Origin of the sequence: Collinsella aerofaciens (genome assembly GCF_020181355.1) — a bacterium.
Classification (GTDB): domain Bacteria; phylum Actinomycetota; class Coriobacteriia; order Coriobacteriales; family Coriobacteriaceae; genus Collinsella.
In genome coordinates this window covers 2,186,529-2,243,715 of the sequence record NZ_CP084004.1, presented here as the reverse complement: position 1 = coordinate 2,243,715, position 57,187 = coordinate 2,186,529, and the positions used below count along the sequence as shown (strand labels likewise).

The window sequence follows — 57,187 nt, the reverse complement described above, 5'->3', positions numbered from 1 at the left end:
TTGATTTCTTCGCTCAAGGAGGATGCGCATGCCGTGCACAACGATTTTGGTTGGTAAGAACGCGAGCTACGACGGGTCGACGCTGGTTGCCCGCAACGAGGACTCGTCCAACGGGGTGTTTGAGCCCAAGCGCATGCGTGTTGTGCACCCCGACGAGCAGCCGCGTGTCTACACGAGCGTCTTGAGCCACCTGACCGTTGAGCTGCCCGATAATCCCATGCGTTATACAAGCGTCCCCGACGTTGTCCCCGGTCATGGCATTTGGGCCGAGGCCGGCTTCAACGAGCTCAATGTTGGCATGTCCGCAACCGAGACGCTCACCACCAACGAGCGCGTCCGCGGCGCCGATCCGCTCGTGGACTACGTGCCCGCCAAGGGCAACGAGGGCGAGGACGGCTATGTTCCGGCGCAGCCCGGTGGTTTGGGCGAGGAGGATATGGTGACCCTGGTGCTGCCGTACGCCAAGTCCGCCCGCGACGGTGTGCGCATCCTGGGCGACCTGCTCGAGCGCTACGGCACCTACGAGAACAACGGCATCGCCTTTAGTGATGTTGACGAGATCTGGTGGCTCGAGACCATCGGCGGCCACCACTGGATCGCCAAGCGCGTGCCCGATGATGCCTACGTGACCATGCCCAACCAGCTGGGTATCGATAGCTTTGACCTGGACGACGCCGAGGGCGCCCAGGTCGACCACATGTGCTCCGCCGACCTGCGCTCCTGGATGGCCGAGTGGCATCTGGATCTGACGCTGGGCGTTAAGGGCGATGGTCCCGCTGCGGTCTTTAACCCGCGCGAGGCCTTTGGCTCGCACAGCGACAGCGACCACGTCTACAACACGCCGCGCGCCTGGTACATGCAGCGCTGCCTCAACCCCAGCGATGTGTGGGACGGTCCCGACGCCGACTACACGCCCGAGAGCGACGACATCCCCTGGAGCCGCGTGCCCGAGCGCAAGGTGACCATCGAGGACATCAAGTACGTGCTTTCGAGCCACTACCAGGGCACAGAGTACGACTGCTACGGCAGCAAGGGCACGCCCGCCACGCGCGGCGCCTATCGTCCCATCGGCATCAACCGCAACAGCCAGCTTGCCGTGCTGCAGCTGCGCCCCTATGCGCAGCCGGCGTATCGCGCCGTGCAGTGGATGGCGTTTGGCTCCAACTCGTTTAACGCGCTCGTGCCGCTGTACGCCAATGTCGAGACCATGCCCGAGTACTATGCCGACACGCAGGCTCGCGTGACGTCCGAGAATTTCTATTGGGCAAATCGCCTGATCGGTGCCTTGGCCGATGTTCGCTTCCATGAGTGCGGTCGCGCGGTCGAGGATTATCAGGAGAAAGTTGGCGGCATGGGCCACAAGCAGATCCACGACGTCGATGCCGCCGTGGCCGCGCTGCCCGAGGCCGAGGCGCCCGCCGAGCTCGCCCGCGCCAACGAGGCCTTTGCCGAGCTCGTGCGCGTGGAGACCGATGCCCTGTTGGGCAAGGTGCTCTACACCACGAGCTGTGCCATGAAGAACTCCTTCGCGATGAATGACAACGTAAGGTAAAGACGGCCTTGCGGCGAACGAGCGGGACAAACGCCGTCAAAGGCTTCGCCCCGCTCGATTTCTATCTTGGCGATAAAACGATTTTGTGTCGTTCACCCAATCTTGGGTACAAGAACGCCAATGCAGTTGTTCATGATTGGAGCCAACCATGGTTATGAAATTCGATCAGCTTGTTAACGGTGCCATCAACGTGGGCTTCGGCGCCGCTGCCGTTGCCGTTGAGGGCGGCAAGAAGGTCCTTGACGACCTCAATACCAAGGGTGAGCAGGTGCGCAAGGACGCCGGCACTCCCGATATCGCCCGCAGCGTGTCCGATATGTTCGAGCAGGCCGGCGGCACCATTTCCGACCTGACCGAGCGCCTGGGCATGCAGGGCGAGACTGCGGCGCAGCGCGTGCTCGACGAGCTCATCCTGGCCCGCGTCCGCGTTATGACCGCCCCCGAGCGCACGGCCTTCCTGGCCCATGTGCGCGACATCGTCGACTCGGTCGAGGACAACGTGACTTCGGTGCCCGTCGAGTCCGTTGAGCCCGACGATGCAGAGGACACCGAAGAGGCCGAGTAGCAGCGCAGATGGCAGATTCCACCACTGATTACAACAATCTAGATCCCTTGGGTGACGAGACGGCGGTTGTCGATGAGGTTGAGGCCGCCGTCTCGGGCGCTCGCAAGAAGCCACGCGCTGTCGATATGGTCCCCGAGGAGCCCGACGCGATGGCGCCGGACGAGGAGTATCAGCTCACACCGGCAGGTCGTCGTGAGCGCATTGGGCAGATCGTTCGCCTGATCAAAAAGTACCGCGTATGGGATAACCTCACGCCGGTGCGTCTGCGTCGTCTGCTCGAAGAGCTCGGTCCCATGTTCGTCAAGATGGGGCAGATCCTGGCCAACCGGTCCGAGATTTTGCCGCAGCGGTTTTGCGACGAGCTGCGCCGCCTGCGCTCCGACGTAGACCCGGTGCCGTATGAGGTAGTGCTCCGCTGTCTGGAAGAGGAGTACGGCCAGCGCTTGGGGCAGATGTTCGACGCGATCGACCCCAACCCGCTCGGAAGCGCGTCGCTCGCGCAGGTACACCGTGCCCGCCTGGTGACGGGCGAGGACGTGGCCGTTAAGGTGCAGCGCCCCGGCGCGCAACAGGTTATGGCGCAGGACATCGACATCATTCGCTCGGTGGTGCGCATCGTTTCCAAGTTCGTCAACACCGATCAGTTTGTTGACCTGCACGGTGTGGTCGAAGAGCTGTGGACCTCATTTCGCGAGGAGACCAACTTTTTGGCCGAGGCCAAAAACCTCAATGACTTTTACGAGTTCCATAAGAGCGTTCATGGCGTGACGTGCCCTAAATCCTATCTGGACCTGTGCACCGAGCACGTGGTGGTTATGGACTACGTCGACGGCATTTCGATCGCCGATCCTGAACGCTTGGTGGCCGAGGGTTATGACTTGGAAAAGATCGGTGCCGCAATCGTCGAGGACTACTCGACGCAGGTGCTCGATGACGGCTTTTTCCATGCCGACCCGCATGCGGGAAACATCATCCTCAAGGACGGCATTGTCTACTTTATTGACCTGGGCATGGTCGGGCGCATGTCGAGCCACGACCGCGGTATCGTCAAGGATATGATCTTTGCCGTGGCCGAGGGCGATGTGCCCAAGCTCAAGGATTCGCTCATGCGTTTTGCCGTGACGCGCGGTGATTCGGCCGAGCTCGATCATTCGGCCTTTTTGTCCGATTTGGACTTTATCGTAGCCGACTTTGCAGGACTCGATCTTAAGGACCTGGATATCGGCGAGTTTTTGACCTCGTTGCTAAACCTGGCGCGCAAAAACGACGTTGAGCTGCCGAGCGTGGTGACGATGTTCGCCCGCGGCATGGTGACGCTCGAGGGTCTGCTGACCGAGTACATGCCCAACGTCAACATGATCCAGATCATCCAAGCGCACATCAAAAACGAGAAGAGCGCCTATGTGCGCGTCCGCGAAATGGGGCGCGACTTTGCGGCGAGCAGCTATCGCGCGGCAAAAGGCTCGCTCGAGGCGGCCGAGTATCTGGGCTTGGCGTCGCGTATGCTCACGCGCGGCCAGCTTAAGGTGAACACGCAGATCATGAGCAGCGATAAGGCGCTGCGGCAGCTGGGTGGAATCATCGACCGCATGTCGATGGCAATTGTGATCGCCGGTCTGTTTATCGGTTCGTCGGTGGTGTACTACGCGCGCATCGAGCCGGTTGTGTTTGGTATCCCGGTGATTGGCTTTATGGGCTACGTGAGCGCGCTGGTGCTGGCGCTGATGCTGGGCCGCGAGATCTGGCGCAACAGCCACGGCGGCAAGCGGTAACGATTTCGCGGGATCAGAGGAAGACGGATCCTTTTGCTCGGCATTCCATCCTCACCCTTTTCTATCGCAAACCATAGCTTTTACCTTGGGCTTCGCCTGTGTGCGGGGCCCTTTTGCGTGATACCATACTGACAGTAATAATCGATGGCCTAGATGGTGGTGCGGAGACGCACGAATGCGTGGTTTTCCTGCGCGTTTGGGAGAATCGGGGTGCAAGTCCCCGGCTGTACCAGTAACCGTAATTCCTCTTGGCCCGGGATAGTCGCGTCGCAGATCGGACGGCGCGCCCGGGTCGGTAAGGTTAAGTCGGATCGCCTCCCATCTTGTACGCGGCCGCGGCGCATGCCGCCGGTACGCGTTGGGCTCTGGAGGGAAGGGGGACCCCGATGGGGGTACTCGAGCGCAATGTGCGCGATGACGTGGGGCAGCCGCTGGGCAATGCTCCAAGTTCAGACAATAGGAGACAAATGGATATGTTTGAGGACGAGTGCCAGCGCGCCTCGTGGCGTCGCCATGGAGCGATTGCCCGTGGCGTAGCCAAGCGCGGTCTGGTGGCGTTCCTGGCTTTTGCCATGGCTTTTGGCACCACGCCGGCGCAACTTTGGGCCGAGGGCGCCGAGGGCATTGCCGAGGCTGTGGCTCAGGCTGCGACGCCGGGCGAGGACGCAGCGCTTGCGGGCGGTACCGCTGAGCAGAGCGGCGCCGAGGTTTCGGATTCCGAGGGCGCGCCTGCAGCTAGTGCAGCCATAACAGAGGCAGCAACTGGCGGCGAAGGCTCGGCGACGGGGGAGAGCCCTGCCACGAGCGAGCAGTCTTCGACGGCATCCGCTGGCCAAGCGGGATCTGCCGCCGCGGCTGCCGTTCAGACAGAGAACCCGACAGAAACCGGCGATGTCGCCAAGAAGCAGGTCGAGGTCTCGTTCTCGATTATCGGCACCGATGCTGACGGCAAGGCTCAGACCTGGGTGGCACCTACGCAGCTCAAGCTCGACGAGGGCGCGACGGCTGCGGATGCCTTCATTAAGCTGCAGGAGAAGATGGGCCTCAAGGCGAAGTACGAACCGAACACGGCATACGGTTTCTACCTCGAAAGCATCACATCTCCGAGCGATGGCCGCACGCTTGCCTACGATCCGACGACTTATGCCTTCTGGCAGCTGTTCGTCGACGGCGCGTCTTCCTCGGTTGGCGCGAGCAGCGTCAAGCTCACCTAGGGGCAGAAGATTGAGTTTGCCTATACGGCTGGTAGCTCGTCCCCTGTCGTTAAGGACCAGGTTGCCGCAAATGTGACCGTCATTGGTCGCGATGCCCAGGGCAAGACTCAGACTTGGGTCGATAACGCGCAGTATGTGGTGACGTCCGGCTCGAGCGCACTTGACCTTACGAAGGTCGCGCTCGAGGCGAATGATATTGACGCCGTTGCTGCGGGCTCCTTCATTCTGAGCCTTAAGTACAACGGTGTTGAGCTGGGTACGCCCCAAGATTATTCGACCTATTGGCAGCTGTTTATCAACGGCAAGTCGAGTGACTATACGGCGGACAATGTCACCATCCATGCCGGCGATACCGTCACGTGGTTCTACGGTGGCTGGGGCGACCAGTTGCCGTCCGATTCTGTCCATGCTTCTGTTCAGGTTCTCGGTAAGGACAAGGACGGCAAGCAGCAGGTTTGGGCTTCGACGGGTCAGACGAGTCTCAAGGCGGGCTCTACTGCCAAGGATCTCCTTGAGCAGACCGGCCTTAAGCTCGATGCTAGCGAATCGTCTTGGGGCTGGTTCCTCAACGGTATTACTTCGCCGTTCGACAGTAAGTCCTATGGCTGGGATGCTGCGACCAAGAGCTATTGGCGCTTCTACGTAAATGGCAAGTTCGCCGACGTTGGCGCCGGTGCCTACAAGCTCCAGGAGGGTGACGCCGTCACCTTTATGTATGGTGCTGACGCCGATGCCCTCCCCGGTCAGGTGCTTGGATCCGCCGATGTTATCGGTCCCGATGTCAACGGCAACAATACTCGCTGGGGCTCGGCAAGCAGTGTTTCTTTGCCTGAAGGCTCTACTGCCCAGAACCTTATTGAGACGGTTCTGAAGGCCAAGGGCGTTACGTACAACGGCTCCCAGAGTGGCGAGTACTGGTTCCTCAATTCCATCAAATCGCCGTTCGAAGACAAGTCGTACGGTTATGATGCTGCGACCAATAAATATTGGCACCTGTATATCAATGGAGAGCCCTCCTTACTCTGCGCCAATCAGATTACGCTCAAGAGCGGCGATAAGGTCACGCTTGCCTATACCACCGACGATTCGCCCATGCCCGATCCCGACAAGGTTGTCGTGGACCCGAGTGCGACGACTCCTGATTGGGATGCCGAGTGGGCCGGCTACGGCAACAGTGGCAACGGTTCGACCGTAACGGATGCCAAGACGCCTGCGCAGGCCGCCGGTCTTAAGTGGGCCTTCGATTGGAAGGCCGAGTCTGGTCAGCAGTATGCCAACTGCAGCGAACCTGTCATCGCCAACGGCTTTGTGTACATCGCGACCGAGAACGAGCTCATCAAGATCGATTCGTCCACGGGCAAAAAGGTTGCCTCTGCGCCGCTTGCCTCCAAGGTGAGCTATACCTCTCGTCCGATCTATACCAATGGCCTTATCATCGTTCCGCTCAACGGCGGTGCGGTCCAGGCGATTACTGCAGACAAGCTGATCTGCAAGTGGCTGACGCCTGGTTTGACGGACTTGACGCAGAGCTCCTGCACCGTCGTTTCGGACGGCGAGTACGTCTATGTAGGCTCGGTCGATATTTCGTATGACGAGAATTACAACGCGACCTACGGCAACGGCTCCTTTGCGCGCATTAAGATTGCCACGGGCGAAGTTTCTTGGCAGAACATCGACCCTGCCGAGGGCTATTACTGGACTGGTGCGGCTTTGACGGATAAGTATGCCATCGTTCCTACGAGCGCGGGTACGCTTAAGTGCATTGATAAGACGACGGGCGATGTCGTTTCGACCATGAAGCTCGGCGCTGTCGCAAATGCCGATTGCATTGCCGATCCGTCCAATGGTTCGACCTTCTATCAGATGACGCACGACGGAAAGCTCCATGTGATTTCGCTTTCGGCGAAGGGCGTGCTGAGTGAACAGAAGACGGTTGATCTGGGCCTTACGAATAATCTGAGCGCCCCTGCGGTGTCTGGTGACAATCTGATTGTCGGCGGACAGACGGCTACTGGCTCTGCTCTGGTTCTCTATAACCTGAAGACGGGTAAGACCACGATGGTCGCTGCTGCCGACGGCAAGGCGCTGCCGGCTGGCCTCAACGGTATTGCTGCTACTCCGCTGGTGAGTGTTCAGGGCGGCAAGACCTATGTGTACTTCACCGTTAACAGCGCGGATAGCAAGGATTACGTCAACTACTCTGCTGGTGGTGGCGTGTATCGCTATACGCTCGGCGATGCAGAGGCGACGCAGATTTATGATGCGGCTGGTCATTACCAGTACTGTGACTCTCCGGTCATTGCCGATGCTTCTGGCAATCTCTACTACATTAATGATTCGGGCACGCTGTTTAAACTTGGAGCTGTCGAGTCTTGGACGGTTGCCTTTAACTCCAACGGCGGGTCTGCTTGCGACACTAAGTTTGTTGCTACGGCCGATGGCAAGCTGGTCAAGCCGGCCGATCCGACGCGCGATGGCTACACTTTCGGCGGTTGGTATACCGATGAGGCTTGTACGCAGGCGTATGACTTTAGCACGCCGGTGACGGCCGATCTGACGCTGTATGCCAAGTGGACCAAGAATGCCGTTAACCCTGGCGGTGATGGCGGCGCTGGTTCGAATGGCGGCGGCGGTTCTGGTACCGGTACTGGTTCCGGCACTGGCGCTGGCGCGGGTTCTGGCTCCGGCTCGAAGGGCGGCGCTATTGCCCCGGGCAAGAAGCCGGTGACCAAGACGACGGTGTCGACCAAGACCGAGACCAAGGACAACAAGTCCGACAAGAAGGACTCCGATAAGTCCGATAAGAAGGACGAGAAGAAGTCTGACAAGAAGGACAGCAAGTCCGACAAGAAGTCCGACAAGAAGTCCGATTCCAAGTCCGATACGGGTGCTGCTTCTACGACCACTGCTAAGAAGTCCTCTAGTGCTTCCGAGCAGGAGACTGGCACCAACCCGCTCGCCATTGTTGGCGTTGCCGCCGGCGTCATCGGTCTCGCCATCGTCGGCGTGTTCGTGTTCACCAAACGTCGGTAGGTGAGGGTTGTGTCCAATAAATCCAAGGACGCTGACCCCAAGCAACCAGATTCCTCGTTCATTCAGTTCGACGATGCAAAGCAACAGGGCGCCGCTTCGGCGGCGTCCGCCTCTCGTCGCAAGGCGCTCCTTGGCGTTCTTGCTGCCGCGTGCACCATTCTGATCGTCGTCTCGCTGGGCTTCGTCCATCCTTCCGAGAGCGGCGCCTGGTCCATTGACTGGATCGTTCAGACCGTGACGGGGGAGAGCGTCGTCGCCAAGGACACCAAGGGGTTTGGCTCGACTACGACTACGACTTCGGGCGAGGCCAGTTCCAAGGATTCCGAGTCTTCAAACAAGGAATCGGACAAAAACTCGGATAGCAAGAAGTCCGAGGACCGGGGCGGCAAGAAGTCTGGCGATAAATCCGCTGCCCAAAATACGGGAGCCGGTGATACTTCCAATGCGTCTGGCGGTGCTTCTTCGGGCGGTGGCCAGTCGTCTGATGGAGCCTCATCCTCTAATGGTGGAAACGCCTCCTCGGGCAGCCAAAGCGGCTCACAGGAGTCCAACTACGTTACGGTGACGGTTTCGGTCACATCGAGCGCTGTGGGCAATCCCGTGTCCTCTGGCGGCACCTTTACCTTTAACGAAGGCGCCACCGTTTACGATGCCCTGTGCGCGCTGGGCCTTTCTGTCAACGCACACGGCTCATCGTACGGCACGTATGTTTCTGCGATTGGTGGTTTGGCCGAGAAACAGTACGGCGGCACGAGCGGCTGGATGTACTCCGTCAACGGCACAACGCCCATGACGGCCTGCAGTAACTACGTTCTCTCCAATGGCGACAACGTCGTTTGGTATTACGTAACGGGCTAGAGGCCTCGACATAACACGCCATGCGGGCGGTTCGGACAAACATCCGAGCCGCCCGTTTTTCATGCGAATGGGACTGGGTCGCCGGGTCTCTCTGTAAACAAAAAACCGGTTGGAACGAAAATTCCAACCGGTTATACCTTCAAGCTAATGTCGAACAAACTACGACTGCGCGCCCTCGAGGAAAAAGCGACGGCTAAAGTAGTTGTACCAGGTGACCAGGAACGTGGCGATGGCCTTCATGGCCTGGTAGCCGATGCTCAAAAACGTGACGCCCACAAACATGTACAGGTCGTTGAGGCCCAAACCGATCACCGACAGGATGGTGAAGATCGTGAACTCGCGCTTGCGGCTCATGCCCTCGCGATGGTCGAACACGTACTTCATGCTGAGCCAGTAGTTGACCACGACAGACGTGGTAAACGAGATCGTGGTGCTCATCAAAAAGTCGAGGTGGAACAGCTCGACGAGCGCAATGAGCATACCCCAGTCGATGCCAAAGGAGATAAGACCCACGACAGCGAACTTGAGGAATTGCTTGGTATGAGGTTGTGCCAGTGCCTTGCGCACGTAATCACATCCAATGCGTTGACGAATCGAGCAACGAGATACTTTAGAGCTTTTGCGTGGGAAACGTAAGGTCTTTGGCAAGAACTATACGAACTCGCCAAATATTCAAGAGGCAATCCGCAAACGTTGCAAATCTTGCCGTAAACGAGCAAGGCCCACGAACAACGCAGCGCTCGACGCGCGTCGTCCGTGGGCCCCGTAGTGCAACGAGGAGGCCGGGCTACTTGGTCTGCTCGCCCTCCAGGAAGATCTTGCGCGTTACAAAGTTGTAGACCATGACCAGCGCGGTAGCGCAAATCTTGGCGATATTGGCCTCGAGGCCCAGGCCGGCGTTGAGGGCCAGCACGATGCCATCGTTGAGCGCCAGGCCAATAACGGACAGCACGACAAAGATGATGAACTCGCGGCGGCGGCTCATGCCCTCCTTGTGCGCAAACACGTACTTCATGCTCGCGACGTAGTTAAAGATGAGCGAGACGATAAAGCCGCTGGTGTTGGCGATTAGGATGTTGAGACCCAGACCGTAGTGGAGCAGATTCATGATGCCAAAGTCGATGACAGTGGCAATGACGCCGACGACGCCGAATTTCATGATCTGTGCAAGGAGCTTTTGCATGGTACCTGCCTTAGGGTGGCGCCGGGGCGCCGTGGGGACGACAAACCCAGAAAGTTTAGCCAATCCCCGTGGGCGGGGCTAGGCACGCTCCTCGATAGCACCGTTTCTATATGCATCGAGCAGCTGGCGCAGGTCCTGGATCTGGCTGCGAATCTTGGCACCGGTATCGGTGTCGCTCACCATGCGGCGCCGGTCGGCCTCGTCAAAGCGGTTGGTCTCGCTTTCGATGTCGATGTTGCGGGTGAGCGCCTCGGCAACGGTGGTAAAGGCCTGGTGCGACTTGAGGCGGCATCCGCGCGAGCTCGAGATGAGCGTGTAGCCGGCGATGCCCGTTTTGGGATGGTAGGCGCGACAGAAACCGCCGTCGATGACCAGCAACTTGCCGTTGGCGCGGATGGGCTGCTCGCCCTTGGTGGTTTTGACCGGGGTATGGCCGTTGATGATGTGGCCCGTCGGCGAGCAGGCCATGGGGGCGACGCCAAACTCGCGCATGATGTCGTCGCAAACGGACGAGGACGTGGTGAGCGTATAGTACGGGTCCATCGGCTCGACCCACGTGCTCTTGTCGGCGATGTAGGCGCGCTCGAACGTGCGCACCACGCGTCCGCTGGCGGGTGAGTTAAAGCCAATCCACAGGTACCACATCCAGTCGAGGGCATCGCGGTCGCCGACGCGCCAGGCGCGGCGGGCGATGTGGTCGCAAAAATCGAAGTAATCGCGGCCAGCATGCCAGGTGCCCAGGCAGTTCATGCTGCTAAAGGTGCCGTCTTCGTTGAGCGGCACGCAGCCGTGGAACAGCAGGTTGCCGTTGGTGACCTTGTACATCGAGCCGTGGGTGTAGAGGAAATCGATATGGCGATGCAGGTGATCGGCGGTGACAAACTCGGACACGAGCTTGTCGATGATGTGTTGCTCCTGGGGCGTGAGCGTGTATGGGTCCGCCGGATCGACGGTGGGGAAGTCGTTGGTCGTGAGCGGCCATACGCTGCCGTCGGCGAGGGCGACCGTGCCGGCGTCGTGATCGATCTTGTCGAGCAGCAGGCGGTCTGCCATGTCGAACTCGGGGTGGCGCTGGATAATCTGGCCCTCGAGCTTAAAAAGCAGGACGTTGATGGCTTTGATCAGCGGGCTGATGGACTCGCCGGCGGTATAGGTGGCGTCGGCGAAGGCGACAAGCTCGCGCAGCGAGATGCCATAGTCGTTCTCGAGAATCTCGTAGTTGTCGTAGCGCAGGTTGTTGCGCAGTACCGTGGCGATGCAGGCGGGCTCGCCGGCAGCGGCACCCATCCACAGCAGGTCGTGGTTGCCCCACTGAATATCGAGCGAATGATAGGTGAGCAGGCAGTCCATAATCTTGGCCGCGCCGCCACCGCGATCGAAGATGTCGCCCACCAAGTGCAGGTGGTCGACGGCGAGGCGCTTGATGAGCGAGGCGAGCGACTCGATAAAGTCGTCGGCGCTGGCGGTCTCTAAGATGGATTCGATAATGCGCTCGTGATAACGCACGCGGTAGTTGTTCTCGTCTGGATGCGTGTGCAGCAACTCGTCGATGATGTAGGCGTAATCGCGCGGGATGGCCTTACGTACCTTAGAGCGGGTATAGCGGCTCGAAAGCGAGCGGGCAACCACGATGAGCTGGTCGAGCATGGTCTTGTACCAGGTGGGCGAGTCCTCGCGCCGGCTGCGGACAAGATCGATCTTCTCGCGCGGATAGTAGATGAGCGTGCACAGCTCGCCCTTTTCGCCAAAGGAGAGCGTGTCGCCAAAGATTTCGTCGACATGCTCGCGCACGACGCCCGAGCAGTTATTGAGGATGTGCATAAAGGCTTCGTACTCGCCATGCACATCGCTCATAAAATGCTCGGTGCCCTTGGGCAGGTTGAGGATGGCCGAGAGATTGATAATCTCGGTGAATGCGGATTGCTCGGTGGGGAACTGTCTCGACAGCAGGCGCAGATACTTGAAGTCGTGCGGATTGTGATCGAATGCGGCCATGAAGCACCTTCCGATGTGGTTGGTAAAACTGATAAAGCATCGTCAAACGTTTATCAGTATGCGCCGCTTTTGTTTCGATTGGAGATGAGAGGTCGAATTGTTTGCCGAACGGTTTGGTAAATCGATTTAGTTGAGGTAGATATGGCGGTTGAGTGGAGACGCAGGGTCGTTTTTGCAGACGCATGCCTCCGGGATCGATAGAGATGATGACGGTAAAGATGTTCACTACCTTTGCTTCAATTTGGTAAATAGTGGACATTTGTACCGTATTCACGCTTGCAGTGCGATAATTTGCGCAGCAATGAGTAAGGAGCCTCATATGAGTGATTTTGTCCTGACCTGTGAATCCGCCGCCGATCGAACCCGTGAGTTCTTTGCGTCGCGCAATATCCCTGTCGTGTGTTTTCATTACGAGATCGACGATGTTGTCTATACGGACGATCTGTATCAGTCGATTGCGCCGGACGATTTTTTTGCCCAGATTGCCGCGGGCGCCATGCCCAAGACGTCTCAGGTGAGTGTTGGTGAGTACGAGGAGTTTTGGGAGCCGTTTGTTGCCGAGGGTAAAGACGTGCTGCACCTGGCGTTGTCGTCGGGTATTTCGGGCACGTATGGATCGGCCTGCGTTGCGGCGCAGATGCTCGCGGATCGCTATCCCCAGGGCGGCAAGGTGCGCGTCATCGATTCGCTGGCGGCGTCTTCGGGCTTTGGCCTGCTGGCGGAATGTGCCGCCGACGTTCGCGATAGCGGCGCTTCGCTCGACGAGACGGCCGCTTGGATTGAGGAGCATAAACTCAACCTTCACCACTGGTTTTTCTCGACCGATCTGTCGAGCTACCTGCGCGGCGGTCGCATTTCGGCCGCGAGCGCGATCATCGGCACGGCACTCAAGATTTGCCCGCTCATGACGGTCGATTGTGAAGGTGAGCTGGCGCCGCGTGAGAAGATTCGCACCAAGAAGCGCGCGATCTCCGAGATGGCCAAGACCGTGATGGCGCATGTGCAGGACGGCGCGAACTATTCGGGCAAGTGCATCATGTCGCACTCGGCGTGCCGCGAGGACGCCGAGGCCGTTGCGGCGCTGATAGAGGAACAAGTTCCGCAGCTCAAAGGCAAGATTGAGATCAATAGCATCGGTGCTCTGATTGGCTCGCATACCGGTCCTGGCACGGTGGCCGTCTTCTTTATGGGCGACAAGCGCGTGGATTAGCGTTTGTGGGCTGGTTGACGGTTTTAACGGCTGCGCCTGTCCCTCCTGACATTTGATAACAGAAAAAGGCCCGTCCCGTTGTTTTGAACTGCCTCCCATTTCTTGGACATGAGAAATGGGAGGCTTTCTTTATGCGCGTTGATTTGAGAGTGAAGCATGATATCGAGGCCAGGAAGGCGGCCATAGGGCTCTTCGAGCTCGGGCACGGGTATAAATCTGCCGCGATTGCCCTTTCGCTTCCCGTGGAAGCCGTGAGAAGATGGCAGGAGATATACCGCGCATTCGGGAGCGAGGTGCTGCTGCGCATGGACGGAAAGCAGGGCAGGTACACATACGAGCAGAAGGTCGCCGCCGCCTCCGCCGTCGTCGACGGCGGCATGACGAAGACCGAGGCGATGGCGGCGTTCGGCATAATGTCGATGTCGCCGCTCAAGAAGTGGTGCGCGCTATACCGCCGGGGCGGCGCGGAGGCCCTGCGCCCGAGGCCCAAGGGCCGGCCGAAGGGTTCCAAGGCGAGGCCGCGGACCCGCGAGGAGGAGCTCGAGGAGCGGTGCCGTAGGCTCGAGGCCGAGGTGGCCTACCTAAAAAAATTACGCGCCCTGGTCGAGAGGGACGGGCTCTGACCAGGGCGAAGGCCGAAGCGGTCGCGGCCCTGCGCGCCGAGGGGCACGCGCTCGGGCACTTGCTCGCATGCGCCGAGCTCAAGCGGTCGACCTACTACTACGCCCTCGCGCACCCGCCGAGGCCCACGCGCCCCGAGCTCTGGGAGGCGGCCGCCGAGATCTTCTCGCGCACCGCCAACGGCTGCGGGCACCGGCAGATAGCGATGTGCCTCAGGGCGGAAGAGGGGACCGTGATAGCCGACAAGACCGTGCTCAAGATGATGCGCGAGATGGGGATTCGCTGCGGTATCAGACGCGAGACGGCCTACCACAGGTACAACTCGTACAGGGGCGTCGTCGGCAGGACGTTCGAGAACGTGATCGCGAGGGATTTCGACGCCGGGGCCCCGTGGCGGAAGCTGGGAACGGACGTCACCGAGTTCAAGGTGGCGGGCGGCAAGGCCTACTGGGCCCCGACGCTGGACTTCTGCACCAAGGAGATCGTGGCGAGCGACATATCGACCACGCCCGACATGGCCCAGCAGGTCAGGATGCTCGACGAGCTGCTGTCCAAGATCCCCGAGGGCGCCGCCCCGACCATGCACTCGGACCGGGGCTGGCAGTACCAGCACGCCTCGTACACATCCAGGCTCGAGGCCGCCGGCATCGTCCAGAGCATGTCCAGGAAGGCGAACTGCATCGACAACGCCGCCACCGAGCAGCTCTTCGGCCACGTCAAGGACGAGTTCTACCGGGGCCGCGAGTGGGAGACGTTCGAGGATTTCAAACGCGACCTGGAGGAATACATAGTCCACTGGAACACGAGCCGGAGGCAGGTAAGATTGAAGGGCCTGACCCCGGAGGAGTTCCGGAATCAGGCCCTCGCGGCCTAGTCGCTATTTAGGGCGTCCAAGATTTGGGACGCAGTTCATTTGCGGGACGGGCCTTGCTGTTGCGGCTAGCGTTTCTTTCCGCGGAAGAAGAAACCGTGCAGCGAGGGCTTGAGTCCGCGGTTGGCGCGACGCTCCTCGATATGATCGTGGATTGAAGCGACGCGTTCGATGACTTCGTCGGGGATCGGCACATCGGGATTCATGTTCTCGACCTGGCTGACCTCGGCGGCGGCGACCTGGTCGATAATGGGCACATCGTCGCGCGAGATGACGGGCGTGGCGTCTTCCTTCATCTTGCGATAGCGCTGCATCATGTCGGTCTGCAGCTGCTGGGCCGATGGCGGCGTCCAGATGATGGCGTTGGCGCCGGCGGCGATGGTCTCACGGATGCTCTCGGGCGTCTTGCCGCCCGGTGCGATGAGCGGCAGGTTGGGATAGTGCTCGCGCAGTTCACGCAGGACCTGCGGCGTGTTCTTGCCGGCCGCGATGTTGAGGATCTTGGCTCCGGCGCGCACCTTGGCGTGAGCATCGTCGTCGCAACGTACGACCGTGGCGATGACGGGGATGTCGGCGATGTTGGTGATGTGCTCGACCATCTCGGCAGTAGCGGGGGAGTTGACTACGCAGCCCGCCGCACCTTGCATCTCGGAAACGGCCGCCATCTGCACGGAGCGCTTACCGGTGGTGGTGCCGCCGCCAACGCCCACAAAGACCGGGCACTCGGCAACGGTCAGCAGCGCCTGCGTAATGGCGGGCTGCGGCGTGAAGGGGTAGACGGCAAACACGGCGTCGGCATTGGAATTGCGGATGACCGCCACGTCGGTGGTGTAGATGAGCGATTTGATGCGGCGGCCAAAGAGCGTAAAGCCGCTGGCCTCCTCGATCTCATCGGGCATGCGGAGGGCCGCCTTGCGCAGACGTCCGTCGATGGGCAGCGGCTCCATGGGCAAAAGGCCGTTGGGAGTTACGGCCACCTGGGGCTCGGTAAATTCGTTTGCAAGCTCTACCTCGGAGAAGTCGACCGAGGCGACGATGTCCTCGTGAACCTCGGCGGGAACATCAATGGGGGCTTGGTCGTTAGTCGCGGCAGGCGTATCGAAGGAACTGGTGGCGACAAAGGCGTCGACGCGCTCGTTCAAATCGTTGAGAGAATCCATGGCGGTCCGTTTCTATGTTGTGCGGTCGGCAGTGTACGACCGGCGTTGCGAGTGCTAAATCGTTTGACGAGTTGATTTTTCCCCGCCGCGCCATCCGTTAGACTGAGGGGCCGGCGAACGTGAAGGAGCTGTGGTGGCGGGAATCGAGGTGCTATCTTGAATGTCCCGTATACAAAAGAGAGGTGACGCGGTATGGAATTCTCGGCAATGTTGGGCTCGATTGGCCTATGCGTGGGCGCAATCGTTGCCGCCGCGGTCATCTACTTTGTGGTCACGGCCATTAAGGGCAAAAAGGCCGAGCGCAAGGAGCGTGAAGCGCTTGCGCGGCATAAGGACCAGCAGGACAGGCGCGCACGGCGATAGCTTGTTGAGTTTTGAATCCGTGCGCTAGCTGCGTTTTCGGACCAGGGCGATATAGAAGCCCTCAAAGTCGCGACTGGGCGGAATGGTCAGCGTGCCGGGCATGCCGTTGGCAATGGCCGAGATGTGGCCCGCGGCGATTGCCTCGGTGAGAGCGTTGGACTCGATGCGGGGTTCCTCACCAGCTTCCTGGGCGCGACGCGCTTCGCTTTCGCTCGGCGTGCCGTCGAGGGGGATGAGCTCGCAGTCCATGTGCTTGTCGAGGGCCTCTTGCAGGGCATCCTCGTTTTCCTGCGGCAAGATCGAACACGTCGAATAGACGAGCGTGCCGCCCGGTTTGAGTGCCCCCATGGCGCGATCCAGAAGCGCGCGCTGCGAGCGGGCGCACTTGACGAGCAGCTGCTCGGTGAGGCCGCGCAAGCTCTTTTCGTTGCCGCTGATGACGGTGCCCGTGCCGGTGCAGGGAGCGTCGAGCAGGATGCGGTCAAAGCGGAAGAACTCGTCAAGCTCGCGTGCGTCAATACGCATGACGGGCACGTTTTTGGCGCCCTGGCGGCCCAAGTTGGCCTCGAGCTTTTCGGCACGGGGAATGCTCATCTCGCAGGCAGTGAGGTGCGCCTGTCCCTGGGTGAGGGCGGCGATTTGCGTCGTCTTTCCGCCGGGGGCCGCACACATGTCCAGGATGTCCTCGCCGGCCTGAGCGCCCAGCACGAGCGGCGGCATCATCGACGACAGGCTCTGCAGGTAGATCTTGCCGTCACGGTAGATGTCGAGGTCCCATAGGTCGGAAACTTGGGCCTCGGGCAGGATGAAGGCGTCCGGATGCCATGCGACGGGGCGGTGCGCGATGCCGGCCTCGTCGAGTGCGGCGGCGATGCCCTCGGCGGTCGCCTTGAGCGTGTTGGCGCGCAGTGTGACTGGGCGTGTGGCCGCGGCGCCAAAGCCTTCGATCATGAGCTCGGCATCGGTGGGGACATAGGCGCCGGCGACCGTGTCGACCATAAAACGCGGCAGGTCGGCGGCGCAGGGAAGGGCGGCAAGCTGGTCGGAAAGCTCGGTAGCGGCAAATTGCCTGAGCCTGAGCTCGGGCTTAACCTGCTTTTTTTGCTTACGACGACGCGGCTTGGACATCCGTCTTTCCTTCCCGTCCCAAATTGGTTACTTTCCGGGCACGCTGCTGCTGCCGTGCTTTAGTACTGACTCTCGTGCTTGCTAAAGAAGTCGAAGCGCGGGGGCAGCGGCTTCACGCGGTGCTCGCCGGGCTTCTCGCCCAGGCTCTCCACAAACTCGTCCGTGGAGGCAAAGATGTTGTCCCAGCTAAAGAAGGCGACCGGATCGACGTCGAAGTACTCGCAGATGAGCTCGCAGCCGGCCGGGACGATGCCGTGCATCAGCACGGTCGCCACGCGCAGCTCGGTGAAGGCGTCGACCAGAGCTTGCTTCATGGCGGTGTTGGCCGGCTCGCCCTCGAGCTTGTTGGCGGCCTTGGAGGCATCGCTCCAGCGCTTGTTGGCGGCGCGCAGGTAGTCGTCGCACACGGCGAGTGCGCGGTGCGTCTCGAACTTGTACATGGCCTGCTCAAAGGCAAGGGCGGCCTGCTCGGCAGCCTCGACCACGGCGGCGGAGGCGGCACCGGCGGGAATGCAGCCGTTGCGATAGGGGCTCTCGTCGCCCTCCTTGACGGCGACGCCGTAGAAGCAGCTGCGGGCCAGGCGGTTGAACACGCCAGTCAGCAGGGCGCTCTCCTTAAGGGCCGGATCGATGACGCGCTTGTCGTCGCAGGCGCGCACCTCGTTGCCGTCCTTGTCCTTGCCGGTCACGCGCGTGTCATATGCCTTGGGGCTAAAGCTCACCGGCTTCTCGGACAGGCCGAGCGACAGCCAATGAGCGCGCATCTGTTCGCAGGTGTAGTGGTTGAGCAAGTCGTCTGCCGGCGGGGGAGGCGTCTGCGAGGACGAGCTGGCCTTTTTGCCCATGTAGAGCAGGTGATAGCAGGCACTAACGGTGCTCTGCGTAAGGTCCCAACCCAGGGCCTCCCACATGGCGGTCTGCGCGATGCAGTAGAAGTAGATGTTGTCCTGACCGATGAACTGGTAGATCTGCGCATCGTCCGAGCACCACCAGTCGCGCCAGTCGAGTGAGCTGTGCTGATAGGTGGGCGTGGGGACCTGCGTGGAATCGGCGGCGGGCTCGCCCATGAGGGCGGCATCCTGGGCGGCGACGCCCTCAGTTACGCCGGCGGCCTGGGCATCGCGTGCGAGCACGGTGCGGGTGTAGCTGATGGGCGCCCACAGGCTCTCGGGCCAGCACCAGCAGGTGACGTCGTTCACGCCGTCGACCTCGGGTACCGGAACGCCCCAGTCGATGTTACCGGTGATGCGGAAGGGCACGAGCGCCTTGCCGCTGCGGAAGCGCACTCCGCCGTTGGCGAGCACCGCATGGGCGTCGTCGCGCTCCTTCCAGCTGGGGAAGGTGACGGTAAAGCTGCTCTTGTTGCCCTCGGGCTCCAGCACGGTGTGCTCGGGGAGCTGGTCCTCGACGGCGTCGAAGGCCTCGCGGAACTTGTTCTGGATGTAGAGCTGCGCCGGCAGCAGCCACTCTTCCATGGTCTTGGAGACCACGGAACGAACCTGCGGGTTCTGGGCGAGCTTGGCGGTGTACGTCTTCATAAAGTCGAGGTAGGCTGGCAGGTCAAAGTAGAGGTTGTCGACCGGGCGCAGCTCGGGCACCTCGCCGGTGAGCTGGCTCTTGGGCGCGATGAGCTCCTCGGGCTCAAACTGGTGACCCAGGTCGCACTCGTCGGCGTAGGCTTTCTCGGACTTGCAGCCCTGGATGGGGCAGCGGCCGATCACCTGGCGGCCATTGAGGAACGTGCCGGCCTTGGCGTCGTAGAACTGCAGCGTGGAGCGCTTGGAGATGGTGCCCTGCTCGTGCAGGCGCTCGATGATCTCGGCGGTAACCTCGTTGTGAATCTGCGCAGCCGGCTCTAGGCCCGAGCCGCCGTAGATATCGCAGCTGATGTTGTAGTTGTTGAGGGTCGCGGCCTGGCGAGAGTGATTGGACTCGACATACTCGCCGATGGACTTGTCGTAGCCTTCGTTCTCCTTGAGCTTGCGGTAGCTCTCCATGATGGGCGAGCCGTAGCAGTCGGTGCCCGAGGTGAAGATGACGTTCTCGCGGCCCAGACGGTCGCGCAGGAAGCGGGCGAAGAAGTCGGCCGGGACAAAGACGCCGCCAACGTGGCCAAAGTGAAGGCCCTTGTTGCCGTAGGGCTCGCCGGCGGTAACGATGGCGCGGCGAGGCCAACTGGGACGGTCGTTCATGGAGTATTTGGATGCCATGGGACTCCTTCGCATATGGTGAGAGCGCACCCGGGCACAGGGCCTGGCTGTGCGGTGGTCAATTCGTGCATATCGTTCGACATTATCGCACATGCGGACGGGTACGTGACAGGGGCGCTATCCTAAGATGCTATGAATGAGATTTCCAACATACATGCGTTTGAGGACGAGGATTTTCTGCACGCCTGCTTTGTGTGGGGGATGGCCGTGCTTGGCGCATTTGCCGTGTGCCTGGTGCCGGTGTTTATGCTGCTGGGTGGGCCCGCGGATCTGGATGCGGCTGACGCGGGTGGCTGGACGGCAGTCTTGGGCTGGCTAGTCGGCTTGGCTGCGGTTTCGGCGGCGTCATTTGCCGTGCACGAGCTAGTGCACGGTGTGTTTTTTAAGCTGCTGGCGCCTGCGGGCGCGCAGGTGACCTTTGGGGCGAATCGCGAAACCTGCATGATTTACGCCTGCGCCGAGGGCGTGGTGTATTCGCGCCGGCGGTACGTGGCGGTTTGCCTGGCGCCGACGGTTGTTGTGACGGCGGCGTTTGCCCTGGGGTTTGCGTTCTCGGACTATCCGCTGCTGTGCTACCTGGCGGCCGGCTTGCATTTGTCGGGCTGTGTGGGCGACTGGTATTACGTGCGGACCATTTTGCGCGACCGCCGCATTGTCGCCTGCGAGGACACGTCTTTTGGTGTCCGCTTTTTCGCAAGGTAGTCTTTTTGAGATGATTTTTCTCTGGGACGGGGATTAAAAAATCATTGCGGGGGAGGAGATGTTGATGAAGCCGTTGTTGTTGCACGCCTGCTGCGCGCCGTGCTCGCTTGAGCCAGTCCGCCTGCTGCGCGAGGAGGGGTTTGAACCCACAATTTGCTGGACCAATCCCAATATTCAGCCGCACGATGAATGGCAGCGCCGCTTGGACGAGCTGCGCCGGTGGTGTGCCGATGGCGACATCGAGCTTATCGAGGCGGGGGAGGACCGCGAGCGCTGGGAGGTCGGCGTGGCCCCGCTGGGCGCCGATCGACCCCGTCGCTGTCGCACGTGCTATGCCCTGCGTCTGGCCGAGGCATGCCGTGTGGCTCAGGAGCGTGGGTTTGAGTTTGTGGGCACGACGCTCGCCGTCTCGCCGTATCAGTTGTTCGAAACCTGCAATGATGTGTTGGAGCGTCTGGCTGCCGCCCGCGGTCTCACTCCGGTGATTCGCGATTTTCGTCCGTATTACCCCGAGGCCACGCGTCGTTCGCGCGAGCTGGGCATGTATCGGCAGAATTATTGCGGCTGCCGATTCTCGGCCGTCGAGGCGGCCATGGACCGCGCCCGCATCCGCGACGAGCGCAAAGCGTCCAAAAAGTAGTTCATTTGGGACGTCAGCCTGCTAGGATGTAGAGCGGACTTTAGCTATATAAGGAGTATCCGACGTGTCTATGCGTACCGATGATTTTGACTATAACCTGCCCGAAGAGCTCATCGCCCAAGCGCCTGCCGAGCCGCGCGACTCCTGCCGCCTGCTGGTGGTGGATCGCAAAGGCTCCCAGGCGGGAATGCCGCTGGAGCACGGCGGCACCGTCGAGCACCGCATCTTCCGCGACATCATCGATTATATCGAGCCGGGCGATGTGCTCGTCATCAACAAGACGCGCGTGATGCCGGCCCGCCTGATCGGTCGCAAGGCCGGCTCGGGCGGCGTGGTCGAGACGCTGCTGCTCAAGCGCCGCGAGGATATTGACCCGCTGGGCCATGTTTGGGAGTGCCTGGTCAAGCCGGGCAAGCGCCTGAAGCCCGGTGCACAGATTGAGTATCGCGCCGGTGGCGCCCATGCGCCCGTGGGGGCTCCCGTGGTGCTGACGGCCGAGGTCGTCGACTTTGTCACCGATAGCCGCGGCGGCCGCCTGGTGCGTTTTGAGCCGGCCGGCTGCAATGCCGCCGGCGACCCGCGCACGCTCGACGAGGCCATCCATGCTGCCGGCCACGTGCCGCTGCCGCCCTACATTACCGATTACGAGGGCGATCCCGAGAAGTACCAGACCGTCTACGCCATGAAGGAGGAGCACTCGGCTGCCGCTCCCACGGCGGGTCTGCACTTTACCCCCGAGCTCATGGCCGCTATCGAGGCCAAGGGTGCGAAGTTTGCCGCCGTCGAGCTCGAGGTGGGCATTGATACCTTCCGCTTGGTGGAGGAGGACGACCCTACGCAGCACGTCATGCACACCGAGCGTTACCACGTATCGCAGGAGGTTGTCGACGCCGTGCATAAGGCGAAGGCCGAGGGACACCGCGTGATCGCCGTCGGCACCACCGCCGTGCGCTCGCTCGAGAGCGCTTTTGACGCGGACGCGCCGGTGTCCGATCCGGCCGTGACGGCGCGCTATTTTGAGGACCGCGAGGACGGGGCCGACACGCTTGGCCGCGGTGACATCGTGGTACGCGAGAACGCGACAACGCAGCTCTACCTCATGCCTGGCTCGACCTATCACGTGGTCGACGCACTGATCACTAACTTCCACGTGCCGCGCTCCACGCTCATGATGCTCGTGAGCGCACTTGCCACCCGCGACCAGATCATGGATGCCTACGCTGCTGCTATCGAGGAGCGTTACCGCTTCTTCAGCTTTGGCGACGCCATGCTCATTTGTTAGTTACGCGGTTCTACGAACCGCGTAACTGCTCGACGCTGCAAACCCGCCAGAGCGGCAATCTGCCTTTCAACTTCGGCGGCATGACCAGAAGGTCAATGCCACCTCGCTTCAAGGCACCTTGCTCGCCCTGGCGGGCTTTCGCTCATATGACCCAATCCGCTGTCAAGAGCCACAATGGCCCCGCCGACCGCTTGCAATCGGTCGGCGGGGCCTGCCGTTAACCCGTCCCGGTCCGCCCCCGGCATGTAATCGACGCCTTCGGCTCAGTCTCATATCCGCGGATACCGTTCTGTCGGCCCGCACTCCATTCCTTCGGCGGGGTTCCCCAAGTCTGTCGAGGCGCATGCGGAGGGCTCCGCGCGCACAGCGAAATAGGGGGTATCCCCGAAGGCCGCCCGGCTCGCCGGGACGGGGGCCATGTCTATTCCGCGCCCTCCCGGCACATCATGCCGAGGGCCCAGAGCCACCTCACGAGCTCGGCCGCGGTGGCCGCGTTGGCCTTCGCCGCGGGCATGCCGCGGGCGAGCATCTCCTCGCGCCGCCGCAGGAGCCGCTCGGACCCCTTCCTCCCGTGCATCCTTATCTCGAGGGGCACGCCCGTGTCCCTTGGCATGAGCTTCGGCTGGTGCCGTGCCGCGGCGTAGCACCATGAGCCCTCAACGGCCAGCTTCCTCACGAGCGCGTTGCCCGCACCGCTGATGCCTCCGAGCCGCACGGAGTCGCCACTCGACCTCTGACTCGGCGCGAGGCCGAAATAGGCCGTGACCTGCCTTCCGGAACGGAACCTCGTGAAGTCGCCGACCTCGGCCGAGAAGGCTGCGGCCAGCGCGAAGGCGCAGCCCTTGATCGACTGGAGGGCGGCCACCTCCGCGGCGATCGGGCCGGCATCCACGGCGGCCCTGTACTCGGAGAGCAGGTCCGCCCGGGCCTCCGCCGCGGCCTCGACCTCGTTCCTCAGGGCGGCGAGCGCCCGAACCCCGCCATCGTCCTCCGGCCTGACCTTGTCGAGCCACCTCAGGAAGTCGTAGGCCCAGTACTTCCTCGGGTTGCCGGCGGGCGTGGTGCCGCCGTAGACGAACCCCCGCTTTGCGAGGAAGGCGAGCAGCCGCTGCTTGGCGGTCGCCAGGCGCGCGGTCGCCCCGTCGTAGGCGCCGGCGAGGTCCCTGATGCCTTCGACCTCGGGGGAGGGGACCCATACGGGGGAGATGTCGTGGGCGAGTATCGCCTTGGCCATCCTGGCGGCGTCGTTCCTGTCGTTCTTGGAGGCCGAGTCGGCGGCCGACCTGGGGATCTTCGAGACCGCGGCGACGACGCACTCGATGCCGAGCCCGGCGAGCTCCCTTTGCGGGGCGAAGCCGAGGTAGCCGCTCTCGTAGGCCGCGAGCGACGGCCCGGGGAACCCATCCATCCACCCGGCGATCTCGCCCCAGGGGTTGCCGGGGAACCTCCTCGTCACGGCCTCGCCGGTGTCCGCGTCGAGGGCGCAGACGGTGGTCGACCTCAGGTGGACGTCCATCCCGAACGCGGTAGAATACTTTGGCATGGGAGCCTCCCAACCTCGTTGCGGCGCGGCTGCGCCTATGGCACTTCAACATCATTGTCGCAGCCCCGACCCGCGGTCACGAGCGGGGGCTCCTATCTTTTTAGTGCCCTCGGATTGGGTCATAGTGTCTGTCCGCGCCAAAACATCGGCGTTGCCGTGGTTCAACCTGCCAAAAAGGGACAGGTTTATTTTGGCAGGTTTTATTTGGGCAAACGTTGTTGGCGCAATGGGGACTGGTTTATATTCACCAAGTTGGTGCAAAGTAGCCTGACCCCTTTGCACCAAAAAGTTGCGGTGAGATAGTTCTTGAATTGGCCTTTTTGATGGCTAAACAGGAACTATCTCACCGCAACTGCGTTGAGTGTTTTTTGGCAGCTGGTTTACTTGCTCGCGAACAGCCAGACCAGGATGATCACCAGAATCACGGCGATGATGCAGACGATGGCGCCGGTGAATTTGATGCGTGAGTCGCGGGTACGCTCGCGCACCGCGTCCTCGGTGGCCTCGAGCTGGGCGACTTCTCGCTCAGTCTCGGCGTGTTCGGCTTTGTCTCGGGCCAAGGATCCTGCAAGCGACTCAGTGATCTCTGGATGGTCATGTACCTCGGTCGCCTGCTCGATGATCGACTGTGCATGTGCGGCATCTGCTTGGGCGTTGGCGATGCTTTGCTCTTGGTCGCGGCGTGCCTTGTCCTCGGCGGCGATCTTCTCGCGCAGTTCGCGCTGGCGCGTCGTGGCGGCAGTTTTCGCCGTCTGCAGCTCGTCGCGCGCGGCATCGGCCTCAGTCGTCACGGCTTGGTGCGCGCGTTTGGCGTCGGCGATAGGGGCTTGAGCCTGCTCGACGGCCTGCTCGGCTGCGGCAAGCGAGTGCTCAAGGTCGGCGGTGATGCACGGGACATCTTCTTCGGCTTTACGCAGGGCATCTGCCGTGTCGGAGATCTGCATCGAGAGCTCGCTGGTGCGCACCGTATAGTTGGCGGGATTTGCCGAGGGATTGCGTTGCAGCTCGGCATACTCATTACGCAGCGTCTCGAGCTGGGCGCGCGTGGCGTCGACGGTTTGTTGTGCGGCGGCAATGCCGGCGTCTCGCTCGGCCTGCACCTTGTCGCGGATGCGCTTGGAATCCTCAAGACGTCGAACGAGGCGGTTGCCGGTCTCGCGCGAGCTTGCCTCGCGGGCCTCCACGGCGTCGAGCGCGGCCTTCAGGCGGAGCTCAGTCGCGTCATCCTCTGTCTTCATTTGTTCGAGCTGACTCTTGAGCTCTGTCGCTTTGGCGGCGTGGGCATCACGGTCAATCTCGGCTGCCGCAGCGGTCTTTTGCGCTGTGGCGATCGCCTGACGCTGGTCGGCGACGATCTGGTCGTAGCGGCCTGCGATATCCTGGCGCGTCTCGAGCTCCTCGGCCTGATCGACAATGCGCTGCTCAAGTTCGGCCAGGTGGGCGCGGGCATCGGCAAGTGCCTTTTTCGCGGCGTTCATCTCGCGCATGGCCGAGGCGCCCTGGGCAATAAAGGTGCCCACGGCGTTCGCGGTGTTCGAGACAGCGGTCCCCAGATCGCGGTTCGCGTCGGGGGAGTGCGGGGCGATCGGGCGAGCGGTGTCGACAGCGTCCGCATCGGCAGCCTGCGGCGCGGCGATATTGCCGGTACCGCCCTCGACCACAGAAAAGTCCGCTGCGTGCGGATCGACCGCATCGGCGCCAATCGTGGGGTGCTCGAGCTGCAGAAACGAGGGCATGGTGCTGCCCTGGTCGGCAACGGGGGTCTCGCCGGGTACAAAGGTCGAGGCCGCCTCGGCGGCCTCCTCTTCCTCGGCATCAATATCGGCATCGGCCACGGCGTCTTTCATCGCTTTGACGGCATCCATCATGGAGTCCATGACGGCATCGAGCTCTTCTTCCGAAGACACCTCGATGGGGCCCGCTGCTTGCGGGGCGGGGTCCGTGTCAGGTTCGGCATCGCTCGGCTCCGGCTGCTCGCTTTCATCATGCTCGACAGTATCGTCTGTGTCTGTTGCCTTATCCGCACCGGCGTGCGCATCTGCGGTGGCGGGCGCATCGGTGGAGGCGTCGACGCAGGTAGGAGTATCGCAGTCGTCGACGGCGTCTTCGGAATGATCAATATGCTGCTGAGTCTGGGGGTCCAGCTCGTCTGTCATAGGCATGTGCTCCTCATCGTTGTTTGTCACCCTATGATAAAGTCTCGCGCCGACTTCCCGCGCGCCGCAGCAAAGTTTCAAAACGTGTTCGATGGCTCGCGTCGATAGCAAAAACTCGGCCACTCTATCCAATTTTTACTTGACATTCCCTTCGCCGAAAGACGTTGCGCCGTTCGCCTGCCATGGGCTTTATTTTTCACTTGAACCCGTTAAAGTTGCATTTCAGCTTTTGGCGCGTTTATTTGGATGCGCGCAGTCGGCGGGTGCGCCCGTCGCGATTTGAAAGGACTTTGTATGGGACTTTTCACTGGTAAGACCGTGATCGTCACCGGCGGCGGCAAGGCCACGCTTAAGGACGGTTCCGCTGGCTCCATCGGCTACGGCATCGATATCGCATTTGCCAAGGAGGGCGCGAACCTCGTCATCACCGGCCGCAACGTCGCCAAGCTCGAGGCCGCCAAGGAGTCTCTCGAGGCCGAGTACGGTGTCAAGGTTCTGCCTGTTCAGGCCGATGTCTCGGCTGGTCAGGACAACGAGGCCGTCGTCCAGAACGTCATCGACAAGGCCATTGAGGAGTTCGGCCGCATCGACGCCGTCGTCAACAATGCTCAGGCTAGCGCCTCGGGCGTGACCATCGCCGATCACACCATGGATCAGTTTAACCTGGCCATTTACTCCGGTCTGTATGCTACCTATCTGTACATGCAGAAGGCCTATCCGCACCTGAAGGAGACCAAGGGCTCCGTGGTCAACTTTGCCTCGGGCGCCGGCCTGTTTGGCAACTATGGCCAGTGCAGCTATGCTGCCGCCAAGGAGGGCATCCGCGGCCTGACCCGCGTTGCCGCCAACGAGTGGGGCAAGGACGGCATTAACGTCAACATCGTGTGCCCGCTTGCTTGGACCGCTGCGCTCGAGAACTTCCAGGATGCCTATCCCGAGGCGTTCAAGGCCAACGTCCACATGCCGCCGGCTGGTCACTACGGCGACGTCGAGAAGGAAATCGGCCGCGTGGTCGTTCAGCTCTGCGGTCCCGACTTTAAGTACATGAACGGCGAGACCGTCACCCTCGAGGGTGGCATGGGCCAGCGGCCGTAGGGGTTACGTCTCAGGTTCCGCCGTTCTAACGAACGGCGGACCAGCCGACGCTGCGCGGTCACCAGAGCGACAACTTGTCATTCAAAGAGGACGGCATGACCAGAAGGTCTATGCCGTCCTCTTTTCATGCCAATTTGTTCGCTCTGGCGACCGCTCGCTGACGTTGTCAGAGCATCGGCGTTGCCTTGGCCGTTGGAAATAATCCCAGATGTAGTCGTTGGGGACGTTCTTAAATGACTAGTCGAAAGGGACGCTCTTGCCGGCACCTGGGGACGGTCCCTAAGTGCCGGCAGATTGGGACACTTCTTTGCAAGATGGCGCTGAAGATTGTCCCCGACGACTAGTCGTTTAATGCATCAGTTTCTGTCGAGTCGGTGCTTCTTGCGGGTTGCCCGTATAATGGTTTGCGTATGAACCGCAACCAAGGAGTTCCAGTTTATGGACCAGAGCCTTTTTAAATTCGACCTGATCGCCGAGGACCCGACGACGCATGCGCGTGCCGGCGTGCTGCACACCCCGCACGGCGACATCGAGACACCGATCTTCATGCCCGTGGGCACCAAGGCAAACGTCAAGGGCATTCCTACCGAGACCGTCAAACAGCTCGGCGCCCAGATCGTGCTTGCCAATACCTATCACCTGTCCATGCGTCCCGGCGAGGATACCATCGCCGAGCTGGGCGGCCTGCACAAGTTTATGAACTGGCACGGCCCTATCCTCACCGACTCGGGCGGTTTCCAGGTGTTCAGCCACAACGACGCGGTCAAGCTCACCGATGAGGGCGTGCGCTTTATCGTCAACGATTACGACGGCCGCCACGTGTTCTGGACGCCCGAGGACAACATGGAAATCGCCATGAAACTCGGCTCCGACATCTGCATGCAGCTGGACCAGTGCCCGGGCTATCCCGCCACGCGCGCCTACGTTGAGCGCGCCGTTGAGCTGTCGAGCATGTGGGCCGAGCGCTGCTATAAGGCGCATACCCGCGACGACCAGGCACTCTTTGGTATCGTCCAGGGCGGCATGCACCTAGATCTGCGCCTGCGCTCGCTGCGCCATCTGGAGGAGTGCGGCGACTTCCCCGGTTACGGCATCGGCGGCTACTCGGTGGGCGAGGACCACGAGACCATGTTCGAGACCCTGACGCCGCTTGTGAGCGAGTACATGCCCAAGCACAAGCCGCGCTACCTGATGGGCGTCGGCAACCCCACCACCCTCGTGCGCGGTGTGGGCGTGGGCATCGATATGTTCGACTGCGTGCTGCCGACGCGCACCGGCCGCATGGGCACGGCATTCTCCAGTGAAGGTCGCCTTAACTTCCGCAACGCCCGCTTTGCGCATGACGACGGCCCCATCGATCCCACCTGCACCTGCCCGGTGTGCACGGGCGGTTACAGCCGTGCGCTCATCCGTCACATGGTCACGCAGAAGGAGATGCTCGGCGGCATTCTGCTGTCGATGCACAACATCTACTACCTGCTCAACCTTATGCAGCGTGCCCGTCAGGCCATTATCGAGGGCCGCTACGGTGCGTTCGTGGGCGACTGGATGAACAGTCCTGCTGCGGTGGATTACTAAGGGCGACAGACACGCTTGCAGAGCGTGGGCAACGGCAAAGGCTGAGCGGCAGCCGCTCGTCACATTCTCTGACGCTGGCTGCACGACCGCTGACCGATAGCTTGCAAGCGCTTGATGCTTCGTGGGTACCATACCGAATAGTTGATGTTCGGGCGGGTGTTTGGCGCATGGCGTCGACCCCGCCCGTTTTTCTTTTTCTCGATAGGAGCACCCATGATTAAGAACGAGAATGTCGAGGGCGAGCCTGCCTACGACGAGACGTACCGCCGCGGTCCCGTGGTCATGCGCGGCCCCATGATTCCTAAGGACAACACCTACGCCAACCTACTGGCGCCCGAGGAGTCGACCGACTGGCTGCATGCCGATCCGTGGCGCGTACTGCGCATCCAGGCCGAGTTTGTCGATGGCTTTGGCGCACTTGCCGAGTTAGGGCCTGCGGTGACCATCTTCGGTAGTGCCCGTACGCCCAAGACCGATCCGCTCTACAAGGCGGCGCGCACGGTCGGCCGTAAGATTGCCCAGCGCGGCGTGGCGGTTATCACCGGTGGCGGCCCCGGCATCATGGAAGCGGCCAACAAGGGAGCGGCGAGCGTCAACGGCAAGTCAGTCGGCCTGGGTATCGAGCTTCCGCACGAGCATGGGCTCAACAAATACGTGAACCTCGGTATGGACTTCCGCTACTTCTTTGTACGCAAGACCATGTTCGTCAAATACAGCTCGGGCGCCATCGTGTTTCCCGGTGGTTTTGGCACGCTCGACGAGATGTTCGAGGTGCTCACGCTGGTGCAGACGCACAAGGTCAAGCGTATGCCGCTCGTTTTGGTGGGTACCGAGTACTGGCAGGGCCTGTTCGACTGGCTCAACGGCCCGGTGATGAGCGCCGGTATGATCAGCCCGCTCGATCCGGATCTGGTACACATTACCGATGACCTCAACGAGGCTGTCGACATCGCCCTGAGCGGGCTGATGTAGAGTAGCTAAAATGGGACGGGGCTAAAAAGACTGGTCTGAAACGTTTGATACCAGTCTTTTTAGCCCCGTCCCAAATGAACTGCTTCTAAGTTGCGGTGGAATAGGGATTGATTTGCGGCTGATGAGCCAAAAACAGTCCCTATTCCACCGCAAGTGGTAAAGGTGCCCCTAGTGGATGGGTTGGTAGCGGGGGCAGTAGCTGATGGCGATGGCGTCGACGCCTACGTGGGTGGCGATGGTGCAGCCGATGGGGCCGGTGCCGGCGTCTACGTAGTCCTGGCCTGCGAGCGCTTGGTTGACGAGCTCCTGCTCCTCGGCGGCGCCAGTCGTGAGCACGCGCACGCTGGAGCCCGGGTGCTCGGCCAAAAATGCGAGGCAATCGGCCATGGTGTTGGCGACGATGCGCTTGGCGCCGCGGCCCTTTTTGATGGCCTTGATCTCGCCCGTTTTCCACTCCGGCGAAACGGCCAGGCGAATGTTGAGCATCTGCGTGAGCTGGCCGGCGAGCTTGGGCGCGCGGCCGTTCTTAACGAGGTTCTCGAGCGTGCGGGGAATCAGCAGCAGGTGGGCGTCGGGCAGCGTCGCGCGGATCTGCGCCTCGGTCTCGTCCAGGCTGCGACCGTCCTCGCGCATGGCCAGTGCGTACTCCACCAGCAGGCCCTCGGCGCCCGAGCCGGTGCGCGAGTCGATGCAGCGCACGTCGAGCTCGTGTGTTTCGGCCGTCAGGCTGGCGTTGGCATAGCAGGCGGACCACTCGCCGCACAGCGAGATAAAGATGGCGCTGTCGTGGCCGTCGGCGAGCACGCGGTCAAAGAGTGCCTTGAACTCGCCGGCGCTCGGCTGCGAGGTGTGCGGCAGTTGCTCGGAGCCGGCCATGCGCGCGACGTACTCCTGGGCGGTAATCTGCACCTGGTCGAGCAGGTCCTCGCCCTCGATAATCACATGCAGCGGAATCACGTAAATGCCGAGCTCTTGGGCGCGGGCGGGGGAGATGTCCGACGTGGAGTCGGTTATGATGGCAAAAGACATAATTGCACCTTTCGTTGGGACGCTTGCGCGCCGCCTTCTGAGAGCAAAGTGCGACAAGTATAGTAGAGTCGTTCCACATTACTAGGTTCAATTGTTGAATAGTCAACAGTTTGAAGTGTCGGTGTGGAAATCGTCAACTGGGGAAGAGGAATGCCGATGGGGGCGTTGGAGATAGGCAAACGGCCGGTTGTGCTGTTCGATTTTGACGGCACGGTGGCAGATACGGGCCGGGCGGTGATGACCTCGACGCGCAAGACGCTGGCTGCGCGCGGGTTTTCGGAGGCGCAGATGGGTGATCTGCGCCGCATGATCGGGCCTCCGCTGTGGAAGAGCTTTCACGACTTTTATGGCTTCTCGCGCGAGGAGTCGCTTGTGGTGGCCGACGAGTACCGCGCCTTTTTTGATGAGCTGGGACCGGAGGAGTACCCCGTGTTCGATGGGATCCCCGAGCTGCTGGATGGGTTGGCCGCCCGGGGCAAGCGTATGGCCGTGGCGACGTCGCGCATGGAGGCAAAGTGTATCGACATGGTACGTGAGCTCGGACTTTCTCAGTTTGAGGCGGTGGTTGGCATGAATCCGCCGCAGGGACGCGAGACCAAGGCCGATTCGGTCCGCGATGCCCTGGCGGCGCTCGGCGCGACGGCCGACGATGCCGTGATGATCGGCGATCGCTTCAACGATGTGGAGGGCGCGCACGCGATGGGCGTGCCGTGCATTGGCATCTATTCGGGCGCGGCGGCGCCGGGCGAGCATGAGGCAGCGGGTGCCGATGCGGTGGTGCACTCGGTGGCCGAGCTTGCTAAACTTTTCGCTATCTAATGACGTAATGTGAGGGGCGGGCACGCTCGCCGCTCATTGCTAAGGAGGTCGTCCATGAATCAGGTGGAGCAGAGCGTCGCCGAGTATGTCGACGAGGTCTGGGAGGATGTCGTCGCCGATATCGAGCAGCTGGTGAGCTATCCGTCCGTGGCCGTTGCTGCCGATGCGGAGCCCGGTGTGCCGTTTGGCCGCCCGGTCCGTGATGCGCTCGATTGCGCGCTCGGCATTGCGCAAAAGCTCGGCTACCAGACGAGCGATGACGAGGGTTATGTGGGCATCGCCGATATCCCGGGGCGCGGCGATAAGCAGCTTGCGACCATCTGCCATGTGGACGTGGTGCCTGCCGGCCCCGGTTGGAACACCGACCCGTTTGCGATGGAGCGTCGCGAGGGATGGCTGCTCGGCCGTGGCGTGATTGATGACAAGGGCCCGGCGGTGCTGTCGCTCTACGCTGGTGCTTATCTGCTCAGGCACGGCATTGTGCCGCGCTATACCTTCCGCGCGCTGCTGGGCTGCGATGAGGAAGTGGGCATGTCCGACGTTCACCATTATCTGGAGAACCACGCAGACCCCGATTTCCTGTTTACGCCCGATGCCGAGTTCCCGGTTTGCAATGCCGAGAAGGGCCAGTTTGGGGCGACGTTTGTGAGCCCCAAGATCGACGGCGGGCGCATCGTGTCCTGGAGCGGTGCCGAGGCGAGCAACGCCATTCCGTCGCAGTCTATCTGCGAACTCGCGATTGCCGCCGATGAGCTGCCGGCACCGGTCGAGAACGCCGACCGCCTGGAGATCACGACGCTCGATAACGGGCATGCGCAGATTTTTGCCCACGGTATTGGCGGTCATGCCTCGATGCCTGAGGGCACTATCAACGCTGTCGGCCTGATCGTGGCGTATCTGCGCGAGGCCGAGGACGCGTTTGGCGCCCGTGACAAGCGCCTGTTGACGCCCGCCGAGCACGAGTTTGTCAAGTTTTTGGCCTTTGTGCATGCGGACGCCTATGGCCGCGGCCTGGGTATCGATGCGACGAGTCCGGCGTTTGGCCCGCTTACCTGCAACGCTGGCGTCATCCGCGTGGCGGATGGCCATATCGAGCAGGTCATCGACGTGCGCTTCCCCGACAGCACGAGTGCCGATACCATCCGCGAGCAGCTCGATCCGCTCGTGGGCCGTTTCGGCGTGACGTGCCAGCTGGGTCGCGCGAAGGTGCCGTTCTCGGTCTCTGCCGATGATCCGGCCGTGAAGGCGCTTATCGATACCTATAACGAGTTCACCGGCAAGCATGCTGAACCCTTTGCCATGGGCGGCGGCACGTACGCGCGCAACTTTGCCCGCGCCGTCTCGTTTGGCCCCGAGGAGACCGGCCTGGAGCTGCCCTCGTGGGGCGGCCAGATGCACGGCCCCAACGAGTGCGCCAACGAGGAACAGCTCAAGCAGGCGCTCAAGATCTATATTGTTGCGATCCTCCGTTTGAATGAATTAGAGCTTTAAGGTCTCGCGGTTTCCCAATCTAAGTTGCGGTGGAATAGTTCCTAGAATGGGCCATTTGATGGCCAAGCAGGAACTATTTCACCGCAACTTTGTTTTTATTGGTGTAAAAGGCGGGTCATGCTTGGTGGCGGGTTTGTTATTCGTTTGTAAAGGCCGTGCTGCGCTTGCGGTAAGGGTCTATCAAATGCCCGTAAGAAACCGTAGTTGGCGCGGGCGATGCCCGGTCGGGGCCGTATCTTTCCAAACAGCAAAGCGGGCGGGGTGCCCGCGAGTCGCATGTATGAAAGGAAGATCATGCTCGATCAGGCTTATTCTCGTCGTCAGTTCCTCGGCCTCGCTGGTGGTCTTGCCAGCATCGTCGGTCTCGGCCTCGTTGGCTGCGGTGGCTCCAACGCCGCCGACACCGCTGCCGAGGGTAGCGCCGCTGCTGCCGAGTCCGTCTCCGGCGAGGTGACTTACGACGGCGCCTCCTCGTTCCAGGCTCTCGTCGAGGCCGCTGCCGAGAAGTTCATGGATGCCAACCCGGACGTCTCCGTCTCCGGCTCGGGCAACGGTTCGGGCAAGGGCCTGACCGCTGTCGCCGCCGGCACCGTTACCATCGGTAATTCCGACGTCTTCGCCGAGACCAAGCTCGAGGCCGACCAGGTCAAGAACCTCGTCGACCATGAGGTTGCTGTCGTGGGCATGGGTCCCGTCGTCTCCAAGAACGTGACGGTCGACGACCTGTCCCTCGAGCAGCTCAAGGGCATCTTCTCCGGCCAGATCACCAACTGGAAGGAGGTCGGCGGCGACGACGCCACCATCGTCGTTCTCAACCGCAAGGCCGGCTCCGGCACTCGCGCCACCTTCGAGGCCGCCGTCTTTGGCGACGAGGTTGTCGACTTTAAGGGCGACGCCGAGCTCGACAAGTCCGGCGACGTTCAGACTCAGATGGGCAGCACCGACAACGCCATCTCCTACCTCGACTTCTCGCACTTTGACGATTCCAAGTTCAACGCCGTCAAGGTCGAGGGTGTCGAGCCCAAGAGCAAGAATGTCACCGACGACTCCTTCAAGATCTGGGCTACCGAGCACATGTACTGCGCCAAGGACGCCGACGAGGCCACCAAGGCCTTCCTGGACTTTATGCTTTCCGACGACGTCCAGGGCAAACTTGTCGAGGAGCAGGGCTTTATCCCCGTCTCTGCCATGAAGGTCGTCAAGGACGCCAGCGGCAAGGTCTCCGCTAAATAGGTAATCGCCCCCGGAAAGGTTTGCAATGGCAAAACAGCTGCCAAAGCGCGACCTTGAGAACGTGGGCCTGGGCGTCACGGGCGCGTGCGTTGCGCTCGTGACGCTTGTCGTTGCCGCACTCATCTTTATGGTCGCCCAAAAGGGCCTCTCGGCTTTTATCAAGGACGGCGTCTCGGTCGTCGAGTTCTTTACCGGCACCAAGTGGGACCTGGCCAACACGGCCGAAAACGGCCTGCCTTATACCGGCGCCCTGCCCCTGATCGTCACCTCGTTTGCAGTCATGGTGCTCTCCACGCTCATCGCGCTGCCCATCGCCATCGGCTCTGCCATCTTTGCAGTTGAGATCCAGCCTAAGTTTGGTTCCAAGATCTTTCAGCCGCTTATTGAGCTTTTGACCGGCATTCCCTCGGTCGTCTTTGGCTTGATCGGCTTTCACGTGGTTGTCGGCCTTATGAAGAGTGTTTTCCATGTGAGCACGGGTCTGGGCATCTTACCCGGCGCCATCGTGCTGGCCGTCATGATCCTGCCGACCATGACCACGCTTTCGGTCGATGGCCTGCGCGCCGTGCCCGACAGCTACCGCCAGGGCTCGCTCTCGCTGGGCTATACCCGCTGGCAGACCATCTGGCACGTGGTGCTCAAGAGCGCCATGCCTTCGCTCATGACCGCGGTCATCCTTGGCATGACCCGCGCCTTTGGCGAGACGCTCGCCGTGCGCATGGTTATCGGCGGCATCGAGGCCATGCCGACGTCGCTGCTGTCGCCGGCGTCCACCATCACCACCACGCTCACCACGTCTATGGCTGTCTATGCCGAGGGCTCAGCCCAGGACGACGTTCTGTGGGCGCTCGGTCTGCTGCTGATGGGCATGAGCCTCATCTTCATCCTGATTATCCATCTCATTGGCCGCAAGGGGGCGAAGGCTCGTGGCTAGCACGCGCATCCATATCGACGAGGCGAGACTCGGGCGTGTCCAAAAACAGGACCGCATCGCCACGGGCGTGTTGACGGCGATCGTCGCCATCGTCATGCTCGTCGTCATTTCCATGGTGGCCTATATCCTGTTCGAGGGCATCTCGACGCTGTTCCAGCCGAGCTTCCTCACGCAGCCCGCGCGTGCCAACGGAACCCAGGGCGGCGTGCTCTATCAGCTGTTCGACTCGTTCTATCTGCTGCTGATCACCCTGATCATCTCGGTGCCCATCAGCCTGGGCGGCGCGGTCTTTTTGGTTGAGTACGCGCCGAATGGGCCCATCCGCGACATCGCCTCCACCGCCATCGAGACGCTGTCCTCGCTGCCTTCCATCGTCGTCGGCATGTTCGGTTTCCTGGTCTTCTCGGTGCAGCTGGGCTGGAAGTACTCCATCATCTCCGGCGCCGTTGCGCTCACCATGTTCAACATTCCCATCCTGGTGCGCGTGATCCAACAGGCGCTCGAGGACGTGCCGCAGGCCCAGCGCGATGCGTGCCTGGCCATGGGCCTTACCCGCTGGGAGGCCACGCTGCACATCTTGATTCCCGAGGCCATGCCCGCCATCGTGACCGGCATCGTGCTTTCGGCCGGCCGCGTGTTTGGCGAGGCCGCGGCACTGCTCTTTACCTCGGGCATGAGCTCGCCGGTTCGCCTGAACTTCTTGAGCTTTAACCTGTCGAGTCCCACCTGCGCCTGGAACGTGTTCCGCCCCGGTGAGTCGCTCGCCGTGCACATCTACAAGATCTATGGCGAGGGCAGCCCCGAGGCCCAGCAGATCGTTTGGGGTACCGCTGCGCTGCTGATGATTTGCGTGCTGCTGTTTAACGTAATCGCCCGTATCGTGGGCAAGCAACTGGCAAGGAGGATGACGGCCGAGTGAGCGAGATGAAAGCAACACCCGCAGCCGAAGCGGCACCGTCCGAGACCCAGGACTTTCTGTCGAGTGTGGGGGAGAGCGAGAAACGCGTTCGCGTGAGCGGCAGGGCCGTGAGCGACAAGGTCGTGCTCTCCACCAAGGACGTCAACGTGTACTATGGCGACCACCATGCCCTGCACGATACGTCGCTCGACTTTCACAAGGGCGAGATCACGGCGCTCATCGGGCCTTCGGGCTGCGGTAAGTCGACCTTCTTGCGCAGCCTCAACCTTATGAATCGCGAGATTCGCGGCTGCCGCGTGGAGGGCGAGATCAGCTACCGCGGGCGCAACGTGAACACCAAGACCGAAAACACCTACGAGCTGCGCCGCTCCATTGGCATGGTGTTCCAGCAGCCCAATCCTTTCCGCAAGTCCATTCGCGACAACATCACGTTTGCGCCTAAACGCCACGGTATCACCGACCGCGACGAGCTTGATCGTATGGTCGAGGAAAGTCTGCGTGGTGCGGCGCTGTGGGACGAGGTCAAGGACAAGCTCGACAAGAGCGCCTACGCGCTTTCGGGCGGCCAGCAGCAGCGTCTGTGCATCGCGCGCACGCTGGCGCTCAACCCCGACGTGATCCTGTTTGACGAGCCCTGCTCGGCGCTCGACCCCATCTCGACGCTGGCGATCGAGGACCTCATGTCATCGATTGTGGCCGAGCGCGCCATCGTCATCGTGACGCACAACATGGAGCAGGCGTCGCGCGTGTCCAACCGCACGGCGTTCTTCTACATGGGCGATATGGTCGAGTACGACGAGACCGACGAGATTTTCCAACGGCCCAAGGATAAGCGGCTGAATGATTACCTCACCGGCATGTTCTCCTAGTCCGGGACATGCTTGAGGCCCGCGGCGGTTACGGTTGCCGCGGGACTGATTGGAGAGGCGGGTCATCTCTTTTGCGAGATGGCCCGCCTTTTGCTCTGCGACCGAAACGACCACCACAAAGGGGACAGGCACCTTCGTGGTGGTTTGGGGTGGGGCTCGCTGCTATCATGGACAACGTTGTATTTCTACGAAGGAGCAGGGCATATGGCGATTCTTTTGGGATGCGATTCCATCAGCCTAGAGTTTCCCACCAAGCATATTTTCGATAGCGTGACGCTCGGCGTGGGCGAGGGCGACCGCATTGGTATTGTCGGCAAAAACGGCGACGGCAAGTCGACGCTGTTGAGCGTGCTCGCCGGCACGCTGGAGCCCGACGACGGCCGCGTGACGCATCGCCGTGACACGACGATCGGATTGCTCGGCCAAAAGGACAACCTGGCCGATACCGACACCGTGCATCATGCCGTCGTCGGCGACGCGCCCGAGTACGAGTGGGCCTCGAGCCCGCGTACGCGTCAGATCCTGGCCGGCCTTATTAGCGATGTGCCCTGGGAGGGCACGGTGGGCGAGCTTTCGGGCGGCCAGCGCCGCCGCGTGGACCTCGCGCGCCTGCTGATCGGCGACTACGACGTGCTCATGCTCGACGAGCCTACCAACCACCTGGACATGCGTACCATCAACTGGCTCGCGCGTCACTTAAAGGCCCGCTGGCAGCGCGGTCAGGGCGCGATGCTTGTGGTCACGCACGACCGCTGGTTCCTGGACGAGGTCTGCACCAGCATGTGGGAGGTCCACGACGGCCAGGTCGATCCCTTCGAGGGCGGTTACTCGGCCTACATCCTGCAGCGTGTGGAGCGCGACCGCATGGCCGCGGTTACCGAGGAGCGCCGTCGCAACATGGCGCGCAAGGAGCTCGCGTGGCTGAGCCGCGGTGCCCAGGCGCGCTCCACCAAGCCCAAGTTTCGCGTGGACGCCGCTCGCGAGCTGATAGCCGACGTACCGCCCGTACGTGACGAGCTGGAGCTCAAGCGCCTGGCGGTGAGTCGCCTGGGCAAGCAGGTTATCGACGTGGTCGACGTGGACGCCGGCTATGCGGATACCGATGGCGCGCCCAAGCAGGTGCTCAACGATGTGACCTGGCTCATCGGTGCGGGCGACCGCTATGGCCTTTTGGGTGAGAACGGCGCCGGCAAGTCGACCTTGCTCGACGTGATCCAGGGCAAGATTGAGCCCACGCGCGGCCGCGTGAAGATTGGCCAGACAGTGCGCTTTGGCGTGCTGTCGCAGCAGCTCGAGGAGCTCGAACCCTACATGGGCGACACGATCCGCGAGGTGCTCGGCAACTATAAGAAGTACTACGTCATCGACGGTAAGGAGACTTCGCCCGAGAAGCTCTGCGAGCGCCTGGGCTTTACGACGCAGCAGCTCTGGAGCCGCATCGGCGATCTTTCGGGCGGCCAGCGCCGTCGCCTGTCGCTGTTGCTGACGATTCTGGACGAGCCCAACGTGCTCATCCTGGACGAGCCCGGTAACGACCTGGATACCGACATGCTTGCGATTGTCGAGGACCTGCTCGACGGCTGGCCCGGCACGTTGATCCTGGTGACGCACGACCGCTTCTTGATGGAGCGCGTGACCGACCAGCAGTGGGCGCTGCTCGACGGCCACCTGACGCATATGCCCGGCGGCGTCGACCAGTACCTGCGTATGTGCAATGCCACCGCCGAGGGTGAACCCGTGGGTGCGCCGAGTGCCAAGACCGGCACGTTCGACACCGGTGCTGCGGCGGCTGCGGCCGAAAAACCCAAGTCGAGCGGCCAGCCCAATGGCCTTTCCAACGCCGAGCGCCAGAAGCTCCGCCGCGAGGTGAGCTCGCTCGAGCGCAAGATGGAGACGCAGCGCGCCCGCGTGGAGGAGGCCGAGGCCGCGATGGCCCAGGTCGACCCCACCAACTACACGGCGCTGGGCGAGCAGCAGGCAAAGATTGACGAGGCTCACGCCGCCATGGACGAGCTGGAGATGGCGTGGCTCGAGGCGAGCGAGAAGCTCGAGGGCGAGGAGTAGACGAGGATGATCAAAGCCGCGTTTTTCGATATCGATGGCACGCTGCTGAGCTTTAAGACCCATCGGATTCCGGCGTCGGCGCAGCAGGTGCTCGACAGCTTTCGCGAGCAGGGGATTGCGTGCGTGATCGCCACGGGTCGCCCGACCTACCAGATGCCGGATTGGCTGTTCGACCTGGGTTGGGATGCGTACATTACGCTTTCGGGCCAGCACTGTTTTGATGCCAAGGGCGTTTATCGCAGCTGCCCGATCGATTCAGACGATGTTGCGGTGATTGTGGACCAGGTGGCGCAGGGGCGCTACGACTCGCTGTGCATGCAGGGCGAGAACTCGTTTGTGAACTGCCTGTCCGAGCGCGTGGTGACGGCTGGCAACAACGCGGGGATCGTCTACCACGAGGAGCCGTTTGAGCACGCCTTTGACGCGCCGGTCTATCAGTTCTGCGCCTTTGTGGACCCTACCGACGAATATATCGTGACCGACGCCGTGTCGCATTCGCTCACCACGCGCTGGTGCGACCTGTTCTGCGACATTATTCCCGCTAACGGCGGCAAGGACCTGGGCGTGGCGGCGACGCTGGAGCGCCTGGGTGTCGACGCGAGCGAGGCGATTGCCTTTGGCGACGGCGAGAACGACCTGTCGATGTTTTCCGCCGTGGGCACGAGTGTGGCCATGGGTAATGCGCAGGATACCGTGAAGGCCGCGGCGACCTACGTGACGACCGCCGTGGATGACGACGGGATCTACAACGCTGCGAAGCACTTTGGTCTGCTGTAGCTGCGGATTCGGCACTTGGGGACGTTCCTTTTTCTGCCGGCAGAGGGGGACACTCCTTGCGCGCTGCGTGCCGTGTCGCCTTGCTTACCCCGCGCATTTTGTGAAACACGGTTAACTTTTTGAACAACGTAGTAAGACATGGGCAACTTTTGCGGTAAAGTAAATCAAGCAAAAGTATCCAAAGGCTAACTAGAAGCCATCGCGAAAGGCGGCCCATGGCCCTACGTGAATCCGGAGAAGACTATCTCGAATCGATCTACGTTCTGTCGGAGCGTCAGGGCATCGTGCGCTCGATCGACGTTGCGGAGTACCTCGGCGTAACCAAGGCGAGCGTTTCCAAGGCCATGGCGACGCTGGAAAGCAACGGCTATGTCGAAATGGGCAAACGAGATGTTCATCTGACAGAGCGAGGGCTGGAGGTCGCTCGTCAAATGTGGGAGCGTCACTGCTTTTTCGTGGGGCTGCTGGAGGATGCGGGTGTTTCGGCTGAGGTCGCGTCGCAAGAGGGCTGCCACATGGAGCACTGCCTGAGCGAGGAGAGCTTCGAGAAGCTACGGGCGATGTTGGGCCGGGAAGACGTAGCGGGTTCAACAACAGAAGCCTAACTGACCCACAGTAGCGCGGAGTTCGCGCAAAGCGCGAACCAGCGACCGGGACCAGCGGCCCTTTCGGCCAAGTCCATTTCAGCAAAGGAACCTCGCCAGCAAGCGATGCCCAAGAACCGCCAGCGATGTTACTGCAGGCCGGGGCCGGGCTTGGTTTTGAAAACATTCCGCAGACCAGGAGTGCCCCCGTTCGTAGCTCCGAAGGAGCAGAACGGGGGCACTTCATTGGTCGAGGACGTTTTCAAAACCAAGCCCGGCCCCGGCCGGAGGGACCACAACTAAGCTAGGCGTTCTTGACGCCCATTGCGCGCATGGCGTTCAGAATGGCTATGATCGCCACGCCCACGTCGCCAAAGACGGCGAGCCACATGTTGGCAATGCCGAGCGCCGCGAGCACCAGAATCAGCAGCTTAATGCCCAGCGCAAAGATGATGTTCTGCCAAACAATCGTCATGGTCTTGCGCGCCACGCGGATCGCGCGGGAGATGTTGGAAGGCTTGTCGTCCATCAGCACCACGTCGGCGGCCTCAATTGCGGCGTCGGAACCCATGGCGCCCATGGCAATGCCAACGTCTGCACGGGTGAGCACAGGCGCATCGTTGATGCCGTCGCCTACAAAGGCGAGCTTGCCCTTGCCCGATTCTGCTGCAAGCAGCGCCTCGACACGCTCGACCTTATCACCCGGTAACAGCTGCGCATGGAACTCGTCGAGACCGAGTTGCTTGGCCACAGATGCCGCAACTTCCTCACGGTCGCCCGTGAGCATGACGGTGCGCTTGACGCCGGCGGCGTGCAGGTCGCGAATTGTCTGCTCGGCATCGGCCTTTATGGTGTCGGCAATTACGATGTGGCCGGCGTACGTATCATCGACCAGCACGTGGAGGATGGTGCCGACGATCTCGCAATTGGGCGCTTCGATACCGGCCACAGCAAGCATCTTGGCATTGCCGACGATGACGCGCTTGCCGTCGATATTCGCCGTCACGCCATGGCCCGCGTCATTGGTGGAGTCACTTACGCGTTTGGGATCGAGCTCGCCCTGGAAGGCGGTGCGTACCGACTGCGCGATGGGATGGTCGGAGAACGACTCGGCAAGGGCCGCGACCTCGAGCAGCGACTGCTCGGTATAGCCTGCCTCGGGGTGTACCGCCACGACCGAAAACGTGCCGTTGGTGAGCGTGCCGGTCTTGTCAAAGACGACGGTGTCCACATCGGCGAGCGTCTCGAGATAGTTGGAGCCCTTGATGAGGACGCCCAGCTTGGATGCGCCGCCGATGCCGCCAAAGAAGCTGAGCGGCACGCTGATCACGAGCGCGCATGGGCAGCTGACGACCAGGAAGGTCAGGCCGCGCAGGATCCAGTCGGACCAGGCACCGGTGACCAGGCCACCGCCGAGCGCGAGTACCGCGGCCGCGCCGGTGACAGCGGGCGTGTAGACGCGGGCGAAGCGCGTGATGAAGTTCTCGGTGCGTGCCTTCTTCTCACTAGCGTTTTCTACGAGCTCCAGGACGCGCGCGACGGTGGACTCGCCAAAGGGCTTGGTGGTGCGCACGTGGAGGAGACCCGTCATGTTGATGCAGCCGCTGATGATATCGTCTCCAGTTTTGGCCGGGCGGGGGACCGACTCTCCGGTAAGGGCGGCGGTATCGAGCTGTGTCTCGCCTTCGACGATGACGCCGTCGATGGGCACGCGCTCGCCGGGCTTAATGACGATGACGGTGCCGACGGCGATGTCGTCGGGGAAGACCTGCTCGAGTGTGCCGTCGGCTTGCTCGATGTTGGCGTAATCGGGCGCGATGTCCATCATGGCGCTGATCGACTTGCGGCTTTTGCCCACGGCGTATGCCTGGAATAGCTCGCCAACCTGATAGAACAGCATGACGGCGGCGCCTTCGGCCATGTGCGGGTCGGTATCGGGGAAGAGCACCATGGCAAACGCGCCGATGATCGCGACGGCCATGAGGAAGCTTTCGTCGAAGGCCTTGCCGCGGCGGATGTTATTGAACGCCTTTTGGAGCACGTCGTAGCCGGCAATTAGGAACGGCACCAGGAACAGCACGAAGCTGGCGTAGACGTCACCCGGGGCGCCGAATGCGGCGGTAAGGGTACCGAGCTCGTCGAGGGCGTACACCACCGCAAAAATGCCTAGCGCTACCAGGATACGGTTGCGCTTATGCTCAAGGGACTCTTTCTTCTTGCGCTTCTTCTTTTTCTTTTTGGGATCGGCAGCCGCCATGATTCAAACCTCCCATTTGAATGTATGAACACTCGCTCATATAATTTTGCGAGCAAAGGCCGCAGCAAGCGCGGCCTTGTGGGTCAGCGTAAACCTGGGCTAGAGAATGATCTCGCAGTCCGGCTCGGCGTCGGCGGTAAACTCCACGACGCGATCGAGGACCTCGTCGAACTCGGCGTCGTCGGCTTCGAGCGTCAACTTTTGGGTCATAAAGTTGACCGAAACGGACTTGACGCCATCGAGCTTGGCCAGCTCGTCCTGAAGCTTACGCGCGCAGTTGGCGCAGTCGATCTCGTCGAGTTTAAACTGCTTTTTCATGGCGGGTTCCTTTCCCTGTTTTTGCGGCTTGGGTGCAGGCCGCGCTGGTACCGTGGCTGATCGCTATTCGCAGATGTGGCTCATGCCTTGGTTGAGCATGGTGTAGACATGGTCGTCGGCAAGCGAGTAGAGGATATTGCGCCCGTCGCGCCGGAATTTAACCAGGTGCGACTGCTTGAGCGTTCGCAACTGGTGCGACACCGCGGACTGCGAGGTCTCGGTCGCCTCGGCGATGTCTGCCACGCAGAGCTCGCGGCCCATAAGGGCGTAGAGGATCTTGATACGCGTGGTGTCGCTGAAGACCTTGAACAGGTCGGCGAGGTCGTACAGCAGTTCCTCGTCGGGAAGGTCCTCGGGCGAGCAGGTGGTGGGGATCGCGGGTTCGGTGGCCTCGATGTCGGGTTTCGTTTCATCAACGCGAATGCTCATTGCAATATCCTTTCATATGAACATGCGCTCATATAACTTGCTTCCGATTATATGAGTGTATGTTCATATGTCAATGACGTTCAGGTAATTCGTTGCACAAAATGATGGGGAATAGTGGACGAGATCCCGGACTGAGCGGTTTTGATAGCCGATGCCGGGGTGGGTGCCCTTGAGCCGTGCAAAAATTGGAGTATTCTGCAACGATAGGGGGTCCGTTAATTTATCGCAGGCCAAATAATGCAGCTAAAGAGTTATCTTAGGGTGTTAATCCGATGAGTTCTTCCTCAAATGTTGCCTAACGCTCTCACGCAAGAGTGATTTCGCTTCACATTTGGATCCACTCGAGGGTGATAGACACCCGGCTCTGCTGAATACTCGCAATTTTGCACGTCGCTAAGGTGCCCACCTTGTTAGCCGGTCTAGCTCCCGGCCCCGAAGATCCTGCCCTCGGGCGCGAGGCTGCTTGTTTGGGCAAATGATGGGCTGTCGGATTCGACTGTCTGCATGTCATCGATTGCCGGAACTTCATTAATTGTCGGGTCATCCAGCGTGATGCCTTCGAGTGTTGCTATTTCGAGGTCGATTCGTTGGCGCTCTTCGGAATCCTGGCGAAGCTGCTTCTGAATTCGCCTTTTCTCTTCTATAAACCTTCTGAGCACAAACTGTCTCAGGTCCTCTTGCATGATTTGAAAGTCTTTTGGTAGACGCGAGGGGCGTACGCCCTCTTTCCGCTGGATTGCTTCCATGACCCTAACGAAAGAGCTGGCATGCATAAAGGAATAACGGCTGACGGTGATGATTCCGTATCCCATGGACGCAAGCGCATTCTTGCGTTCCTCATCGATGGCGCGGTCTTCTTCCGCGTCATGATAAAAACCGTTGTATTCAATGTCTGTGCGAGATTTCTTTAGATACGCATCCATAAAGAACTTTTTGCGTCTCGTGAGATTCTTTGCGGCGGCGGTGACCTGCACCTCGTAATCGGTCTCAATTCCCTTAATACCAAGCCCTCCTTCGCTTTTGGGCAGCGTTAGCATCATGACAAATGCCGTTTCCATGGGAGACCGGCATCCGTCGCGTACACATTGGATCGCCTTTCGGGCAAGGGCCAAACCGTCGCATCTGGTAATGGAATTAAAGAACTGCTTTAACCTCTCGGTCGAGGTGAGCGCGAAACGCTCGTTATAAGAGGTGGAAGAGCCGGTTCCAAGGGAGTAAGCGCCGCACAGTTCAAAGTAGTACTCCACCAGTTCGCGAAAAGGGAGATAGGTGTCGGCTTGAAGTGCGCAAAGCTCAACGCCAACAATGAAGATGCCATCTTCAAGCTCTATAAAGCGTGAGTTCGAGAATCGTTTTGACGAAACGTGGCATTGACAGTTCATTGCATAGCGCGCATTCCTGCGATCAAACACCATCACCTCGAGGGAATCATTCGCGTCGAGGGAAACATCATGTTTGGTGAGCCATTCTGCGGCTGCGTCAAGGAGCGTTCCGGTGGGACATGATCCGTAAATCGCGGCAGGGTTACAGGACTCGATGCCTTTCGCAGACACCGAATGCGCGGCCTGGTAGACCGCTTTTGCAGTGGTATGTGACAATACGATACTCATGATATATATCGTGTCAGCTAATGCCGTGTTGACGGCGCTGAGTGGAAAAGCCGTTTTAGAGGTCTAACCAAATGCTGTCCAAAAGCTTGACGCAATTATGAGTTGGTATGCCCTAAATAAAAGTTTTCGCAGCTTAGCTATAGCATATAAATACTCAATTGCTGCACATTTGATATCGATGTATCACCATCCGACAACGAATTGCGTGTTGGGAATTGGTCGAAATCGTTCAAAATGAGGGTTCAGAATTTGTGATGGCAGATCTATCTGTGGAACGTAGGGCGGCCCCGCTGCGGGGTTTCCCGCTGCGAGGCCGCTCGTGATCTACGTCGGAGTTTGTCGTAGACGTTTCTACTTGGCAAACAGGTTCTTGAGGTTGAACTCGGCTTGGACGGTGCGGAGCATGAGGTCGGTGTCGTCGAGGCCCAGGTGCTGCTCGTTGGCGTCGGCGGCGAGGGTGCCGCGGCGGCGGGCCCAGTTCTCGAGCGCGGCGGGCGCGGACTCGCGGGGGAGCGAGCGCACGTCGGCATCCAGGCTGCGGCAGATCTGGCGCGAGTCGATGACGATAATCTTGCCGGCGCGGCGTGCCTCGGCGTAACCGTCCAGATGAATTTTGAACCAGCTGTCCTCGAACGCGGCGTTATGCGCCATGTACGGGTATTTCTTCATAAGCTTGAGCAGCTGCTTCTGCAATTCCTTGTTCTCGCGGAACGGCTTTTTGCCGTCAATGTCGTCCCAGGTGATGTGGTGGATATTCGACAACGGCACATCCTCGCCGCGGTAGATGTCGGGCAGGCCACAGTAGTGTGTCTCGGCGTCATGCGGCACGGCGTCGCTGGTGAGATCCATGATCTCCCAGCCCACGTTGATGATATAGCCGCGCTCGGGTGCACGGCCGGTGGTCTCGATGTCGATACCGAGCACGGTGCCCTGGATGGGCTTGCGGGCGTAGGCCACGCCGAGCGCGTCGCGGTCGCCGCGGATCTCGCGCATGACCGACGCGGCGGTGCGCTTTTGCATCTTACCGATGGCGGCGCAGGTGTCGGCATCGGACAGGCCGCGCGAAAGCGTCGCGGGCGTCACGTTGCGCAGGCGTGCCTCGCCAATCTGGTCGCACAGGTCGCGGTTGCGGTCGGCCAGGTCGCGCACGGTGGCAAAGTCGAAGCTGGGGTCGCCCTCGGCGGTAAAGTACTCGGTTTCGAGCACCTTGAGGGCCTCCTCGCCCTTCTGGCGCTCGGACTCCATGGCGCCGTGATCGCCATAGATAAACATGGGAATAAACGGCTGGCGCTCGTATTCGAGTGCTTGTGAAACGTTCATATAACTGCTCCTTGGACGGGCCGCACCGCGCGGCTCGGGTTCATTGAGATGTGGCGAGATGATAGTTTACCATGGGCAACTATTGGCATCGCGCCTAGGACAACTACAATACCCTAGTTGACCGCTAGGACTTTTACAATGCTGCCGAAAGACACGAAAGGTTCCATCCGTCATGGATTTGCTGATTGATATTCTGCTTGACGCCGGCAAGGACACGCTCTCGCTGGTGCCATTCTTGTTGGTGACGTATCTGGCTCTCGAGACCTTGGAGCACGTCGCGGGTGACCGCGTTAACGGGGCCATCAAGCGCGCCGGCGCCGCGGGTCCCGTGGTTGGCTCGTTGCTGGGCATGGTGCCGCAGTGCGGCTTTTCGGCAATGGCGGCCACACTGTACGCCGGTCGCGTCGTGACCTTGGGCACGTTGGTGGCGGTGTTCCTTTCGACCTCCGATGAGATGCTGCCGCTGTTGCTCGCCGAGCAGGTGCCCGTGCAGACCATGGCGATGCTTTTGGCTTCGAAAGCACTGATCGCGCTGGTCACGGGCTTTATCGTGGACGCCGCCATTCGCGGCCTGCGTCGTAACGCTCGCGCGCATGCGGCGATTCGCCGTACCGTGCTGGGAACCGCGGCCAACCCGGCCCACGTGAACTGCGCGCACGACGACCACACTGGCGGTGACATCATCGACGAGGTGGCCGAGGCGGGCGTGAGCGCCGATCACATCCATGAGCTGTGCGAGCGCGACCATTGCGGTTGCGATGAAGACGAGGACGAGCACGAACACGGACATGGCCATGATCACGGTCATGAGGACGAGCATGAACACCATGATGGCCACGGTCACTCCCGCTCTCACGAGGGCGCGCCCCTCCTGTCGATTATTCGCAGCGCCATCTCGCACACCGTGCAGGTATCGGTATTCATTTTTCTGGTGACGCTGATTCTGGTCGCCGTGCTCGAGACCTTCGGCGAGTCCGCGATCGAGCAGTTCCTGCGTGGCAACGAGACGCTCGCCGTCCTGGGTTCGGCGCTTGTCGGCCTGATTCCCAACTGCTCGGCCAGCGTCGTTATCACACAACTGTACCTGGAAGGCGCGCTGCAGCTGGCCCCGATGCTCGCCGGCACGCTCATCTCTGCTGGTGTGGGCTACCTGGTGCTGTTCCGCACCAACCGCAGCGCCCGCGAAAACGTCCTGTTCCTGATCATGATGTACGTCATCGGTGCCGGCTGGGGCCTCATCCTATCCGCCGTTGGCCTTTAAGTAGATTATTGGGACATGTCTTACGATCTACCCCTGTGACCAGGGCATTCCCCGCTGCCAAAACAAAAAGGTAGATTTTTAGGCATGTCCCGAAAATCTACCTTGGTTAGCGCAGCAGCTCGGTGAGGTTGCGCTTAAAGCGGGCCCGGTCTTCGCTGGTAAATGCCGCCGGACCGCGAGTGCGACCGCCGGCGCGGCGCACCTTCTTTTCCTCGTGGCGAATAAACAGTTGCATGTCGATGGTCGCCTTATCGTAGACGCGCCCGCGCACGCCGATGGCGGCGGCATCGCGCCCGAGCACCATGCTCGCCAAGCCAATGTCCTGCGTCACGACTACGTCGCCCGCCTGCAGGCGTTCGACAATGGCAAAGTCGGCGCTGTCGGCGCCCACGCTCACATCGAGCGTCGTGACCCAAAATCCGCGTCGCGCATGCTCGACGTCGCGCGGATCGTTGCGGCGAATGTGGCGTTCCAGGTTCTGCGTGCTGTTGCCGGCGATAACGACGGCAACGCCCGCCCGCCGCGCGCAGTCAATCGACTCGCGCGTGACCGGGCAGGCGTCTGCATCAATAAAGAGCGTTCGCGGCATCTAGTGCACCAGTTTGCCAAATTGAATAGCGCGAACAATCAGCGTTACGCCAAACACCAGCAGTGCGGCGCCGCTAAAGATGACGAGCATCTTGGCCGACCACAGCGGATAGATAAACACGAACATGCCGGCGATGATGGAGAGTGCGCCGCTCAGGATGGCGAGGGCACGGTTGGACGAAAGCTCGGACTCCAGAATGGACATGACACCTTCGACGATCCAGCCAAAGCCGGCCACGATAACCACCATCGTGGTGAGCGTCGCGGTCGAGAAGGCCTGGTTGCGCAGGATTATGACGCCGCCCAAGATAATGAGTAGGTTGGAGATGATGCTCGTCACGCGCCAGCCGGTGGGCAGCAGTGGCTCGAAAACAGCGGTAAACAGCCTGATCGCGGCCGTGATCACAAAGTAGAAGCCCAAGACGGTCGTTAGGAAGACGAGGGACTTGGCAGGCGCAAACAGCAGTGCGATGCCGGCGACGAGCGCCAAGACGCCCGTGATGGCGTAAATCCAGCGCACGGCCTTGACGGCTTTGCCCGCCATGCTTTTCTCGTCAAATCCAAACTGGCTCGATTTTTGGTCATCGTTCTTAAAGATGCCCATAATGTCTCCTTTCCGTGCGGCGTAAGCCTTGATCGTTACAACCAGTATCGCCTAAAGGCGCTGGCGTATGGGTCGGAGAGGGCGAAACGTAACCCAAAGGCCCCGAATTGTTTCCGTTGTTCCCCACGTTGCGATTTTCTATTCAACAGGTGTAGAACATTGCAGCCCTGTTCGTTATTGCCTACGTTTTAGGTTAGATTTTCCTAAGGACAATTGGCTTGTATTGGGGGTCCCTATGAACGAAGCAGTTCCCGAGGCGCCGTCGAGTGTCGAATCGATGGCAGAGCAGGGTTGCGAAAAGCTCGGCTTGGAAGCGTTTGATGCGCTGGTCCGTCGTGCCCGTACGTGCCGCCGTTTTGACGAGTCCATGCGCGTGCCGCGTGAGTTTTTGCTCGAGCTGGCAGAGCTGGCTCACCTGACTCCCTGCGGCGCCAATGCTCAGCGTCTGCGTTTTCATGTGGTGAGCGGTGCCGTGGATTGCGCGCGTGTATTTGATGAGCTTGCATGGGCCGGTGCGCTTAAGGATTGGCCGGGTCCTGCCGAGGGTGAGCGCCCGACCGGCTACATCGCGATTTTGGCTGAGCGCGCCGTTCCGGGCAAGCCAGCCGCTCCCATTACCGAGGTCGACACGGGCATTGCCGCGCAGACGATGATGCTCGCCGCCCGCAGCGCCACGCCCGAGGTGGCAGCCTGTATGTTCAAGGCCTTTACGCCCCGCGCGATCGATGCCATGGGGCTCGATAACGACAAATATGAGCTCAAGCTGATCATGGCGTTTGGCGTTCCGGCCGAGACTCAAGTTATCGATGCGATCGATTCCAACCCCGACGGCTCTATTAATTACTGGCGTGACGAGGCGCAGGTGCACCACGTACCCAAGCGCCCGCTTGCCGACGTACTGGTGTAGCTGAGCGTCACCGTGGTGTGATCCGGCGGTAAACCACCACAAAGGTACCTGTCCCCTTTGCGGTGGTGCGAGGGGAGGACGTGTGGCAGATTTGTATTTGGTGCGGCATGGGCAGACTGAGCTCAATGTGCAGAACATTTTGCAGGGTGGGCACGATTCGCCGCTTACGGCGCGCGGGCGCGAGCAGGCGCTGGCGACGCGCGCGGCGTTTGAGGCGCGTGGCGTGACCTTTGACCGTGTGTATTCCTCGCCGTTGGGCCGGGCGCGGCATACGGCTGAGCTAATTGCTGGTGAGGGCTGCTCGATAGAGCTGGTCGATGACCTGCGCGAGTGGCATTTGGGCTCGCTGGAGGGTACATCAAATCGCGAGATGCCGCCGCAGCCCTGGGGTGATTATCCGGTGGCCTTTGGTGGCGAGTCTGAAGGCGAGCTCCAGTCGCGCATGGTCGCGGCGCTGTCCCACATCATGGCCATGCCGCAGCACGACTGTGTGCTGGCAGTCTCCCACGGCTCTTCCTGCCAGGAGTTTCTTGAGTATGTGACTGGCAGGGGAGAGCTACCCGACAACGGTGCCGTGCTTCATTTTGGCTATTGCGACGGTGCGTTTTCGCTCCTTGATTGGTAACGAACGAAAGGACCCCTATGAATAAAGATCTGTATCTGGTCCGTCATGGACAGACGATATTCAACCTTAAGCGTATCATTCAGGGGTGGAGTGACTCGCCGCTTACGCAGTTGGGTTGCGACCAGGCGGCGCGCGCCGGCATGTTTTTACGTGCGCGCGGCATTGAGCCCGATCATGCCTACACCTCCACGCTTCATCGCACCGAGCAGACTATCGCCAACCTGTGGCCGGGCTTGGCGTACGAGCGCCTGGACGGTCTGCGCGAGTGGTTCTTTGGCGACTTTGAGGCCGAGCGCGTGATGCTTATGCCCGAGCGCCCGTGGCGCGATTTCTATCGTCAGTTTGGCGGCGAGGGCCAGATGCAGGTGCGTGAGCGCATGGTGGCGACGCTGACCGAGCTTATGCGACGTCCGGACCACGAGTGCGTGCTCGCGGTGAGCCACGGCTCGGCTATCAAGGAGTTTTTGGACCACGTGCGGGGCGCGGCGGCAGACGAGCGCGAACGCGTGCCGGGCAACTGCTCGGTGCTGCACTTTGCGTTTGACGACGAATCCGACACGTTTGAGCTGATTGAGATTTTTACGCAGGAGGATTACGCACGCGAGCTGGGCCTTGAACCGCTTGTGGCTACTGCAGGTCCGCAGCGCGGATAACGCGAGCGTGGCGGCTCGGGTCGCCGGCATAACTTCTCGACGCAAAAGGGGCGGAGATGCATGTACCTGCTGCATCTCCGCCCCCTGTTTGTTGAGCTGCCGATTTTTGTGCTGCGCGGTCTGGTCTTGCTAGAACCGCGCGACTTGGTGCGTGAGCAGACCCGTCGGAACCTGCGGTGCGCCGCCGCTGACCTGCGCAGCGGGGAAGAGCGCGGCAACGGTAAAGTTGAACGGCTCCTTGCCGGTGTACGTTCCGGCGGAACGGGCCTCATCGGCCAGGAGCTGTGATACCCCGACTAGTGCGCCAGCGTAGGCAGGGTCGTCGGCCAGTACCGGCTCCGGCGCCTGGTCGAGCATGGCACGGATGGCGCCGACGGCGTCCTCGCGCTTAACCTCCCACACGCGGTGTGTAATGCCCGCAGGATCGGTGACGGCGTAGAGCGAGGCGCCCTCTTTGGCGGCGCCCAGGATGATGTCCATGACGGGCGACGCCTCGTAGGCGAGCGACACGGGGCGCGGCTGAACTTTGAGTTCGGCGATCGCGCGCGCGGCGGCGGCCACGTCGGCGCTGGCATCGCCCTTGCCGCCCGCAAGTACACTCGTCGGGCAGATCGCCACGACACCCGTCACACGTCCCGGCTCGCCCGAGCATTCGTACACGTAATACGCCGCACCCGGGTCCTTGAGCATCAGACCATCGGCAATGGCTCCGCGCAGGGCATCGTTGCCGCTTAGGATGCTGCCCATTGCAGGCAGCGCCTCGAGCACGCGGTCCTGAGCCGGGCGGATGCAGGGAAACGGAAGTGCTTTCATGGGCGGTCCTAACGCGCGAGTCGGTTTGTTCGCGGCTTATTATGCCCCAACTTGGCCGCTCGCGTCCCAGAGCACGTTATCGGCGAGCGCGATTAGCACCTGCTGACAACGAACGATATCGGCGTGGGGCACATATTCGTTGGGCTTGTGCGCGAGCGCGAGCGACCCGGGACCGTAGCTCATGCAATTGCGGTTACCTGTCTTGCCGGCAATGACGGCGGTGTCGGTGTAGCCGGTAAAGAAGCCAACGGTCGTGTCCGCGTCCGTCACGTCATCGGCGGCACGCTTGAGCGCTGCTAGAAGGGGAGAGTTTGGGTCGCGCTCGATGGCGGGGCGGTCGCCCGTCACGACGTAGCTGCCGTGGCAACCGGGAATGGCGGCTTCGGCGACGGCGATGGCCTGCTCTACCATGCGCGTTACGGCGGCCGTATCGGTCGGCGGGGTCAGGCGCATGTCGACCCAGACTTTGGCGCGGTCGGGTACGACGTAGGGGCGATATCCGCCCTCGATTTGGCCGAACGTGATGGTCGAAGGCCCCAGCTCATCGTGCGCGGGCAGCGCCACAAACGCGCGACGGAGCGAACACACGACCTCGGCCATGGCGGCGACGGCATCCGCGCCCTTCCAGGGCCGGCTTGCATGCGCCGTCACGCCATCCATTTCAATCTCGAACCACGTACGCCCCTTGTGCGCCACCTGGATCTGTCCGTCGGTGGGCTCGGTGTCCAGCACCCATTCGCGCGAACCGACCCAGCCGGCATCGATGGCTGCCTCGGAGCCTCGCATAAAGTCTTCCTCGTCGACCGAGCAGATGAGCGAAAAGCCGCGGCGGGGCAGCGCGCCATTCGCCGCCACGCGCTCGAGCGTATGGACCAGTGCGGCAATGGCGCAGGCCAGGCCACCCTTCATATCGCAGGCACCGCGGCCATAGAGTTTATCGTTGCGCACGATCGCTCCGAGCGGCGGAATGTCCGCGTCCCAGCCATCGCCCAGCGTAACGGTATCCATATGGCAGATATAGACGAGCCGTGGCTCGTCGCTCAGTCCCGGCACGGTGACCATAAGGTTGCGGCGCCCGGGCAGCACCTCGAGTTCCTCAACCTGCACGGCATGGAGCACCGGATGGCTCAGCTGTGCCACCCGTTCCTCAACCAACGCTTTGATATAGCGCTCAATCTCGTCCTCATACGCACCCGGGTCTGAGCTGTCGATCCGCACGAGTCCTTGCGTAAGCCGCCAAGCAAAATCTGTATCAACCATAGGCACCTCACAGATAGTTAGGTCAATATACAGATTGTATGTCAAGAAGCGGCTCGGTGTATTTAATGGAGTGCTCACAAAAACGGGGGCGCCTCTCGTGCGAAAGGCGTCCCCGCGGGCATTCAATGTCAGTGACGGGCAGGCCACATGGGGAACTGCCCGTCAGATCAGCCGGCGCTATTTGATTACGCGCACGCGATACATCGACGGAATCTGCTTGAGCGCCTCGATGGTGCTGCTGTCCAGGTGCTCGTCGGTGTCGAACATGGTGTAGGCGTTCTCGCCGGCGGACTCGTTGGTCATACGCTGCACGTTGGCGTTGTCCTTGGCCAGGATCGCCGTGATTTGGCCGATCATGTTGGGCACGTTGGCGTGCAGGCAGGCGATGCGGCTTGCGGCGCGCGCCTTGCCCATGCTGCAGGCGGGGTAGTTGACGCTGTGCGCTATGTTGCCGTTCTCCAGGTAATCCTTGAGCTCGCTGATGGCCATGTCGGCGCAGTTGGCCTCGGCCTCGCCGGTGCCGGCGCCCGAGTGCGTGGTGATAAACGTATTGGGCATCTTGACGGTCTTGGGCGTGGCGAAGTCGCAGCTAAACCAGCTGAGCTTGCCCTCGCGCAGGGCGGCGTCAACGGCGTCCTCGTCAATGATGGTCTCGCGTGCGTAGTTGATGAGCACGGCGTCGGGTGCCAGTAAGTTGATCTGCTCGGTGCTGATCATGCCGATGGTGTCTGCCTTGCTGGGCACGTGCACGGTGAGGTAGTCGCAGCCGCGGCACAGATCCTCGAGCGTGCCCACGCGCTGCACCTCGCGGCTCAGCACCCACGCGTGCTCGACGGAAATAAACGGATCGTAGCCGTAAACGTCCATGCCCAGGTCGACGCAGGCGTTGGCGACCTTGGAGCCCACGTTGCCCAGGCCGATGACGCCGATGCGCTTGCCCTTGAGCTCGCGTCCCACAAAGGCCTTCTTGGCCTTCTCGGCATCGACCTGAATGTCGGGGTCGTCGGCGTTGTCGCGCACCCAGTTCATCGACTGCACCACGCCGCGGCTCGAAAGCACCAGCATGCCCAGGACGAGCTCCTTGACGGCGTTGCTGTTGGCACCGGGGGAGTTAAAGACGACGACGCCCTTCTTGGCGTACTCCTCGACGGGGATGTTGTTAACGCCGGCGCCGCAGCGGGCGATGGCGCGGATGCCCTCAGGCAGCTCGTAGCCGTGCAGGTCGGTGGAGCGCATCAGGACGGCATCGGCCTCCTCGGCGGTGCCCACAAACTCGTAGCCCTCGCCAAACTCGACCTTGCCGTCCTTGGTAATGTCGTCGATGGTCTTAATCTTACGCATGAAAAACTCCTTAGCAGGTTTGTCTAAAACAGGTGGTTTGAAGTGGCTGGTCGGCCCGCGTGTTGCGGGCTAGTTAGATCGCGGACTCAAACTATGCTGCGCTTCGAAGTCCTTCATGTACGTGGCCAGCGCTTGCACGTCCTCCATGGTGACGGCGTTGTACACGCTTGCGCGCATGCCGCCGACGAGGCGATGGCCCTTGACGTTTTGAATCTGGTGCTCGGCCGCGCCTGCAACAAAGGCCGCATCGAGCTCGGCGTCGCCGGTGCGGAAGGTGACGTTGGCGATGGAGCGGCTGTCGGCCTGCGCGGTGCCATGGAACAGCTCGCTGTGCTCGAGCAGGTCGTAGAGCAGGTTGGCCTTGGCCCAGTTGCGCTCGGCCATGGCGGCAAGTCCGCCGGTCTGCTCAACCCAACGGAACACCTTGCCGCACACGTAGATGCCAAAGGTGTTGGGCGTGTTGAGCATGGAGCCCTTGGCGACCTGGGTCTTGAGGTCCAGGTACTGCGGCGTCTGCGCAAAGGCGGGGCTTTCGGCGATAAGGTCGTCGCGCACGATGACCACGGTCACGCCTGCGGCGCCGGCGTTTTTCTGCGCGCCGGCGTAAATGAGCCCGTAGCGCTCAACGTCGAGCGGCTGTGACAAAAAGCAGCTCGAGACATCGGCGACCAGCGGCACATCGCCGCAGTTGGGCAGCTCGTGGTACATGGTGCCAAAGATAGTGTTGTTCTGGCAGATGTAGACGTAGTCGAGCCCGTCGCCCGCGGCCTCGGCGGCAATGCGCGCGTTGACGTCGGCCATGTCTGGGATGCGGTCGAAATTGGTGTCCTCGGAGCTCGCGAGCAGCACGGCCTCGCCGTACTTGGCGGCCTCCTTGTACGCCTTGTTGGCAAAGTTGCCGGTCACGACGTAGCCGGCGCGGCCGCGGCGCATGAGGTTCATGGGGATGCCCGCAAACTGCAGCGTGGCGCCGCCCTGCAAAAACAGGACACGGTAGTTGTCGGGGATGCTCAGCAGGCGGCGCAGGGTTGCCTCGGCGTCGTCGATGATCTGCTGGTACATGCTAGATCGATGGCTCATCTCGAGCACGGACATGCCGCAACCGCGGTAGTCCATCATCTCGTCGGCGATCTCGGCGAGCACGCTTGTGGGCAGTGCGGCCGGGCCAGCTGAGAAGTTGTGCACACGTGCCATCTTCTAGTTCCCCTCGTAGTCGTTTGAGCGTTCGGGATACTTTAGCACAGTGGAGCGCCGGGCGCGACCGCATCACGGTAAAACTCGAGTGCGCCGCTATGATTTACAGGATGGTTACATGGGGGAGGGCGGTCGTTAGGTCTATATCACCGGGATATACCGTGACAAATACTCCTTGAGCGCTGGGTCGCATACATAAAGAAACGTTCCCAGCATGCCGCGCGTCATGAGAACGTAGTAGGCGTTGACGATAATCTTTCGTAGGTCGTCGTCGCTTGCCTTTTTCTTTGCGACGGTATCTTTGAAGTTTGCCTTGTTAACGCAGACGCCCCCTTTGTCGTTGTCGTAGTAAATGTCGGGACCCAGAATTACGAATCCGTAATTGAGGTCGTAGCCCTGCACTGTGTGAATGCAACCAACCTCATTGACAGCGTTGGCAGAGTTGACCCAATCCTTTTGAGTTGAATTCCAGCGTTTGCGAATGCCCTCGATGACGATATCGAACGCATCTTTATTGGTCTTCGTTTCCCACTTCCACGCAAAACCTGCCGTCATGCGGGATAGACCAACTTCTTCTTCCTTGGCTTGCTGCAGAGAACAGAAATCCTCAAATCGGTCGACGATGCCAAACTGGTACCTGGGGATATCACTGTCAGGATCGCCGGCTTGCGAGTCGTAGGGCTGCGAGGCAAAGAGCTCATCAAACTTCATGCCGGCATGCATGTACGCTTTGTTATCAAGCAGGTCGTAGACAAAATCGAGGTACTCATCGCCGCCACGCACACGCATTTGGGTGCTCAAGTTGAATTCTTCGGTCTCGATTCCTGCTTCTTCGAGTTGGTTGAGTCGCTGCTCGAGGTCGTCCCGATTAAATCCGGATGCACGGGCCTGCTGCTTGGGGTCATAGAACAGATAGGCCTTGTCGCAGCATTTAAAAATCCAATCCACCTGGCTGCTCGTGCGCGGCAAGTTGAGTCGTTCGCATGTGTTGTAAAAAGCTCCGATGCCGGCGCCGGCGGTCAAGTAGTTTCCCAGTCGGTGTGCCTCGTCGACAAGCAAGATGTCATACCGATCGTTTTTGGTGACATCGCTGGGGCTCAGGATATCGCTGGGCTTTAACCCGGGAAGGAAGTGCGTGAGCTTTTTGAGCGTCTTGCTCAAAGACTCCATGGGCGTCACGAAGCCGACCCGTAGACCGGAAAGGTTCGGTTCATTTTTGATTTTGAACATGAGACTGATGGCGAGGATTGTTTTGCCTGTTCCCGGAGCGCCGTTTACGACGGTTACGCGCTCTTTCTTGGGGCCGCCGTGTTTAATGTCTTCATGCTCCTGTTCGAGACGTTTATAAATCGTCTCGATCGTTTCGTATTGGTCGGGCGTAAGCGTCTTGAAAGGCGAGAACTTGAACAGATCGGAGTTCTCGAGCTCTTCAATCGGATGAATCGCGTAGTTTTCTTCGCGAAGCTTTGTCCAGAGGTCTCGGAACCTCTGGCGATACTGAGGCCGCTCAAAATAATCGAATTGGGCATAGCCGTTGTTGGCATTGGTGACCTGGTATTTTTCGTCGGCACAGAACAGCTCAATA

50 protein-coding genes (1 of these 50 running past the window's edge) are annotated in these 57,187 nt (G+C 61.0%); 29 read left to right on the top strand and 21 right to left on the bottom strand.

The window, feature by feature from the left end:
* The first annotated feature begins 28 nt into the window (after positions 1–28).
* The 6 genes from LCQ44_RS09795 to LCQ44_RS09770 all read left to right on the top strand — a co-directional run bounded on the left by LCQ44_RS09795 (position 29) and on the right by LCQ44_RS09770 (position 8,994).
* Positions 29–1,552, top strand: coding sequence for a C69 family dipeptidase (locus tag LCQ44_RS09795; protein ID WP_225093752.1), 1,524 nt, complete (start codon positions 29–31; stop codon positions 1,550–1,552).
* A gap of 148 nt (positions 1,553–1,700) precedes the next feature.
* Entirely contained in the window at positions 1,701–2,117 is a 417-nt protein-coding gene (locus tag LCQ44_RS09790; RefSeq protein ID WP_035137332.1) for a hypothetical protein, read from the top strand.
* Between the two features lie 8 nt (positions 2,118–2,125).
* Complete coding sequence (locus LCQ44_RS09785) at positions 2,126–3,889, top strand: ABC1 kinase family protein (RefSeq protein WP_225093751.1); 1,764 nt, start codon at positions 2,126–2,128, stop codon at positions 3,887–3,889.
* A gap of 386 nt (positions 3,890–4,275) precedes the next feature.
* Positions 4,276–5,103: a DUF4430 domain-containing protein gene (locus tag LCQ44_RS09780; RefSeq protein WP_225093750.1), complete on the top strand. Its 828-nt coding sequence runs from the start codon at positions 4,276–4,278 to the stop codon at positions 5,101–5,103.
* A gap of 72 nt (positions 5,104–5,175) precedes the next feature.
* Positions 5,176–8,136 carry a DUF4430 domain-containing protein gene (locus LCQ44_RS09775; protein ID WP_225093749.1) on the top strand — a complete coding sequence of 987 codons (2,961 nt, stop codon included), beginning with the start codon at positions 5,176–5,178 and terminating at the stop codon, positions 8,134–8,136.
* A 9-nt stretch (positions 8,137–8,145) separates the two neighbouring features.
* Positions 8,146–8,994: a DUF4430 domain-containing protein gene (locus LCQ44_RS09770; protein ID WP_225093748.1), complete on the top strand. Its 849-nt coding sequence runs from the start codon at positions 8,146–8,148 to the stop codon at positions 8,992–8,994.
* Between the two features lie 159 nt (positions 8,995–9,153).
* Here the strand turns inward: LCQ44_RS09770 and LCQ44_RS09765 are convergent, their stop codons facing one another.
* The 3 genes from LCQ44_RS09765 to LCQ44_RS09755 form a co-directional block, all read right to left on the bottom strand.
* The gene (locus LCQ44_RS09765; RefSeq protein WP_225093747.1) at positions 9,154–9,561 is read right to left on the bottom strand and encodes a GtrA family protein; all 408 of its coding nucleotides are present in this window, start codon (positions 9,559–9,561) and stop codon (positions 9,154–9,156) included.
* A 220-nt stretch (positions 9,562–9,781) separates the two neighbouring features.
* Positions 9,782–10,177 (bottom strand): GtrA family protein, encoded by a 396-nt coding sequence (locus LCQ44_RS09760; RefSeq protein WP_225093746.1) that lies wholly within the window; start codon positions 10,175–10,177, stop codon positions 9,782–9,784.
* A gap of 78 nt (positions 10,178–10,255) precedes the next feature.
* Positions 10,256–12,172, bottom strand: a complete 1,917-nt coding sequence (locus LCQ44_RS09755) for a fructose-1,6-bisphosphatase (protein WP_225093745.1) — start codon at positions 12,170–12,172, stop codon at positions 10,256–10,258.
* Between the two features lie 319 nt (positions 12,173–12,491).
* On the opposite strand from LCQ44_RS09755, the gene LCQ44_RS09750 reads away from it, so the two are divergent.
* The 3 genes from LCQ44_RS09750 (at position 12,492) to LCQ44_RS09740 (ending at position 14,877) form a co-directional block, all read left to right on the top strand.
* Complete coding sequence (locus LCQ44_RS09750; RefSeq protein WP_225093744.1) at positions 12,492–13,382, top strand: DegV family protein; 891 nt, start codon at positions 12,492–12,494, stop codon at positions 13,380–13,382.
* Positions 13,383–13,513: 131 nt separating this feature from the next.
* Entirely contained in the window at positions 13,514–14,005 is a 492-nt protein-coding gene (locus LCQ44_RS09745; protein WP_117736974.1) for a helix-turn-helix domain-containing protein, read from the top strand.
* Positions 13,972–14,877, top strand: a complete 906-nt coding sequence (locus LCQ44_RS09740) for an IS3 family transposase (RefSeq protein WP_225094231.1) — start codon at positions 13,972–13,974, stop codon at positions 14,875–14,877. Before LCQ44_RS09745 ends, LCQ44_RS09740 begins: the two co-directional genes overlap by 34 nt.
* Positions 14,878–14,942: 65 nt before the next feature.
* Here LCQ44_RS09740 and LCQ44_RS09735 read toward each other — a convergent pair whose 3' ends face one another.
* A complete protein-coding gene (locus LCQ44_RS09735; RefSeq protein WP_225093743.1) occupies positions 14,943–16,034 on the bottom strand; it encodes a beta/alpha barrel domain-containing protein in 1,092 nt (363 codons plus the stop codon).
* A 192-nt stretch (positions 16,035–16,226) separates the two neighbouring features.
* On the opposite strand from LCQ44_RS09735, the gene LCQ44_RS09730 reads away from it, so the two are divergent.
* Positions 16,227–16,397 (top strand): hypothetical protein, encoded by a 171-nt coding sequence (locus LCQ44_RS09730; protein ID WP_225093742.1) that lies wholly within the window; start codon positions 16,227–16,229, stop codon positions 16,395–16,397.
* Between the two features lie 24 nt (positions 16,398–16,421).
* On the opposite strand, the gene LCQ44_RS09725 is transcribed toward LCQ44_RS09730, so the two are convergent.
* Both LCQ44_RS09725 and LCQ44_RS09720 read right to left on the bottom strand, forming a co-directional pair.
* Positions 16,422–17,525, bottom strand: coding sequence for an RsmB/NOP family class I SAM-dependent RNA methyltransferase (locus LCQ44_RS09725; protein WP_225093741.1), 1,104 nt, complete (start codon positions 17,523–17,525; stop codon positions 16,422–16,424).
* Positions 17,526–17,584: 59 nt separating this feature from the next.
* Complete coding sequence (locus LCQ44_RS09720; RefSeq protein WP_225093740.1) at positions 17,585–19,735, bottom strand: class I tRNA ligase family protein; 2,151 nt, start codon at positions 19,733–19,735, stop codon at positions 17,585–17,587.
* Positions 19,736–19,867: 132 nt separating this feature from the next.
* Here LCQ44_RS09720 and LCQ44_RS09715 point away from each other — a divergent pair, with 132 nt between their 5' ends.
* The 3 genes from LCQ44_RS09715 to queA all read left to right on the top strand — a co-directional run bounded on the left by LCQ44_RS09715 (position 19,868) and on the right by queA (position 22,359).
* Positions 19,868–20,437: a DUF3267 domain-containing protein gene (locus LCQ44_RS09715; RefSeq protein ID WP_225093739.1), complete on the top strand. Its 570-nt coding sequence runs from the start codon at positions 19,868–19,870 to the stop codon at positions 20,435–20,437.
* Between the two features lie 64 nt (positions 20,438–20,501).
* Positions 20,502–21,077: an epoxyqueuosine reductase QueH gene (locus LCQ44_RS09710; protein WP_225093738.1), complete on the top strand. Its 576-nt coding sequence runs from the start codon at positions 20,502–20,504 to the stop codon at positions 21,075–21,077.
* A 70-nt stretch (positions 21,078–21,147) separates the two neighbouring features.
* On the top strand, positions 21,148–22,359 hold the full coding sequence (gene queA, locus LCQ44_RS09705; RefSeq protein WP_225094253.1) for a tRNA preQ1(34) S-adenosylmethionine ribosyltransferase-isomerase QueA: 1,212 nt from the start codon (positions 21,148–21,150) through the stop codon (positions 22,357–22,359).
* A 421-nt stretch (positions 22,360–22,780) separates the two neighbouring features.
* Here the strand turns inward: queA and LCQ44_RS09700 are convergent, their stop codons facing one another.
* Together LCQ44_RS09700 and LCQ44_RS09695 are read right to left on the bottom strand one after the other, a co-directional pair.
* Entirely contained in the window at positions 22,781–23,902 is a 1,122-nt protein-coding gene (locus LCQ44_RS09700; RefSeq protein ID WP_225093737.1) for an IS110 family RNA-guided transposase, read from the bottom strand.
* A 380-nt stretch (positions 23,903–24,282) separates the two neighbouring features.
* Complete coding sequence (locus LCQ44_RS09695) at positions 24,283–26,058, bottom strand: coiled-coil domain-containing protein (protein WP_225093736.1); 1,776 nt, start codon at positions 26,056–26,058, stop codon at positions 24,283–24,285.
* Between the two features lie 294 nt (positions 26,059–26,352).
* On the opposite strand from LCQ44_RS09695, the gene LCQ44_RS09690 reads away from it, so the two are divergent.
* The 3 genes from LCQ44_RS09690 to LCQ44_RS09680 all read left to right on the top strand — a co-directional run bounded on the left by LCQ44_RS09690 (position 26,353) and on the right by LCQ44_RS09680 (position 29,703).
* Positions 26,353–27,153, top strand: a complete 801-nt coding sequence (locus tag LCQ44_RS09690; protein WP_006235414.1) for an SDR family NAD(P)-dependent oxidoreductase — start codon at positions 26,353–26,355, stop codon at positions 27,151–27,153.
* Between the two features lie 438 nt (positions 27,154–27,591).
* The gene (gene tgt / locus LCQ44_RS09685; protein WP_215694799.1) at positions 27,592–28,731 is read left to right on the top strand and encodes a tRNA guanosine(34) transglycosylase Tgt; all 1,140 of its coding nucleotides are present in this window, start codon (positions 27,592–27,594) and stop codon (positions 28,729–28,731) included.
* A 213-nt stretch (positions 28,732–28,944) separates the two neighbouring features.
* A complete protein-coding gene (locus LCQ44_RS09680; RefSeq protein WP_215694800.1) occupies positions 28,945–29,703 on the top strand; it encodes an LOG family protein in 759 nt (252 codons plus the stop codon).
* 168 nt (positions 29,704–29,871) lie between these two features.
* Here the strand turns inward: LCQ44_RS09680 and LCQ44_RS09675 are convergent, their stop codons facing one another.
* Positions 29,872–30,732 carry a DegV family protein gene (locus tag LCQ44_RS09675; RefSeq protein ID WP_225093735.1) on the bottom strand — a complete coding sequence of 287 codons (861 nt, stop codon included), beginning with the start codon at positions 30,730–30,732 and terminating at the stop codon, positions 29,872–29,874.
* Positions 30,733–30,888: 156 nt separating this feature from the next.
* Between LCQ44_RS09675 and LCQ44_RS09670 the strand changes: the two genes are divergently transcribed.
* The 9 genes from LCQ44_RS09670 (at position 30,889) to LCQ44_RS09630 (ending at position 40,443) form a co-directional block, all read left to right on the top strand.
* Entirely contained in the window at positions 30,889–31,551 is a 663-nt protein-coding gene (locus tag LCQ44_RS09670; protein WP_225093734.1) for an HAD hydrolase-like protein, read from the top strand.
* 54 nt (positions 31,552–31,605) lie between these two features.
* A complete protein-coding gene (locus LCQ44_RS09665) occupies positions 31,606–33,042 on the top strand; it encodes a M20 family metallopeptidase (RefSeq protein ID WP_225093733.1) in 1,437 nt (478 codons plus the stop codon).
* A 294-nt stretch (positions 33,043–33,336) separates the two neighbouring features.
* A complete protein-coding gene (locus LCQ44_RS09660; protein ID WP_225093732.1) occupies positions 33,337–34,275 on the top strand; it encodes a phosphate ABC transporter substrate-binding protein in 939 nt (312 codons plus the stop codon).
* A gap of 25 nt (positions 34,276–34,300) precedes the next feature.
* Positions 34,301–35,209: a phosphate ABC transporter permease subunit PstC gene (gene pstC / locus LCQ44_RS09655; protein WP_225093731.1), complete on the top strand. Its 909-nt coding sequence runs from the start codon at positions 34,301–34,303 to the stop codon at positions 35,207–35,209.
* Positions 35,202–36,128 carry a phosphate ABC transporter permease PstA gene (gene pstA, locus LCQ44_RS09650; protein WP_225093730.1) on the top strand — a complete coding sequence of 309 codons (927 nt, stop codon included), beginning with the start codon at positions 35,202–35,204 and terminating at the stop codon, positions 36,126–36,128. Before pstC ends, pstA begins: the two co-directional genes overlap by 8 nt.
* Complete coding sequence (pstB, locus tag LCQ44_RS09645; RefSeq protein WP_225093729.1) at positions 36,125–36,997, top strand: phosphate ABC transporter ATP-binding protein PstB; 873 nt, start codon at positions 36,125–36,127, stop codon at positions 36,995–36,997. The genes pstA and pstB overlap by 4 nt, the downstream gene beginning before the upstream one ends.
* A gap of 204 nt (positions 36,998–37,201) precedes the next feature.
* Positions 37,202–39,061, top strand: a complete 1,860-nt coding sequence (locus tag LCQ44_RS09640) for an ABC-F family ATP-binding cassette domain-containing protein (protein WP_225093728.1) — start codon at positions 37,202–37,204, stop codon at positions 39,059–39,061.
* 6 nt (positions 39,062–39,067) lie between these two features.
* Positions 39,068–39,838, top strand: coding sequence for a Cof-type HAD-IIB family hydrolase (locus LCQ44_RS09635; RefSeq protein ID WP_225093727.1), 771 nt, complete (start codon positions 39,068–39,070; stop codon positions 39,836–39,838).
* 215 nt (positions 39,839–40,053) lie between these two features.
* Entirely contained in the window at positions 40,054–40,443 is a 390-nt protein-coding gene (locus tag LCQ44_RS09630) for a metal-dependent transcriptional regulator (RefSeq protein WP_225093726.1), read from the top strand.
* A 283-nt stretch (positions 40,444–40,726) separates the two neighbouring features.
* Here the strand turns inward: LCQ44_RS09630 and LCQ44_RS09625 are convergent, their stop codons facing one another.
* From LCQ44_RS09625 to LCQ44_RS09605, 5 genes are all read right to left on the bottom strand, one after another.
* The gene (locus tag LCQ44_RS09625; RefSeq protein ID WP_225093725.1) at positions 40,727–42,679 is read right to left on the bottom strand and encodes a heavy metal translocating P-type ATPase; all 1,953 of its coding nucleotides are present in this window, start codon (positions 42,677–42,679) and stop codon (positions 40,727–40,729) included.
* Between the two features lie 99 nt (positions 42,680–42,778).
* Positions 42,779–42,997, bottom strand: coding sequence for a cation transporter (locus LCQ44_RS09620; protein WP_225093724.1), 219 nt, complete (start codon positions 42,995–42,997; stop codon positions 42,779–42,781).
* 63 nt (positions 42,998–43,060) lie between these two features.
* Complete coding sequence (locus LCQ44_RS09615) at positions 43,061–43,426, bottom strand: ArsR/SmtB family transcription factor (protein WP_055285819.1); 366 nt, start codon at positions 43,424–43,426, stop codon at positions 43,061–43,063.
* A gap of 419 nt (positions 43,427–43,845) precedes the next feature.
* A complete protein-coding gene (locus LCQ44_RS09610) occupies positions 43,846–45,036 on the bottom strand; it encodes a hypothetical protein (RefSeq protein WP_225093723.1) in 1,191 nt (396 codons plus the stop codon).
* A 351-nt stretch (positions 45,037–45,387) separates the two neighbouring features.
* Positions 45,388–46,356, bottom strand: coding sequence for a 3'-5' exonuclease (locus LCQ44_RS09605; protein ID WP_225093722.1), 969 nt, complete (start codon positions 46,354–46,356; stop codon positions 45,388–45,390).
* Between the two features lie 172 nt (positions 46,357–46,528).
* Here LCQ44_RS09605 and LCQ44_RS09600 point away from each other — a divergent pair, with 172 nt between their 5' ends.
* Positions 46,529–47,617, top strand: a complete 1,089-nt coding sequence (locus LCQ44_RS09600) for a putative manganese transporter (protein WP_161115852.1) — start codon at positions 46,529–46,531, stop codon at positions 47,615–47,617.
* Between the two features lie 106 nt (positions 47,618–47,723).
* Here LCQ44_RS09600 and LCQ44_RS09595 read toward each other — a convergent pair whose 3' ends face one another.
* Positions 47,724–48,206 (bottom strand): YaiI/YqxD family protein, encoded by a 483-nt coding sequence (locus tag LCQ44_RS09595; RefSeq protein ID WP_195239477.1) that lies wholly within the window; start codon positions 48,204–48,206, stop codon positions 47,724–47,726.
* Positions 48,207–48,809: an HdeD family acid-resistance protein gene (locus LCQ44_RS09590; RefSeq protein WP_035137275.1), complete on the bottom strand. Its 603-nt coding sequence runs from the start codon at positions 48,807–48,809 to the stop codon at positions 48,207–48,209. It abuts the gene before it with no gap.
* 235 nt (positions 48,810–49,044) lie between these two features.
* On the opposite strand from LCQ44_RS09590, the gene LCQ44_RS09585 reads away from it, so the two are divergent.
* The 3 genes from LCQ44_RS09585 (at position 49,045) to LCQ44_RS09575 (ending at position 50,994) form a co-directional block, all read left to right on the top strand.
* Complete coding sequence (locus LCQ44_RS09585) at positions 49,045–49,716, top strand: nitroreductase family protein (protein ID WP_161145163.1); 672 nt, start codon at positions 49,045–49,047, stop codon at positions 49,714–49,716.
* Positions 49,717–49,798: 82 nt separating this feature from the next.
* Positions 49,799–50,341, top strand: coding sequence for a histidine phosphatase family protein (locus LCQ44_RS09580; protein WP_225093721.1), 543 nt, complete (start codon positions 49,799–49,801; stop codon positions 50,339–50,341).
* Between the two features lie 17 nt (positions 50,342–50,358).
* Positions 50,359–50,994 (top strand): histidine phosphatase family protein, encoded by a 636-nt coding sequence (locus LCQ44_RS09575; protein WP_138112840.1) that lies wholly within the window; start codon positions 50,359–50,361, stop codon positions 50,992–50,994.
* Positions 50,995–51,123: 129 nt separating this feature from the next.
* Here the strand turns inward: LCQ44_RS09575 and LCQ44_RS09570 are convergent, their stop codons facing one another.
* From LCQ44_RS09570 to LCQ44_RS09550, 5 genes are all read right to left on the bottom strand, one after another.
* Entirely contained in the window at positions 51,124–51,807 is a 684-nt protein-coding gene (locus tag LCQ44_RS09570; RefSeq protein WP_225093720.1) for a DUF1015 family protein, read from the bottom strand.
* A gap of 39 nt (positions 51,808–51,846) precedes the next feature.
* Positions 51,847–53,067, bottom strand: coding sequence for a M20 family metallopeptidase (locus tag LCQ44_RS09565; RefSeq protein WP_225093719.1), 1,221 nt, complete (start codon positions 53,065–53,067; stop codon positions 51,847–51,849).
* Positions 53,068–53,244: 177 nt separating this feature from the next.
* Entirely contained in the window at positions 53,245–54,408 is a 1,164-nt protein-coding gene (locus LCQ44_RS09560; RefSeq protein WP_225093718.1) for a phosphoglycerate dehydrogenase, read from the bottom strand.
* Between the two features lie 69 nt (positions 54,409–54,477).
* A complete protein-coding gene (serC, locus tag LCQ44_RS09555; protein ID WP_225093717.1) occupies positions 54,478–55,602 on the bottom strand; it encodes a 3-phosphoserine/phosphohydroxythreonine transaminase in 1,125 nt (374 codons plus the stop codon).
* Between the two features lie 141 nt (positions 55,603–55,743).
* On the bottom strand, positions 55,744–57,187 hold the 3' portion of the coding sequence (locus LCQ44_RS09550; RefSeq protein ID WP_225093716.1) for a DUF2075 domain-containing protein. 299 nt of this gene lie beyond the right edge of the window; only the last 1,444 of its 1,743 coding nucleotides appear in the window; its start codon lies beyond the right edge, outside the window; it ends in the stop codon at positions 55,744–55,746.

Excerpts from the sequence above, each read along its gene's own strand:
- LCQ44_RS09795 (WP_225093752.1), top strand. The coding sequence starts at position 29 with ATGCCGTGCACAACGATTTTGGTTGGTAAGAACGCGAGCTACGACGGG.
- LCQ44_RS09790 (WP_035137332.1), top strand. The coding sequence starts at position 1,701 with ATGGTTATGAAATTCGATCAGCTTGTTAACGGTGCCATCAACGTGGGC.
- LCQ44_RS09785 (WP_225093751.1), top strand. The coding sequence starts at position 2,126 with ATGGCAGATTCCACCACTGATTACAACAATCTAGATCCCTTGGGTGAC.
- LCQ44_RS09780 (WP_225093750.1), top strand. The coding sequence starts at position 4,276 with ATGGGGGTACTCGAGCGCAATGTGCGCGATGACGTGGGGCAGCCGCTG.
- LCQ44_RS09760 (WP_225093746.1), bottom strand. The coding sequence starts at position 10,177 with ATGCAAAAGCTCCTTGCACAGATCATGAAATTCGGCGTCGTCGGCGTC.
- LCQ44_RS09755 (WP_225093745.1), bottom strand. The coding sequence starts at position 12,172 with ATGGCCGCATTCGATCACAATCCGCACGACTTCAAGTATCTGCGCCTG.
- LCQ44_RS09750 (WP_225093744.1), top strand. The coding sequence starts at position 12,492 with ATGAGTGATTTTGTCCTGACCTGTGAATCCGCCGCCGATCGAACCCGT.
- LCQ44_RS09745 (WP_117736974.1), top strand. The coding sequence starts at position 13,514 with ATGCGCGTTGATTTGAGAGTGAAGCATGATATCGAGGCCAGGAAGGCG.
- LCQ44_RS09735 (WP_225093743.1), bottom strand. The coding sequence starts at position 16,034 with ATGGATTCTCTCAACGATTTGAACGAGCGCGTCGACGCCTTTGTCGCC.
- LCQ44_RS09730 (WP_225093742.1), top strand. The coding sequence starts at position 16,227 with ATGGAATTCTCGGCAATGTTGGGCTCGATTGGCCTATGCGTGGGCGCA.
- LCQ44_RS09725 (WP_225093741.1), bottom strand. The coding sequence starts at position 17,525 with ATGTCCAAGCCGCGTCGTCGTAAGCAAAAAAAGCAGGTTAAGCCCGAG.
- LCQ44_RS09720 (WP_225093740.1), bottom strand. The coding sequence starts at position 19,735 with ATGGCATCCAAATACTCCATGAACGACCGTCCCAGTTGGCCTCGCCGC.
- LCQ44_RS09715 (WP_225093739.1), top strand. The coding sequence starts at position 19,868 with ATGAATGAGATTTCCAACATACATGCGTTTGAGGACGAGGATTTTCTG.
- LCQ44_RS09710 (WP_225093738.1), top strand. The coding sequence starts at position 20,502 with ATGAAGCCGTTGTTGTTGCACGCCTGCTGCGCGCCGTGCTCGCTTGAG.
- queA (WP_225094253.1), top strand. The coding sequence starts at position 21,148 with ATGCGTACCGATGATTTTGACTATAACCTGCCCGAAGAGCTCATCGCC.
- LCQ44_RS09700 (WP_225093737.1), bottom strand. The coding sequence starts at position 23,902 with ATGCCAAAGTATTCTACCGCGTTCGGGATGGACGTCCACCTGAGGTCG.
- LCQ44_RS09695 (WP_225093736.1), bottom strand. The coding sequence starts at position 26,058 with ATGACAGACGAGCTGGACCCCCAGACTCAGCAGCATATTGATCATTCC.
- LCQ44_RS09690 (WP_006235414.1), top strand. The coding sequence starts at position 26,353 with ATGGGACTTTTCACTGGTAAGACCGTGATCGTCACCGGCGGCGGCAAG.
- tgt (WP_215694799.1), top strand. The coding sequence starts at position 27,592 with ATGGACCAGAGCCTTTTTAAATTCGACCTGATCGCCGAGGACCCGACG.
- LCQ44_RS09680 (WP_215694800.1), top strand. The coding sequence starts at position 28,945 with ATGATTAAGAACGAGAATGTCGAGGGCGAGCCTGCCTACGACGAGACG.
- LCQ44_RS09675 (WP_225093735.1), bottom strand. The coding sequence starts at position 30,732 with ATGTCTTTTGCCATCATAACCGACTCCACGTCGGACATCTCCCCCGCC.
- LCQ44_RS09670 (WP_225093734.1), top strand. The coding sequence starts at position 30,889 with ATGGGGGCGTTGGAGATAGGCAAACGGCCGGTTGTGCTGTTCGATTTT.
- LCQ44_RS09665 (WP_225093733.1), top strand. The coding sequence starts at position 31,606 with ATGAATCAGGTGGAGCAGAGCGTCGCCGAGTATGTCGACGAGGTCTGG.
- LCQ44_RS09660 (WP_225093732.1), top strand. The coding sequence starts at position 33,337 with ATGCTCGATCAGGCTTATTCTCGTCGTCAGTTCCTCGGCCTCGCTGGT.
- pstC (WP_225093731.1), top strand. The coding sequence starts at position 34,301 with ATGGCAAAACAGCTGCCAAAGCGCGACCTTGAGAACGTGGGCCTGGGC.
- LCQ44_RS09640 (WP_225093728.1), top strand. The coding sequence starts at position 37,202 with ATGGCGATTCTTTTGGGATGCGATTCCATCAGCCTAGAGTTTCCCACC.
- LCQ44_RS09635 (WP_225093727.1), top strand. The coding sequence starts at position 39,068 with ATGATCAAAGCCGCGTTTTTCGATATCGATGGCACGCTGCTGAGCTTT.
- LCQ44_RS09630 (WP_225093726.1), top strand. The coding sequence starts at position 40,054 with ATGGCCCTACGTGAATCCGGAGAAGACTATCTCGAATCGATCTACGTT.
- LCQ44_RS09625 (WP_225093725.1), bottom strand. The coding sequence starts at position 42,679 with ATGGCGGCTGCCGATCCCAAAAAGAAAAAGAAGAAGCGCAAGAAGAAA.
- LCQ44_RS09620 (WP_225093724.1), bottom strand. The coding sequence starts at position 42,997 with ATGAAAAAGCAGTTTAAACTCGACGAGATCGACTGCGCCAACTGCGCG.
- LCQ44_RS09615 (WP_055285819.1), bottom strand. The coding sequence starts at position 43,426 with ATGAGCATTCGCGTTGATGAAACGAAACCCGACATCGAGGCCACCGAA.
- LCQ44_RS09610 (WP_225093723.1), bottom strand. The coding sequence starts at position 45,036 with ATGAGTATCGTATTGTCACATACCACTGCAAAAGCGGTCTACCAGGCC.
- LCQ44_RS09605 (WP_225093722.1), bottom strand. The coding sequence starts at position 46,356 with ATGAACGTTTCACAAGCACTCGAATACGAGCGCCAGCCGTTTATTCCC.
- LCQ44_RS09600 (WP_161115852.1), top strand. The coding sequence starts at position 46,529 with ATGGATTTGCTGATTGATATTCTGCTTGACGCCGGCAAGGACACGCTC.
- LCQ44_RS09595 (WP_195239477.1), bottom strand. The coding sequence starts at position 48,206 with ATGCCGCGAACGCTCTTTATTGATGCAGACGCCTGCCCGGTCACGCGC.
- LCQ44_RS09590 (WP_035137275.1), bottom strand. The coding sequence starts at position 48,809 with ATGGGCATCTTTAAGAACGATGACCAAAAATCGAGCCAGTTTGGATTT.
- LCQ44_RS09585 (WP_161145163.1), top strand. The coding sequence starts at position 49,045 with ATGAACGAAGCAGTTCCCGAGGCGCCGTCGAGTGTCGAATCGATGGCA.
- LCQ44_RS09575 (WP_138112840.1), top strand. The coding sequence starts at position 50,359 with ATGAATAAAGATCTGTATCTGGTCCGTCATGGACAGACGATATTCAAC.
- LCQ44_RS09570 (WP_225093720.1), bottom strand. The coding sequence starts at position 51,807 with ATGAAAGCACTTCCGTTTCCCTGCATCCGCCCGGCTCAGGACCGCGTG.
- LCQ44_RS09565 (WP_225093719.1), bottom strand. The coding sequence starts at position 53,067 with ATGGTTGATACAGATTTTGCTTGGCGGCTTACGCAAGGACTCGTGCGG.
- LCQ44_RS09560 (WP_225093718.1), bottom strand. The coding sequence starts at position 54,408 with ATGCGTAAGATTAAGACCATCGACGACATTACCAAGGACGGCAAGGTC.
- serC (WP_225093717.1), bottom strand. The coding sequence starts at position 55,602 with ATGGCACGTGTGCACAACTTCTCAGCTGGCCCGGCCGCACTGCCCACA.